Source organism: Streptomyces sp. NPDC049541 (genome assembly GCF_044465725.1).
GTDB lineage: Bacteria > Actinomycetota > Actinomycetes > Streptomycetales > Streptomycetaceae > Streptomyces.
On sequence record NZ_JBITLY010000007.1, the window covers coordinates 296490 to 352998 of the forward strand.

49 protein-coding genes and 2 pseudogenes (2 of these 51 only partly in view) are annotated in these 56509 nt (G+C 71.3%); 19 read left to right on the top strand and 32 right to left on the bottom strand.

Features of this window, described 5'->3' with window-relative positions; genetic code table 11:
• Positions 1-164: the 5' end (the start) of a hypothetical protein gene (locus tag ACIBW9_RS26945; RefSeq protein ID WP_398959230.1), read on the bottom strand. The gene continues 1582 nt to the left of window position 1, outside the view; the window shows 164 of its 1746 coding nt (coding positions 1-164); the start codon lies at positions 162-164; the stop codon falls past the left edge of the window.
• A 461-nt stretch (positions 165-625) separates the two neighbouring features.
• A pseudogene (locus tag ACIBW9_RS26950) lies at positions 626-888 on the bottom strand (amidohydrolase family protein); the annotation flags it as partial.
• 157 nt (positions 889-1045) lie between these two features.
• Between ACIBW9_RS26950 and ACIBW9_RS26955 the strand changes: the two are divergent.
• Entirely contained in the window at positions 1046-1438 is a 393-nt protein-coding gene (locus ACIBW9_RS26955; RefSeq protein WP_115911314.1) for a VOC family protein, read from the top strand.
• Positions 1439-1613: 175 nt separating this feature from the next.
• On the opposite strand, the gene ACIBW9_RS26960 is transcribed toward ACIBW9_RS26955, so the two are convergent.
• Complete coding sequence (locus tag ACIBW9_RS26960) at positions 1614-1898, bottom strand: DUF4235 domain-containing protein (RefSeq protein WP_398959689.1); 285 nt, start codon at positions 1896-1898, stop codon at positions 1614-1616.
• Positions 1899-1940: 42 nt separating this feature from the next.
• On the bottom strand, positions 1941-2954 hold the full coding sequence (locus ACIBW9_RS26965; RefSeq protein WP_398959232.1) for a glutathione S-transferase family protein: 1014 nt from the start codon (positions 2952-2954) through the stop codon (positions 1941-1943).
• A 49-nt stretch (positions 2955-3003) separates the two neighbouring features.
• On the opposite strand from ACIBW9_RS26965, the gene ACIBW9_RS26970 reads away from it, so the two are divergent.
• Positions 3004-4065 carry a cation diffusion facilitator family transporter gene (locus ACIBW9_RS26970; protein ID WP_398959234.1) on the top strand — a complete coding sequence of 354 codons (1062 nt, stop codon included), beginning with the start codon at positions 3004-3006 and terminating at the stop codon, positions 4063-4065.
• A gap of 126 nt (positions 4066-4191) precedes the next feature.
• On the opposite strand, the gene ACIBW9_RS26975 is transcribed toward ACIBW9_RS26970, so the two are convergent.
• Both ACIBW9_RS26975 and ACIBW9_RS26980 read right to left on the bottom strand, forming a co-directional pair.
• Complete coding sequence (locus ACIBW9_RS26975; RefSeq protein ID WP_398959691.1) at positions 4192-4644, bottom strand: nitroreductase family deazaflavin-dependent oxidoreductase; 453 nt, start codon at positions 4642-4644, stop codon at positions 4192-4194.
• 175 nt (positions 4645-4819) lie between these two features.
• A complete protein-coding gene (locus ACIBW9_RS26980) occupies positions 4820-4975 on the bottom strand; it encodes a hypothetical protein (RefSeq protein WP_398959236.1) in 156 nt (51 codons plus the stop codon).
• Between ACIBW9_RS26980 and ACIBW9_RS26985 the strand changes: the two genes are divergently transcribed.
• Both ACIBW9_RS26985 and ACIBW9_RS26990 read left to right on the top strand, forming a co-directional pair.
• A complete protein-coding gene (locus ACIBW9_RS26985; RefSeq protein WP_398959238.1) occupies positions 4974-6173 on the top strand; it encodes a cytochrome P450 in 1200 nt (399 codons plus the stop codon). The two genes, ACIBW9_RS26980 and ACIBW9_RS26985, sit on opposite strands and share 2 nt — an antisense overlap.
• Positions 6174-6186: 13 nt before the next feature.
• Positions 6187-6393, top strand: coding sequence for a ferredoxin (locus tag ACIBW9_RS26990; RefSeq protein ID WP_344401312.1), 207 nt, complete (start codon positions 6187-6189; stop codon positions 6391-6393).
• Positions 6394-6500: 107 nt separating this feature from the next.
• Here ACIBW9_RS26990 and ACIBW9_RS26995 read toward each other — a convergent pair whose 3' ends face one another.
• Positions 6501-7052, bottom strand: coding sequence for a TetR/AcrR family transcriptional regulator (locus tag ACIBW9_RS26995; protein WP_398959240.1), 552 nt, complete (start codon positions 7050-7052; stop codon positions 6501-6503).
• Between the two features lie 128 nt (positions 7053-7180).
• On the opposite strand from ACIBW9_RS26995, the gene ACIBW9_RS27000 reads away from it, so the two are divergent.
• Together ACIBW9_RS27000 and ACIBW9_RS27005 are read left to right on the top strand one after the other, a co-directional pair.
• Positions 7181-7642: a nuclear transport factor 2 family protein gene (locus tag ACIBW9_RS27000; RefSeq protein WP_398959242.1), complete on the top strand. Its 462-nt coding sequence runs from the start codon at positions 7181-7183 to the stop codon at positions 7640-7642.
• 24 nt (positions 7643-7666) lie between these two features.
• Positions 7667-8200, top strand: a complete 534-nt coding sequence (locus tag ACIBW9_RS27005; RefSeq protein WP_398959244.1) for a flavoprotein — start codon at positions 7667-7669, stop codon at positions 8198-8200.
• A 4-nt stretch (positions 8201-8204) separates the two neighbouring features.
• Here ACIBW9_RS27005 and ACIBW9_RS27010 read toward each other — a convergent pair whose 3' ends face one another.
• Positions 8205-9068 carry a hypothetical protein gene (locus tag ACIBW9_RS27010; RefSeq protein ID WP_398959246.1) on the bottom strand — a complete coding sequence of 288 codons (864 nt, stop codon included), beginning with the start codon at positions 9066-9068 and terminating at the stop codon, positions 8205-8207.
• Between the two features lie 212 nt (positions 9069-9280).
• On the opposite strand from ACIBW9_RS27010, the gene ACIBW9_RS27015 reads away from it, so the two are divergent.
• On the top strand, positions 9281-10252 hold the full coding sequence (locus ACIBW9_RS27015; protein ID WP_398959248.1) for an aldo/keto reductase: 972 nt from the start codon (positions 9281-9283) through the stop codon (positions 10250-10252).
• Between the two features lie 16 nt (positions 10253-10268).
• Here ACIBW9_RS27015 and ACIBW9_RS27020 read toward each other — a convergent pair whose 3' ends face one another.
• On the bottom strand, positions 10269-11087 hold the full coding sequence (locus tag ACIBW9_RS27020) for a phytanoyl-CoA dioxygenase family protein (protein ID WP_398959250.1): 819 nt from the start codon (positions 11085-11087) through the stop codon (positions 10269-10271).
• 64 nt (positions 11088-11151) lie between these two features.
• Between ACIBW9_RS27020 and ACIBW9_RS27025 the strand changes: the two genes are divergently transcribed.
• Positions 11152-12069: a helix-turn-helix domain-containing protein gene (locus ACIBW9_RS27025; protein ID WP_398959252.1), complete on the top strand. Its 918-nt coding sequence runs from the start codon at positions 11152-11154 to the stop codon at positions 12067-12069.
• Between the two features lie 372 nt (positions 12070-12441).
• On the top strand, positions 12442-14301 hold the full coding sequence (locus ACIBW9_RS27030; protein WP_398959254.1) for a ricin-type beta-trefoil lectin domain protein: 1860 nt from the start codon (positions 12442-12444) through the stop codon (positions 14299-14301).
• 9 nt (positions 14302-14310) lie between these two features.
• Here ACIBW9_RS27030 and ACIBW9_RS27035 read toward each other — a convergent pair whose 3' ends face one another.
• The 3 genes from ACIBW9_RS27035 to ACIBW9_RS27045 form a co-directional block, all read right to left on the bottom strand.
• On the bottom strand, positions 14311-15564 hold the full coding sequence (locus tag ACIBW9_RS27035) for an SLC13 family permease (protein WP_398959693.1): 1254 nt from the start codon (positions 15562-15564) through the stop codon (positions 14311-14313).
• 82 nt (positions 15565-15646) lie between these two features.
• On the bottom strand, positions 15647-16330 hold the full coding sequence (locus ACIBW9_RS27040; RefSeq protein WP_398959256.1) for a DUF4232 domain-containing protein: 684 nt from the start codon (positions 16328-16330) through the stop codon (positions 15647-15649).
• Between the two features lie 128 nt (positions 16331-16458).
• Positions 16459-17823, bottom strand: coding sequence for a serine/threonine-protein kinase (locus ACIBW9_RS27045; RefSeq protein WP_398959258.1), 1365 nt, complete (start codon positions 17821-17823; stop codon positions 16459-16461).
• A 19-nt stretch (positions 17824-17842) separates the two neighbouring features.
• Between ACIBW9_RS27045 and ACIBW9_RS27050 the strand changes: the two genes are divergently transcribed.
• The gene (locus ACIBW9_RS27050) at positions 17843-18412 is read left to right on the top strand and encodes an RNA polymerase sigma factor (protein WP_398959260.1); all 570 of its coding nucleotides are present in this window, start codon (positions 17843-17845) and stop codon (positions 18410-18412) included.
• Between the two features lie 121 nt (positions 18413-18533).
• Here ACIBW9_RS27050 and ACIBW9_RS27055 read toward each other — a convergent pair whose 3' ends face one another.
• Positions 18534-20906, bottom strand: a complete 2373-nt coding sequence (locus tag ACIBW9_RS27055; protein ID WP_398959262.1) for a SpoIIE family protein phosphatase — start codon at positions 20904-20906, stop codon at positions 18534-18536.
• A 257-nt stretch (positions 20907-21163) separates the two neighbouring features.
• Here ACIBW9_RS27055 and ACIBW9_RS27060 point away from each other — a divergent pair, with 257 nt between their 5' ends.
• A complete protein-coding gene (locus tag ACIBW9_RS27060; RefSeq protein ID WP_398959264.1) occupies positions 21164-24259 on the top strand; it encodes a glycoside hydrolase family 2 TIM barrel-domain containing protein in 3096 nt (1031 codons plus the stop codon).
• A 156-nt stretch (positions 24260-24415) separates the two neighbouring features.
• The gene (locus ACIBW9_RS27065) at positions 24416-26659 is read left to right on the top strand and encodes a glycoside hydrolase family 9 protein (protein ID WP_398959266.1); all 2244 of its coding nucleotides are present in this window, start codon (positions 24416-24418) and stop codon (positions 26657-26659) included.
• Between the two features lie 6 nt (positions 26660-26665).
• Here ACIBW9_RS27065 and ACIBW9_RS27070 read toward each other — a convergent pair whose 3' ends face one another.
• The 4 genes from ACIBW9_RS27070 to ACIBW9_RS27085 form a co-directional block, all read right to left on the bottom strand.
• Entirely contained in the window at positions 26666-28165 is a 1500-nt protein-coding gene (locus ACIBW9_RS27070) for a cytochrome bc complex cytochrome b subunit (RefSeq protein ID WP_398959268.1), read from the bottom strand.
• Complete coding sequence (gene sigJ, locus ACIBW9_RS27075; RefSeq protein ID WP_398959270.1) at positions 28162-29085, bottom strand: RNA polymerase sigma factor SigJ; 924 nt, start codon at positions 29083-29085, stop codon at positions 28162-28164. Before sigJ ends, ACIBW9_RS27070 begins: the two co-directional genes overlap by 4 nt.
• 145 nt (positions 29086-29230) lie before the next feature.
• The gene (locus ACIBW9_RS27080; protein ID WP_398959272.1) at positions 29231-29950 is read right to left on the bottom strand and encodes a 2OG-Fe(II) oxygenase; all 720 of its coding nucleotides are present in this window, start codon (positions 29948-29950) and stop codon (positions 29231-29233) included.
• A 14-nt stretch (positions 29951-29964) separates the two neighbouring features.
• The gene (locus ACIBW9_RS27085; RefSeq protein WP_398959274.1) at positions 29965-30456 is read right to left on the bottom strand and encodes a methylated-DNA--[protein]-cysteine S-methyltransferase; all 492 of its coding nucleotides are present in this window, start codon (positions 30454-30456) and stop codon (positions 29965-29967) included.
• 147 nt (positions 30457-30603) lie between these two features.
• On the opposite strand from ACIBW9_RS27085, the gene ACIBW9_RS27090 reads away from it, so the two are divergent.
• The 3 genes from ACIBW9_RS27090 to ACIBW9_RS27100 all read left to right on the top strand — a co-directional run bounded on the left by ACIBW9_RS27090 (position 30604) and on the right by ACIBW9_RS27100 (position 33197).
• A complete protein-coding gene (locus ACIBW9_RS27090) occupies positions 30604-30849 on the top strand; it encodes a hypothetical protein (RefSeq protein WP_030937710.1) in 246 nt (81 codons plus the stop codon).
• A 3-nt stretch (positions 30850-30852) separates the two neighbouring features.
• Complete coding sequence (locus ACIBW9_RS27095) at positions 30853-31230, top strand: toxin Doc (RefSeq protein ID WP_365838911.1); 378 nt, start codon at positions 30853-30855, stop codon at positions 31228-31230.
• 446 nt (positions 31231-31676) lie between these two features.
• Positions 31677-33197, top strand: coding sequence for an RICIN domain-containing protein (locus tag ACIBW9_RS27100; protein ID WP_398959277.1), 1521 nt, complete (start codon positions 31677-31679; stop codon positions 33195-33197).
• A 51-nt stretch (positions 33198-33248) separates the two neighbouring features.
• Here ACIBW9_RS27100 and ACIBW9_RS27105 read toward each other — a convergent pair whose 3' ends face one another.
• The 4 genes from ACIBW9_RS27105 to ACIBW9_RS27120 all read right to left on the bottom strand — a co-directional run bounded on the left by ACIBW9_RS27105 (position 33249) and on the right by ACIBW9_RS27120 (position 37860).
• Entirely contained in the window at positions 33249-34226 is a 978-nt protein-coding gene (locus ACIBW9_RS27105) for a 2-hydroxyacid dehydrogenase (protein ID WP_398959279.1), read from the bottom strand.
• Positions 34223-35392 carry a lactate 2-monooxygenase gene (locus ACIBW9_RS27110; protein ID WP_398959281.1) on the bottom strand — a complete coding sequence of 390 codons (1170 nt, stop codon included), beginning with the start codon at positions 35390-35392 and terminating at the stop codon, positions 34223-34225. Before ACIBW9_RS27110 ends, ACIBW9_RS27105 begins: the two co-directional genes overlap by 4 nt.
• 102 nt (positions 35393-35494) lie before the next feature.
• Positions 35495-37090, bottom strand: coding sequence for a purine-cytosine permease family protein (locus ACIBW9_RS27115; protein ID WP_398959283.1), 1596 nt, complete (start codon positions 37088-37090; stop codon positions 35495-35497).
• A gap of 194 nt (positions 37091-37284) precedes the next feature.
• Positions 37285-37860 carry a hypothetical protein gene (locus ACIBW9_RS27120; RefSeq protein WP_398959285.1) on the bottom strand — a complete coding sequence of 192 codons (576 nt, stop codon included), beginning with the start codon at positions 37858-37860 and terminating at the stop codon, positions 37285-37287.
• A 324-nt stretch (positions 37861-38184) separates the two neighbouring features.
• Here ACIBW9_RS27120 and ACIBW9_RS27125 point away from each other — a divergent pair, with 324 nt between their 5' ends.
• Complete coding sequence (locus ACIBW9_RS27125; protein ID WP_398959287.1) at positions 38185-38619, top strand: protease inhibitor; 435 nt, start codon at positions 38185-38187, stop codon at positions 38617-38619.
• 138 nt (positions 38620-38757) lie between these two features.
• On the opposite strand, the gene ACIBW9_RS27130 is transcribed toward ACIBW9_RS27125, so the two are convergent.
• From ACIBW9_RS27130 to ACIBW9_RS27145, 4 genes are all read right to left on the bottom strand, one after another.
• Positions 38758-39135 carry an STAS domain-containing protein gene (locus tag ACIBW9_RS27130; RefSeq protein ID WP_398959289.1) on the bottom strand — a complete coding sequence of 126 codons (378 nt, stop codon included), beginning with the start codon at positions 39133-39135 and terminating at the stop codon, positions 38758-38760.
• Positions 39136-39297: 162 nt separating this feature from the next.
• Complete coding sequence (locus ACIBW9_RS27135) at positions 39298-40305, bottom strand: Ppx/GppA family phosphatase (RefSeq protein WP_398959290.1); 1008 nt, start codon at positions 40303-40305, stop codon at positions 39298-39300.
• A 39-nt stretch (positions 40306-40344) separates the two neighbouring features.
• Positions 40345-40839: a methyltransferase family protein gene (locus ACIBW9_RS27140; protein ID WP_398959292.1), complete on the bottom strand. Its 495-nt coding sequence runs from the start codon at positions 40837-40839 to the stop codon at positions 40345-40347.
• A gap of 97 nt (positions 40840-40936) precedes the next feature.
• The gene (locus ACIBW9_RS27145; protein ID WP_398959294.1) at positions 40937-42439 is read right to left on the bottom strand and encodes an MFS transporter; all 1503 of its coding nucleotides are present in this window, start codon (positions 42437-42439) and stop codon (positions 40937-40939) included.
• A gap of 171 nt (positions 42440-42610) precedes the next feature.
• Here ACIBW9_RS27145 and ACIBW9_RS27150 point away from each other — a divergent pair, with 171 nt between their 5' ends.
• Entirely contained in the window at positions 42611-43138 is a 528-nt protein-coding gene (locus tag ACIBW9_RS27150; protein ID WP_398959296.1) for an SRPBCC family protein, read from the top strand.
• 20 nt (positions 43139-43158) lie between these two features.
• Here the strand turns inward: ACIBW9_RS27150 and ACIBW9_RS27155 are convergent, their stop codons facing one another.
• The 5 genes from ACIBW9_RS27155 to ACIBW9_RS27175 all read right to left on the bottom strand — a co-directional run bounded on the left by ACIBW9_RS27155 (position 43159) and on the right by ACIBW9_RS27175 (position 50259).
• Positions 43159-45978, bottom strand: a complete 2820-nt coding sequence (locus tag ACIBW9_RS27155) for an NHLP bacteriocin export ABC transporter permease/ATPase subunit (RefSeq protein ID WP_398959298.1) — start codon at positions 45976-45978, stop codon at positions 43159-43161.
• Between the two features lies 1 nt (position 45979).
• Positions 45980-48202: an NHLP family bacteriocin export ABC transporter peptidase/permease/ATPase subunit gene (locus tag ACIBW9_RS27160; RefSeq protein WP_398959300.1), complete on the bottom strand. Its 2223-nt coding sequence runs from the start codon at positions 48200-48202 to the stop codon at positions 45980-45982.
• Positions 48199-49005 carry an HlyD family efflux transporter periplasmic adaptor subunit gene (locus ACIBW9_RS27165; RefSeq protein ID WP_398959695.1) on the bottom strand — a complete coding sequence of 269 codons (807 nt, stop codon included), beginning with the start codon at positions 49003-49005 and terminating at the stop codon, positions 48199-48201. The genes ACIBW9_RS27160 and ACIBW9_RS27165 overlap by 4 nt, the downstream gene beginning before the upstream one ends.
• A gap of 142 nt (positions 49006-49147) precedes the next feature.
• A complete protein-coding gene (locus ACIBW9_RS27170) occupies positions 49148-49363 on the bottom strand; it encodes a type A2 lantipeptide (RefSeq protein ID WP_351476953.1) in 216 nt (71 codons plus the stop codon).
• Between the two features lie 482 nt (positions 49364-49845).
• Positions 49846-50259: a PaaI family thioesterase gene (locus ACIBW9_RS27175; protein WP_398959303.1), complete on the bottom strand. Its 414-nt coding sequence runs from the start codon at positions 50257-50259 to the stop codon at positions 49846-49848.
• 190 nt (positions 50260-50449) lie between these two features.
• On the opposite strand from ACIBW9_RS27175, the gene ACIBW9_RS27180 reads away from it, so the two are divergent.
• Positions 50450-51874, top strand: coding sequence for a S1 family peptidase (locus ACIBW9_RS27180; protein WP_398959305.1), 1425 nt, complete (start codon positions 50450-50452; stop codon positions 51872-51874).
• Between the two features lie 157 nt (positions 51875-52031).
• Here ACIBW9_RS27180 and ACIBW9_RS27185 read toward each other — a convergent pair whose 3' ends face one another.
• A complete protein-coding gene (locus tag ACIBW9_RS27185) occupies positions 52032-54176 on the bottom strand; it encodes a PP2C family protein-serine/threonine phosphatase (protein ID WP_398959307.1) in 2145 nt (714 codons plus the stop codon).
• Between the two features lie 377 nt (positions 54177-54553).
• Here ACIBW9_RS27185 and ACIBW9_RS27190 point away from each other — a divergent pair.
• Positions 54554-55033 (top strand): annotated as a pseudogene (locus ACIBW9_RS27190) (LuxR C-terminal-related transcriptional regulator); the annotation flags it as partial.
• Here the strand turns inward: ACIBW9_RS27190 and ACIBW9_RS27195 are convergent.
• Positions 54956-56509 carry the 3' portion of an ATP-binding cassette domain-containing protein gene (locus ACIBW9_RS27195; RefSeq protein WP_398959309.1) on the bottom strand. 576 nt of this gene lie beyond the right edge of the window, so the window shows 1554 of its 2130 coding nt (coding positions 577-2130); the start codon falls outside the window, past its right edge; it ends in the stop codon at positions 54956-54958. The pseudogene ACIBW9_RS27190 and the gene ACIBW9_RS27195 sit on opposite strands and share 78 nt — an antisense overlap.

The window sequence follows — 56509 nt, forward strand, 5'->3', positions numbered from 1 at the left end:
TTCTGGCTGTTTCGGTACTCCTCCGTGCTTCCCTTGATGCGTTCTTCCAGGAGGCGGGCCAGGGCGTTCGCCGCCTCGGCGGGCTGCAGCGGGGTGCTCGGCTGCGCCGGGATCAAGCTGTCGACGGACGCCTGCGGAACCGTACCTGCGACTGGGGATTTCACACCGGTCTCCCATCAAGCTGTGGACATGACAAAGCGATCGATCGGCCATGGTGAGGGGCCGGCCGTGCCCGAGAGTCTTCTGTGCCTTCCGCGGCGGCCTCGCCGGTCGCCTGCGCGGTGGGTCAGGCGAAGCGCAACCACCGGGTCCGGGGTGCGCTACGGCTGGAGGAAGGCAAGGGAATGCCGTGATCTCTGCTGACGGGAGTGTCGAAGGGGAGATCGAGCGTGACGTCCTGAGGCATGCGCTTCCTTCCGGGAGACGGCGATGCAGAGTCCCCCCGGCCCTGCGAACGGGTGGCCGAAATGGCCACCCGTGCCCTCGAACTGAGCTTCCATGGCCGAAAGTTGAACCGAGAAGCGTTACGAGGCTGCCCAGAGCGTAAATGATCTACGCGTGACCTCACCGTGATGTGCGTTACTGCTTACGCCTCATGAGCTGCGTACACTGCCTGCCCTCCCACCTAGGTCAGGTCCACAGCCGTCTGTGCGATCGCCTCGCCCGGCCCGTCGAACGGGTGACGGTCCAGGACCACCAGATCGGCGAGCGCCCCGACTGGATCCGGCCGGTGTCGTCGAAGGGTTCCAGGGCCGATCCCGCGGTGTACACGGTCAACGCCTCGGCGAGGCCGATGCGTTCGCCCGGCAGGAACACCGGGGCGCCGTGGCCGTCGGGTGTCACGCGGTTGACCGCGACATGGATCCCCTGCAGCGGGTCAGGACCTGCTGTCGAGCGCCGCGGCGGCACGGCCGGCGGAGATCCGGGCACGGCCGGGCGGGGCGGGGAGCGGACGGTCGCCGACTGAATCCGCCGGACCGGGATATCCGTGAGGTACAGGGCCGCGGGGCACGAAGTCCCGGGCCCCGGACCGTTCGGAGGAGACATGCCACTGGTGGAAGCGGGTTATCTGGTGCTCGACTGCCTCGAGCCCGAGAAGCTCGCCGTGTTCTACAAGGAGCTGCTGGCGGCCGAGGAGACGGACGCGACCGCCAACCGCGTGGAGATCAGGGGCGCCGACGGCATCCGGCTGGCCTTCCGCCGCGACGTGAACGCGACGCCGCCCAGCTGGCCGCGCCCCGAGAACTCCCTCCAGGTCCATCTGGACTTCATGGTGGAGGACCTGGACGCGGTGGAGCGCAAGGTGATCGAACTCGGCGGACGCCCCTTGGACACGAAGGACGCGTCCGGCCCCTTCGAGGAACGCGGCTACGCCGACCCGGCAGGCCACTCCTTCACCCTGCGCCGCACCACACCGACGGCGCCCAAGCAGGGCTGAGATCCAGGGCTTGTCCGCCGGATCACGCCAGCTGCGCGGGACGGTCGAAGCGGTGCGGTTCCCCGCGCCCAAAAGGGGCGCGGGGCTGTGTCGACATGAGGCTCCGCGCGGGGCGCGACGCCACGACGGCGCCGCAGACGATCGACGGACATCGCCGCACTGCCCCGCGGAGCGTCTAGTCCCGGCCGCCCTGGTCGGCGGCCGGCCAGACGCCGGTCGAGCGCTCGATGGCCTTCGCTCCCGTGCGGTCCACCGCACTGCGCACCACGGCGAACAGGGCGCCCTGGACCGCCGCGGCGAGCAGGATCTCTCCCCAGCCGCGGTCCCGGTCGAGGGCGTCGGGCGCGTCCTCCTCGTGCCGCAGCGCCATCCATGTCTTGCGGAAGGCGAGGGAGGCGATGGCACCGCTGGCCCACCCCATGGCGAACCCCAGCGGCTTGTAGGCGAGGGGCAGCTTCATTTTCCTCTTCTTCGTCTTCGCCACGTCTGTCTCCTTCGTCGGTCAGGGCCGGCCCGGCCCGGCAACCACCTCGTCCGCCGGGACGGGCCCCGGCGGCGTCCCGTCGCCGAACGGCCGGCCGCCCAGCTCCTCGCGGTGATGAGGCGTCAGCCACCCGGACAGGTCCGGCCCGAGGGGCACGATCCGGGTCGGGTTGATGCCGGTGTGCACCTGGTAGTAGTGCCGCTTGATGTGATCGAAGTCGACGGTGTCACCGAAGCCGGGCGTCTGGTAGAGGTCGCGGGCGTACGCCCACAGGACCGGGTTCTCCGCGAGCTTGAAGCGGTTGCACTTGAAGTGACCGTGGTAGACGGCGTCGAAACGCACCAGCGTGGTGAACAGCCGGATGTCCGCCTCGGTGATCGTGTCGCCGACCAGGTACCGCTGCCGCTCGAGCCGCGATGCCAGCAGCTCCAGCCGCCGGAAGACACCGGCGCATGCGGCCTCGTACTCCTCCTGGTCCGTGGCGAAACCCGCCCGGTACACACCGTTGTTGACGTCCTCGTAGACGTCCGCCATCACCGAGTCGATCTCGTCGCGCAGGGCGTACGGATACAGGTCGGGTGCCCCCTCGCGGTGCAGGGCCCGCCATTCGGTGGCCAGGTCCAGGGTGAGCTGCTGGTAGTCGTTGGTGACCAGCTTCCCGCTGGGTATGTCGACGATCGCGGGCACGCTCACGCCGCCCGGGTACCCGGTCTCCCGCCGGTCGTAGGCCTCGCTGAGGAAGCGGATGCCGAGGACCGGGTCGCGTCCGTCCGGGTCCAGGGAGAAGCGCCAGCTGCGGTCGTCCTGGATCGGGTCGGCGATGCCCAGGGACAGGGCTTCCTCGAGGCCGAGCAGCCGGCGTGAGACCAGCGCCCGGCTCGCCCAGGGACAGGCACGGCTGGCCACCAGCCGGTAACGGCCCGCCTCCACCGGCCACCCGTCCCGGCCGTCCGCCGTGATCCGGTCCGTGAAGTGGCTCTTGGACCGCTTGAACGCCGTCTGCCCGTAGCTGCTGTTGCCCCCGCCGCCCATGGTTCCTCCCTGCGTCGCATGTCCCCTGACAAGGGGTTCCCCGTCTCTGATGACCGGGTTCCCCGCATTCCCCCGATTCCCCCGAATTCCCCGCGCGCGGTGTGAGCCGCCACGAGCGGGGCAGTCGGCGAGGGTGAGCGGGACATCCTCGACAACCTCGGACGACAAGGCGGACCGCAGGACACACGTCACCGTGCTGGTGGCGCTCGCCGCCAATCTGCTGATCGCGGTGGCCAAGGCCGCCGGCGGCCTGCTGGCCGGATCACCGGCGCTGCTGTCGGAGGCGGCGCACTCGGTGGCCGACAGTTTCAACGAGGTCTTCCTGCTGGCCGCGCTGCGCCGCAGCCGCCGCCCACCAGACAAACGGCATCCCTTCGGCTATGGCAAGGAACGGTTCTTCTGGTCGCTCCTGGCAGCCGTCGGGATCTTCGTCATGGGCGGCTGCTTCTCCTTCTTCCAGGGCGCCGAGGCCCTCAAGAACGGGGCCGAGGAGAAACTGAGCGGTTATGTCGCGGGCCTGGTCGTGCTCGGCGTCGCCTTCGTCGCGGAGGGCGTCTCACTGGCGCGGGCCCTGCACCAGGTGCGCCGCCAGGGCGGCACACAGGGCATGCGCGACCCGGCGCTGCGCACGGTGGTCGCCGAGGACGGCACGGCGGTGCTCGGCGTGACGCTGGCCGCCGTGGGCATGGCGCTGCACATGGTCACCGGGCAGGTGGTGTGGGAGGCGTCCGCCTCGCTGGCCATCGGCGCCCTGCTTGTCTTCGTCGCCTACCGCCTGGGCCGCGAGGCCCGCGACCAGCTGATCGGGGAGTCCGCGGACCCGCGCACGGCGGCCCGGATCCGGTCCCTGCTGGAGGCGCAGCCCGAGATCGACAGCGTGGAGGCCCTGTTCACGATGAAGACGGGCCTCGACACGGTCCTCGTGGCCGCCCGCGTCGACCTGGTGCCCGGCCTGGACAGCGAGCAGGTCGAGGAGGTCGCCGTGCGGATCAAGCGGTCCCTCGCGAACACCGTGCCCGAGGCCGCCGAGATCTTCCTCGACATCACCGACCGGCCGGCCGACGAGGCACGGGAAAGCCCCGCCGCGACGGGGGAACGCGGCGGGGCCTGACGCACGCTTGCCCGGCGGCAACCGCTTCATGCGTCCTGGAACGAAGATTTTTTTCCGGCCCGGTTCAGCCGCCGGTCGGGCGGCTGTGGGAGCGCCCGTTTCCGGGACGGCCGAAGCCGGCCGGGTTCAGTGCTCCCCGTCCGCGGGTTCCAGCACGAACACCGGGATCTCCCGGTCCGTCTTCTTCTGGTAGTCGGCATACGGCGGATAGGCCGCCACGGCACGCTTCCACCACTCGGCCTTCTCCGCGCCGGTGACCTCGCGGGCCGTCATGTCCTGCTTGGCGGGCCCGTCCTGGAGCTCCACACGGGGATCGGCCTTGACGTTGTGGTACCAGACCGGGTGCTTGGGCGCGCCGCCCTGCGAGGCGACCAGGGCGTAGCGACCCTCGTGCTCGACGCGCATCAAAGGCGTCTTGCGGATCTTGCCGCTCTTCGCACCCCGGGTCGTGACCAGGACGACGGGCATGCCGGTGTCGAGGAGGGTCGTCCCCTTCGTGCCACCGGAGCTCTCGTACAGCTCCACCTGATCGCGTACCCACTGCTCCGGGCTGGGTTCGTACTCGCCCTCAAGAGGCATGTTCATCCGTCCCATCGTCGAGTTCTGCAGCTGACTGGCACCGCTTCAACACCGGTGCGCGCAGGATTCATCCATACCGCACTGCCCTCCGGGGACGCGATCACGCCACTCGCCGGCGGACCGGTCACCGGCCGGCCCCTCGACGGCTGCGGACATGGCCGGATGGTGGAGACGGCTACGGCCTCTCCGGCCCGGTCCAGATGCCCGAGCGAGCATCCCCGGCCAGAATGCCCGCGCCACCGATCTGGCCGAACTTCACGTCGTCCCATAGATGCCCCGGGCATCTAATGAAGATCTGCACGACGCACTCTTCGTCTGCGAGGTCTTCCATGACGGAAACGGAACCCGTCGCCTTCCCCCAGGACCGGACCTGCCCCTACCACCCGCCCACCGCCTACGACCCGTTGCGCGCCACCCGCCCGCTGAGCCGGATCACGCTCTACGACGGCCGTCCGGCCTGGCTCGTCACCGGGCACGCCCTCGCCCGCGAGCTCCTCTCCGACCAGCGCCTGTCGACCGACCGCACCCATCCCGACTTCCCGGCACCGACCGAGCGGTTCGCCGCGGTGAAGAACCGGAGGGTCGCCCTCCTCGGCGTCGACGACCCGAAACACCGCACACAGCGGCGGATGATGGTGCCCAGCTTCACCCTCAGGCGCGCCACCGAACTGCGGCCGCAGATCCAGCGCATCGTGGACGAGCGGCTCGACGCGGTGATCGCGCAGGGACCGCCCGCCGAGCTGGTGAACGCCTTCGCGCTGCCCGTGCCGTCGATGGTCATCTGCGCGCTGCTCGGCGTCCCGTATGCCGACCACGAGTTCTTCGAGGGACAGTCACGCCGGCTGCTGCGCGGCCCCACGGCCGACGACGTGCAGGACGCGCGCAACCAACTGGACGCTTACTTCGAGGAGTTGATCGACAGCAAGCTGAAACAGCCCGAGCCCGGCGACGGCGTGCTGGACGAACTCGTCCACCAGCAGCTGCGCGAGGGAGTGCTCGACCGCCAGGAGGTCATCTCGTTCGCGACCATCCTGCTGGTCGCCGGCCATGAGACGACCGCCAACATGATCTCCCTGGGCACCTTCACCCTCCTCCAGCACCCGGAGCAGCTGGCCGAGTTGCGCGGCAACCCCGAGCTGCTGCCCGGCGCCGTGGAGGAGCTGATGCGCATGCTGTCGATCGCGGACGGTCTGCTGCGCCGGGCCACCGAGGACATCGAGGCCGGCGGCACGACGATCCGGGCGGGTGACGGCGTGGTCTTCGCGACCTCGGTCATCAACCGCGACCAGGACGTCTACCCCGCCCCCGACACCCTCGACTGGCACCGCTCGGCCCGCCACCACGTGGCGTTCGGCTTCGGCGTCCACCAGTGCCTCGGCCAGAACCTGGCCCGCGCCGAGCTGGAGATCGCCCTGCACACCCTCTTCGACCGGCTGCCCACGCTGCGCCTGGCCGCCCCGGCCGACGAGATTCCCTTCAAACCCGGCGACACGATCCAGGGGATGCTGGAACTCCCCGTGACCTGGTAAGAGGCTCAAGGCCATGCACACCGACACACATATCGAGATCGACAAGGACGTCTGTATCGGCGCGGGCCAGTGCGCCCTGGCCGCACCGGGCGTCTTCACCCAGGACGACGACGGATTCAGCACGCTGCTGCCGGGACGGGAGGACGGCGGCGGCGACCCGATGGTGCGCGAAGCGGCCCGGGCCTGCCCGGTCGGCGCGATCACCGTGTCGGGGGGCTGAGAGCCCGGGTCCGAGTCCCGCTCGGAGTCGTCCGGGGGTCGCTGCCGGCGCGAAGCAGAGAGCGTCCCAGGCGGCGGGCGCCCGGACGGGCCCTGAGGGCCCCGGGCTCAGCCCGCCCGCAGCAGCAGCCGGGCCGCCTCGCGCGCCTCCCGGGCGGGTTCCGTGCTCCGAGCGATCCCGGCGGTGACCATGGCGCCCTCGGCCAGCAGGAACAGCTGCCCGGCCAGGGCGCCGGGCAGCCCTGCATCCGCCACGAGCCCGCCGAGATACCCCCGGAAAGCCTCCTTGTGCGCCCGCACCTGGGCCGCCACCCGGGCCGACGAGGCGCCCAGCTCGCCGTAGGAATTGATCCACGCGCACCCACGGAAGCCGTCCTCGCCGAACCACAGCTCCAGCCAGTCGAAGACCGCCAGGATCCGCTCCTCGGGCCCCTCCTGCCGCTGGACGAACTCGGCCAGGCGGGCGCGCCAGCGCACGTCGCGCCGCTCCAGATACGCCTCCACCAGCTGCTCCTTTGCCGGGAACAGCTGGTAGAGCCGCTTGAGCGAGACGCCTGAGGCGCCGCGGATGTCGTCCATGCCGACGGACTTGATGCCCCGCCCGTAGAACAGCTCCTCCGCGGCATCCAGCGCCTGCTCACGGGCGACTGCACTGTCCATGACGGCCATGCGGCGTGCGACCTCCCCTTGATGTGCTCGCTTGACGCGAGAACGAGCGTTCTCCTACGGTAGCAGCCCGGAGGAGAACGATCGTTCTCTGCCGCGGTCCGCCCGTCGAGGAGGAACTCATGGCCGCCGACCGCCCGCCCCTGCCCCCGTTCACCCGCGAAACGGCCGCGCAGAAGGTCCAGGCCGCCGAGGACGCCTGGAACACCCGCGACCCGCACAAGGTGGCGCTCGCCTACTCGGAGGACTCGGTGTGGCGCAACCGCGACACCTTCGTCACCGGGCGGGCCGAGATCGTCGAGCTGCTGACCGCGAAGTGGGAGCGCGAGCTGGACTACGCGCTGCGCAAGGACCTGTGGGCCTTCGACGGCAACCGCATCGCGGTCCGCTTCCAGTACGAGTCCCACGACGCCGACGGCCAGTGGTGGCGCTCCTACGGCAACGAGCTGTGGGAGTTCGACGAGCACGGCCTGATGACCCGGCGCGAGGCGAGCATCAACGACGTGCCGATCGAGGAGAACCAGCGCCGCATCCACGGCCCGCGGCCCGAGGCCGAACGGGAACGGTCCTTCCCGCTCGCCTGAGACCACGGTGAGTAGGGTTCGCGGATGACCGAACAGGCCGAGAAGCCCTTTCTCTACGTCGTCGTGTGCGCCGCCGGGATCGCCGCGGACGTCAGCAAGCTCATCACCGCCGCCCAGGAGCGGGACTGGGAGGTCGGCGTCATCGCCACACCGGTCGCCATGAACGGCTTCTTCGACACCGCCGCCGTCCAGGCGCAGACCGGCCGCCCCATACGCTCCGCCTGGCGCACCCCCGGCGACCCGCGCCCCTTCCCGCCGCCGGATGCCGTCGTGGTCGCGCCCGCCACCTTCAACACCGTCAACAAATGGGCGGCCGGGCTCGCCGACACCCTCGCGGTGGCCACCCTGTGCGAGACCTACGGCCTGGGCGTCCCGGTCGCCGTACTCCCGTGCGTGGCCGACGCGCTGGCCGCCCATCCCGCCTACCGGGACAGCCTGGTGCGGCTGCGCGGGATGGGCGTCCGGTTCGGCGAGCCGTACTCCGGCGAGCCGGACGAGGACGGCACTCGAGCGGAGTTCGGCTGGGAGCGGGCGCTGGATCTGGTCGAACGGCGGTGACGGGTCAGGCGCAGCGGACCGTCGGTCCCGCGAGCATGCCCCCGGTGTACAGCGCCTGGCCCTGCGGCATCCAGTAGCCCAGTTTGGAGACGACCGTGGAACAGGCGGACCCCACCGAGGCGCGGACCACGACCGTGGCCGGATGACCCGGCTGCAGGTCGGTGAGGGCGCAGTCGAGGGCGTACGCGTTCCTGGTCGTCGCGGGATAGCGGCCGGTCAGCGGGTTGACGCAGCGGGCGTCCGACGTGGACAGCCGCACCCCCGAACTCTCCTCCCCGATCAGCCCGAACCGCGCGCTGCCGTCGCCCTGTTCGCTGTCACGGTGGATCCGGTACGTCAGTGTGGTCTCCGCACCGCGCCGGAGCGTGGTCCGGTCGACCTCGATGCGGTGCGTGGCCGGCGGCTTGGCTGCGGTCAGGGTCAGCGTGGCGTGGACGGTGCCGTGCAGGTTCAGGCCGGGGGGCGACGACTTCACGCGGACGTCGGCCGTCACGTCGTACGTCCCCGGGCCGGGATACTCGCCGCCTCCGGGGAGCTTTCCCGAGGCGGCCGTCACGCCGCCCTTTTGCGCGGTCCAGGTGCCCGAGGTCAGACAGGCGCGGTCGTCGTCGTCCTCTCCCGGACCGGTGCAGGTCGCCGGAGCCGACACCGCCATCGTCGGGGTGCCGCTGCCCGCGCACAGACTGACCACGGCACGCTGCCCGTTCGCGCCCCGCAGGACCCCCGCGGGTGCGCACAGCGTCGACGGTTCCGGCGGGGGACTCGGACTGCTCCATGCGGGCGAGACCAGCATGAGGGGCAGGGCGAGGGTCGGCGCCGCCGTTCCCATCAGGAGCTTCGGCTTCGGCTTCGTCGCACGTGTCGGCATCGGGTTCCTCCCGCGGGGCCAGGACCGGCCGGGCGCCGGTCACCTGCGCCGAGGATGCGCGAGCGCGCCGACCGCCCGGCGGCTCCCACGCCGGGCGGTCACCTGCGGGCAGCAACGGCCGGGGCCCCGGCCGCCCGGGGGTGTGCTGCTCCGAGGGCGGGCGAGGCCGTACGCTCCCCTTCGTACCCATCCCGAAGGCAGGAGCAGCAACGATGCAGTACGTGAAGCTCGGTTCGACGGGCCTGGACGTGTCGCGGGTCTGTCTCGGCTGTATGACCTACGGCCTGCCCGACCGCGGCGTGCACGAGTGGACGCTCGACGAGGAGGCCTCGCGTCCGCTGATCCGGCAGGCGCTGGAGGCCGGGATCAACTTCTTCGACACGGCCAACGTGTACTCCGACGGCACCAGCGAGGAGATCGTCGGCAAGGCGCTGCGCGACTTCGCAGCGCGCGACGAGATCGTGCTGGCGACGAAGGTGCACGGCCGGATGCGCCCCGGACCCAACGGCGCCGGCCTGTCCCGCAAGGCGATCATGACGGAGATCGACCACAGCCTGAGCCGGCTCGGCACCGACTACGTCGACCTGTACCAGATCCACCGCTTCGACCCGCACACCCCGGTCGAGGAGACCATGGAGGCCCTGCACGACCTGGTGAAGGCGGGCAAGGTGCGTTACATCGGGGCGAGTTCGATGTACGCCTGGCAGTTCTCCAAGATGCAGTACACGGCCGAGCGGCACGGCTGGACCAAGTTCGTGTCCATGCAGAACCACTACAACCTCCTCTACCGCGAGGAGGAGCGCGAGATGCTGCCGCTCTGCGCCGACCAGGGCGTCGGCGTCCTGCCCTGGAGCCCGCTCGCCCGTGGCCGCCTCACCCGGGACTGGGGCACGGTGACCGAGCGCAGCGCGGGCGACAACTTCGGCAGCCGCCTCTACCCGGAGGGCGACCGCACCATCGTCGAGGCCGTCACCCGCATCGCGAACGACCGCGCCGTCCCGCGCGCCCAGGTCGCCCTGGCCTGGCTGCTGCACCAGGACACGGTGGCGGCCCCCATCGTCGGCGCCGCCAAGCCGCACCACATCGAGGACGCCGTGGCCGCCGTCGAACTAGAGCTCAGCGACAAGGAGATCGAGGAGCTGGAGGCCCCCTACTCCCCGCACCCCGTCGTCGGTCACAGCTGATATCCGCCAGGGGCGGCTAATGGGGCCCGTGCGGTGCGAACTCCGTGCCGCACGGGCCCGCTCCCTCACTCTGCGCCAGGGCCACCCGCTCGCCGTCCATGGTGAGGGTGCGGTAGTAGTGACCGATGCGCTGCGCCGACCGCCCCACGTAGTGGCCGATGAACGACCGGCGGAAGCGGTCGGTGGTCCCGTTGGGCTGCGAGCCGTGCACCAGGCTGCCGTTGAAGAACAGGACGTCCCCCGGCGCCATGTCGACCGGCACGGTCGCAAGGCCCGGCGGTGGCGCAACGTACTCCCGTGCGAACGACACCGCTGCGTCCGCCTCCTCCGGGCAGAACAGATCCATGCGGTGCGTACCGGGGACGACCTCCAGACCGCCGTTGTCCCGTCCGATCACGTCACAGGCCACCCAGGCCGCCACACAGGTGCCCGGCTCCACCCGCAGATAGAAGTTGTCCTGGTGCAGCGCCTGCCCCCGCGCGCCCGGCGGCTTGAAGTAGAACATGCTCTGGGCGGCCAGGACCTCCTCGCCGAGCAGCGCCTCCAGCGCCCTGCGCAGCCGGGCGTCGAGCAGCATGCGCAGCGCCGTCCCGCTGATCTCGTGCGGGTGCATCACCCGCGGGTAGGCCGCGAGCGGATCCGCGGACGCGCGCGGCTCGAAGTGCCCGGGCACCGGCCCGGCCGCGTGCAGCGCCGCGAACTCCGCACAGAGCCGGTCGATCTCGTCGGGTCCGAACAGTCCGCGTGCGACCGTGAACCCGTCCTCCTCGAACTGCCTCAGCCCGTCCCGGGTGAGGATGGGGGCGTCGACGGCGCCGATATCCATGGCTGTCATGTGTCCGCTCCTTCGATCGGGTGCCCTCGGCTCATCACGCTAGGTCGCCGTGGGTTTCAGGAGGATGCCCGTGAACGCTGACGGATTGCCCGAGACTGCTGCACCCGGCGATCCCGCCCCGCCGCCCGGTCTTGTCGTGGTCGGCCGCTACGACCGTCTTGAGGGCTACGGCGTCAACCGGCCGCGCGGCGCGGACAGCTGGCTGTTCACCTGGACCACGGGCGGGCACGGCCGGCTGCGCCAGGGCGCGGTCGAGGCACGGGCCGGTGCGGGCGACCTGGTGGTGCTCGCCCCGGGCGTCGGGCACGAGTACGCGGTCGAACCCGGCTCCCCCAGCTGGCAGTTCTGGTGGGTGCACTGCCAGGCACGCCCGTCCTGGGCGCCGTGGCTGCGGCCGTACGACACCGGCGACGGACTGTTCGTCGTCACGCCGACCCCGACCGCCCTGCACGACCGGGTCGACGAGGCCTTCCGCCGGATGCTCGCCGACGCCCGCTGGACCGGCAGCGGGGCACCACCCGCGGCCGCGCCGGACGACCGGGTCGCCGTGGCGCACGGCACCGCGGCGCGGGAGCTCGCCCTGTCCTCCCTGGAGGAGATCGTCCTGCTCACCGCCGCCACCGCGCGCACCCCGGCGCCGCCGCCCGGCGTCGACGGCAGGCTGCGCCGCGCCGAGGCGCTGATCGCCGCCGACCCGGGCGCCCCGCACACCGTGCGCTCGCTCGCCGAAAGCGTCTCCCTGTCGCCCTCCCGGTTCGCCCACCTGTTCACCCGGCAACTGGGCCAGTCCCCGATGCGCGCCCTGCGCGAGGCCCGGCTGCGGCATGCCGCCCGGCTCCTGGAGAGCACCGACCTGTCCGTGGACCGGGTGGCCGCCGCCTCGGGGTTCGCCAGCCCGTTCCACTTCAACCGGGTCTTCCGCACACGCTACGGAGTGCCGCCCGGCGCCTACCGAAGAGCCGGCTCAATGGTTGAGACGTGAACCGTGGCACTCCGTCCGGCCCGTGGAATGGGCCGTGGAACGCCTGTTCAATGGTTGCGGAGCGATCCGCGCGCCGACCAACTGAATCTCCTTTCCCATTGCCGTGCGGACAGGCTTGACCGTTCGTCAAATTTCATCGGCGGGCCGACGAGGCAGAAAACCGCTGGATCTCTTGTTAGGTCTGCCTGACCTGTGCAAAGGTGTGCCCTGTCGGCGCACGGACAATACTTTTTCCGGCCGTGTGTACGAGGCGGCTCCCGTTCGACCTGCGTTCCAAAAGAGCTTCCCCAGGTGGACGTTGGAGCTGCCGAATCCTGTACCCATACCTTTTGGTATGGACTTTATGACGCATGTCCCGAGAGGAATGCAGCCGTGAAAGACGCGGGCCTGTCGAATTCCCCCACGCCCGACCGCCGGTTCTTCGTGACGGACGAACAGCTGAGCGCGGAACTGAAGAAGTGGACGGGGACGACGCCCGCGCTGCAGCCCGTCGGTGAACTGCTCGACCGGCACTGGGAAGCGGCGTTCGCCTATGCCCGGCTGTGCACCGACGGCCCGGCTTCGGCGGGAATGCTCACGACCGCCGCATTCACGCGGCTCTTCGGCGAAACCCTGCGGCAGAACGGGCCGACCTCCGCCTGGCGGCCCCAACTCCTCGTCACCGTCCGCCGGATCGCCGCGGAGTGGGACAACGACCACCGACGGGAACACCTGCACCCCGAGCTGTCCTCCGAGGACGGCGACCGGGTCGCGGCCCGTCTGCTCCCGCCGTCCGACCGCCGGCTGCTGTCCGGGGCCTTCCAGCGGCTGCCCCAGTCGGCCCGCTGCCTGCTGTGGCATGTCGAGGTCGAGGCGGAGGCGCTGGGGACACCCGCCGGCCTGCTGGGCATCGAGGAGCAGGACGCCGCCGTCGAACTGGAGCGGGCCCGCGAACGGCTGCGCGAGGAGTGCCTCCAGGTCCACCGCGAACTCGCCCCCGAGCAGGAGTGCCGGCGCTATCTGCGGATGCTGGACGTGACCTACCGGCGCGGCGGAGTCGAGATCGACCCCGACCTGAACACCCACCTGGCCGGCTGCAGACACTGCAGCCACACCGCCGACCAGCTGGCGCAGTTCAACCAGGGACTCGGCCTCGCGCTGGCCGAGGCGGTGCTCGGCTGGGGCGCGCGGGCGTATGTGGAGTCCCGGCTGGCCTCGCCGACCGAGGAGTCCAGCGCCCTGCCCCCGGAGATCCCCCTCCCGCCGATGCCGGGCGAGCCCTTCGCCCCCACCCACCCCGCGCCGGGCACCGGCCCCCGTCCCGGTGGCCGCTCCGCCGCCCGCCGTGCCGCCCACAAGGCCGCCCGGCACGCGGCCGCCCGCCGCCGCAATCTCGCCGCGGCCGTCGTGACGGTCAGCGGGCTGGTGGTCCTCCCGCTGGTTCTGTGGTCCGTCCTCGGCTCCGGTGACGGCACCACCAAGGCCGACGGCGACCACCCCTCCGAGACCCCCGGCAGCGGCACGGGCACACCGTCCGCGGCCCCCTCGTGGGTCGGCACCGGCACGGGCTCCCAGGGCACCGTGCGCGGCAAGCTGCACAACGCCGACTCCGGGCTGTGCGTCGCCGTCGTCGGCAAGAAGGCCGTCAAGGGAGCCGAGACCGAACTCGCCGACTGCTCCTCGCCGTCCGTCCAGCAGTGGACGTACGAGACCGACGGCCGGCTGCGCAGTGCCACGGACCCCGACCTGTGCCTGGACTCCCACCTCGGCTACTCGGTGCAGCTCGCCCCCTGCACGGGCGCCTCCGAGCCGGGTGCCAAGAACATCCGCTACGACTTCACCCTGCAGGGCACCCTGGTGCCGCGCTGGAACCAGGACCTGTCCCTGACCCCCGCGGCCACCGACGGCTCGGGCGCCCTGGTGGTCAAGGCCCGCAACGACGGCACCGCCCAGCGTTGGGTGTTCGACACCTCCAAGACCGACCTGCAGATGCAGGTGGTCAACTGGGACGCGGACAACAGCCCCTCGCCCACCCCGAAGGCCACGCCCAAGGCCGCGAGGACACCGAGCCCCACCCCCACGCCGTCCGCGGCTCCCTCGACCGCGTGGCCGACGCCGACCGGCCCCTACCCCTCGAACCCGTACTGCTCCTACAACCCGTCCGCCTGCGGATGGGGCGGCTACGGCTCGGGCCCCGGATACGGCTACGGATACGGCAACGGCTACGGCTACGGCGGTGGCGGCCACCACTGACCGTCAGGCTCAGCCCGCCACCTGCAGCGACAGCCACAGCGCCGCCACGGCCGCGACGAGCGCGGCCGGGGTGGCGACCAGCCCGAGCCGGGTGAACTCCCCGAGCTGCACCTCCTGGCCGTGCCGCTGCACGATGCGCCGCCACAGCAGCGTCGCAAGCGAGCCCGCGTACGTCAGGTTCGGGCCGATGTTCACCCCGAGCAGCACGGCCAGCACCGCACCGGGCCCGCCGGCGGCGGTCAGCGGCAGCAGGACCAGTACCGCGGGCAGGTTGTTGATCAGGTTCGCCAGCACGGCGGCCAGCGCGGCGATGCCCAGCAGCGCGAGCAGTCCCGTGCCGCCGGGCAGCACATGGCCGAGGGCGTCGGCGAGCCCGTTGTCGACCACCGCCCGCACCACGATGCCGAGCGCGAGGACGAACGCCAGGAACGCAGGGGACGAGGCCCGCACCACCGACAGCGGGGTCGCCCTGCGCCGTACGAGCGCGCGGCCGGCCAGCACCAGCGCGCCCGCCGCGGCCACCCAGGCCGGATCGATGCCGACCGCGGAGGCCACGACGAAGCCGCCCAGCGTGCACCCCACGGTGACCAGCGCGAACAGCGGCAGCGCGGGCGGCTCACCGGGTTCGGGGGAGTGGTCGGACGCGGCCAGGTCCTCGTCGAAGAATCGCCGGAAGACCAGATACTCGGCGCCGATCGCGACCAGCCACGGCAGCGCCATCAGCGCCGCGAACCGGGTGAAGCTCAGCCCGCTCGCCTCGAAGGCCAGCAGGTTGGTGAGGTTGGAGACGGGCAGCAGCAGCGAGGCCGTGTTCGACAGGTGGGCGCACGCGTAGAGATGCGGTCTGGCCCGCACGCCGGCCCGGGCGGCGGTGGCGAGCACCACCGGCGTCAGCAGCACCACCGTGGCGTCCAGGCTGAGCACGGCAGTGATCGTCGACGCCAGCACGAAGACCGCCGCGAGCAGCCGCTCGGGAGAGCCCGCCGCCCGCTGGGCCATCCACGCCCCGCACGCCTGGAACAGCCCCTCCACATCACAGAAGTGGGCCAGCACCAGCACGGCGGCCAGGAAGCCGATGACAGGACCGAGGCTGGCGGCCTCCGCCCGGGCGTGGTCCAGGGAGATCGCGCCGGTGGCGATCACGATCCCCGCAGCCGGGACCGCCAGCACGGCCTCCGGCAGGCCCTTCGGGCGCAGCACCGCCCAGGCGAGGACCGCGACGAGCAGGGCGGCGGAGAGTATTTCGGCGAGCGCGGTGTTCAGGGCAGGGTCCTTCAGGGTGGATCAGCGCGGGACCTTCAATGAAAACAGGTCACGGTAAGAGTCCAGCCGGGGCCCCGCCAGCTCAGGGACCGGTGCCCGGGCTGAGCACCGTCAGGAACACCGAGGAGGCGTTGCCGGAGGCGGGGACCTGGCCGCCCTTCCAGGTCACCGTGAGATGGTCGCGCTCGTCGGGGGGCGTCACCAGGAGCGAGGCGGGGGTGGCCGCGTGGGCGCCGCTGACGTCCGGGTTGGAGAAGGTCAGCCCCGCCCAGGCGCTCTTGCCCGGCGCCAGCGTCACCGTCGTGGGACTGCCCGAGGAGCGCTTCGGGTCCGGGCCCAGCTGCCGCCCGGACGCGTCCACGAACGCGGCACCGGGATAGCCGCGCACCGTGCAGGTGCGGGAAGAGGCGTTGGTCAGGACGACCGGGAAGTTCTCCTGTCCGGCACCGGGGTCGTTCTGCCCGACGGCCGCCCGCAGCTCCGAGGTGTGGCAACGGCCTCCCGTGGTGCCGGCCGGCGTGGACTGCGCCGCCGACGCGGTCAGGGTGGCCTCGCCGGGAGCAGTGCTCGCCGTGGAGGCGGACGCGCTCGCCGGGTCGGTGCTGTGGTCTCCGCCGGTGGCGGGCGCGGCCGTACCGGGCAGCGTCGTCGGAGCGCTCGCCGAGCCGCCGTTGCCGCTGCTGCCGCAGGCCGTCAGCAGACCGAGCACCGCGACCGCACTCGCGAGCAGGGCCGCCCGGTGGACGGAGGGTGACTTCTTCGCCATGTGCCTCAACACTCCCGGAGATACCTCGCACACGTCGTGGCGTGTACGTACGGCGCTGATGTGCCCCGTCATGCAGGTCCGATGCATGCCGGGACGGAAAAGTTCGCGCGCGGCCGGAGTGTTCCGCCTCAGCTTCCGACGCGTACGGAGGCGAGGATGCTGTCGGTCGCCGACGCTCGGCCGCTCTGTCGGATCTGTACGTACACCCGAGTCTGCGCGCTGCCGCCCGCCGGGGCGAGCGCGGCCTCGGTGACCGACCCGCCGCCCGGGCAGCCGTCCCAGGTGCGGACCCTGCCGTGCCACACGGTGCCGGTGGGGGCGCGGGCGCCGTCGTAGTGGCAGCCCGGGTGGGTGAGGGCGTTCACCGCGGCCATGAGGTCGCCGTGCTCGCTCAGGCCCACCAGCACGCCGTTGACCTGGGCCGTCAGGTCCTGCCATGCGGTCAGGCGGTCCGCGACGGCGAACCCCGGCTCATGCCCGGCAGGCAGGCCGAGCGCCCGTGGGTCCCACCCGGAGTCGCGCACCTGCCGGTCCCAGCCGCGGGGCACCACGGCGACCACCCTGCCGGTCGTGTCCGAGACCCGCACATCCGTGGTGGCCGGGGCCTGCCGGTCGACCAGCGTCAGCGTCACACCCGCGGCCGCGACCACGGCCACGGCACCCGTCAGGGCGAGGGCCGTCCGGTGTCCTCGGGGCCGCTGACGGGAGGCGGCGAGCCGTTCCAGCTCCTGCGCGAAGGCCTCGGCATCGGGCCAGCGGCGGCCGCGGTCCGGCGCCAGCGCCCGCATCAGGGCCCGCCGGACGGCAGGGGCCAGATCCGGTCGCAGCCGGTCGGGCCGTACGACCCTGCCCGGCTCACCCGGAACCGCGCCGGTGACCAGGTGGTAGGCGACCGCTCCCAGGCTGTACACATCGGCCCGGGCGTCGATGCCCGCGCCGGGTTCGGCCTGCTCGGGCGGCCGGTATCCCGCCGAACCGGCGGCCTGCGTGAGCCCGGACGCCTCCGCCAGACTCTTGGCGAGCCCCAGGTCGGCCAGCAGCACCCGCGGCCCGTCGTCGGGGGAGGAGCACAGCAGCACATTGCTCGGCTTGATGTCCCGGTGCACGATCCCCGCCGCATGCAGCGCCGCCGCACCACGGGCGGCCAGCGCCGTCAGCCGCAGCGCCTCCGCCACCGGCAGCGAACCGCCGGCCGGCAGCTCGGCGAGGGTGCCGCCGTCCGCGTACTCCATCACGAAGTACGGCCTCCCGTCCGGGAGTTCACCGATGTCGTAGACCTGCACCACCCGGTCCGAACCCGCCCGCCGCAGCATCCGCGCCTCGGCCAGGAACCGCTCGCGCACATCGAGCCGGTGGGACCAGTTGTCGGCGAGGACCTTGACCGCGACCGGCGCGTCGAGCTCGTCGTCATGGGCCAGCCAGACCGTGCCGAACGCACCCGTGCCCAGGCGCCGTTCGAGGCGGTAGCGCCCGATCCGCTCGACGGAATGCATACGACTATCATGCCTGGACGTGGATCGTTCCCGAGGAGAGCCTCAGGTCGCGCCCACCGAGGACCTGGCCCGCAGCGCCGCGGCGGGCGACCCGGCGGCGCTGGAGGGACTGCTCCGGGCGATCGGGCCCGAGGTCGTCCGGCGCTGCGGCCGGTTCCTGCCCTGCCGCGAGGACGCGGAGGAGGCCGCGCAGGACGTCCTGCTCCAGGTCGCCCGGAAGATCTCCACGTTCCAGGGCCGCAGCCGCTTCAGCACCTGGCTCTACACGGTCGTCGCCAACTGCTGCCGCCAGAAGTACCGCGAACTCAAGCGGCGCTCGGCCGAACAACCGGCCCCGATCGACGCGGGCCGGCTCACCGACCCCCGCACGACCAGCGTCATCGCCGGCTCCCGCCTCGACCTGCTGGAGGCCCTGGAACGCCTGGAGCGCGAACATCCCCAACTCGTCGACCCCCTGGTCTACCGGGACATCTGCCAGCTCGACTACGCCGAGGCCGCCGACCGCGCAGGCATCCCCCTCGGCACCTTCAAGTCCCGCCTCCACGAGGCCCGCAAACATGTCAGGCCCTGGCTCGCGGAGGAGCCCTGAGCAGGGGCAGGCGGATTGCGCGGCGGTTCGGCAGCGCCCCAAAGGGGCGCGGGGAACTGCGCGACCAGCCACAACGCACCGGCAGACGGGAGGCGACCCCACCGCGCAGCCCCGCGGAGCGTCACTCGTCGAGCAGCCCGATCTCCGCCCAGATGGTCTTCCCGTCGGCCGTGTGCCGGCTCCCCCAGCGCTGCGTGAGCTGAGCGACCAGCAGCAGCCCCCGCCCGCCCTCGTCCCACGTCTTCGCCCGCCGCAGATGCGGAGCCGTGTGGCTGGTGTCCGACACCTCGCAGATCAGCGTGGCCTCGTCGTGGATCAGCCGCAGCCGGATGGGGTGCGCGCCGTACCGGATCGCGTTCGTGACGAGCTCGCTCACCACCAGCTCGGCGGTGAACGCCGCCTCCTGCAGCCCCCAGCCGTCCAGCTGCTCGACGACCTGCTTGCGGATCGGCGCGACCAGCGCCGGGTCGGCGGGGATGTGCCAGGTCGCCACCTGCGAGGACGGCAGTCCGCGGGTGCGGGCCAGCAGCAGGGCCACGTCGTCCAGAGCGCCGCCCGAGGGCAGCAGAGTGTGCAGCACCCGGTCGCAGGTCTCGTCCAGCGAGTCGGAGTACGTCTCCAGCGCGTCGCACAGCATCCGGTGGCTGGCGTCGACGTCCCGGTCGCGGGTCTCGATCAGCCCGTCCGTGTAGAACGACAGCACGCTGCCCTCACGCAGCTCCAGCTCGGCCGACTCGAACGGCAGCCCGCCGAGGCCAAGCGGTGGCCCGGCCGGAAGCTCCACCTGCTGCGGAACGCCGCCCGGCGGGACCACGACCGGCGGCGGGTGTCCGGCCCGGGCCAGGGTGCAGCGCCGCGACACCGGGTCGTAGACCGCGTACAGACAGGTGGCGCCCACCTCGCCGGGGCTGCCGTCGTTGCCGGCCTCCGCGGACAGCCGGACGACCAGATCGTCCAGATGCGTGAGCAACTCGTCGGGGGCGAGGTCTATGTCGGCGAGGGTGCGCACGGCGGTGCGCAGCCGGCCCATGGTGGCCGAGGCCTGGATGCCGTGCCCGACGACGTCCCCGACGACCATGGCGACCCGCATCCCGGACAGCGGGATCACGTCGAACCAGTCACCGCCCACACCCGCCCGGGCCGCGGGCAGATAGCGGGAGGCGGCATCCACGGCGGCCGTGCGGGGCAGTGAGCGGGGCAGCAGGCTGCGCTGCAGGGCGAGGGCGGTCTCCCGTTCGCGGGAGAAGCGGCGGGCGTTGTCGATGCAGACGGCGGCCCGTGTCGTGATCTCCTCCGCCAGCAGCACGTCGTCCGCGGAGAAGGGGTCCGGCCGCCGGAACCGGGTGAGGACCGCGACCCCGAGGGTCTGGCCGCGGGCCTGGATCGGCACGGACATCGTGGAGTGGATGCCGTACTCCTTGACCCGCTCGGCGCGAGTCTTGTGCCAGCTGAGCCACTGGTCGAGGGCGCCCGAGGAGACGGACGCGACGATCGTGCGGCCCGCGATCAACGAGTCGGCCTGGGGCGAGCCCGCGGGGTAGTGCTCCAGCTCCCCGGGCTGCAGGACGGCCTCGGGCGTGCCGGGATTGACCGAGAGGTGTGCGGCGCGGCGCAGTCCGACGGGGGCGGTCAGCCTGCGCGGGGGCTCGCCGCCGTGTTCCTGGAGGTCCAGGAGGTCGACGCTGACCAGGTCGGCGAGGGCGGGCACGAGAACGTCCGCCAGCTCCTGCGTCGTACGGGTGACGTCAAGCGTGGAGCCGATGCGCACACTCGCCTCGTTGACCAGTTGCAGCCGCTCCCGCGCGAGGTAGTTGTCGGTGAAGTCGTGCGCGGCCAGGCACACGCCCCGCACCCGCCCCTCGGCGTCCGTGACCGGCGCCATCCGGGCCAGCCAGGCGTGTGCGCGGTCCTCGCCGCCGGTGCGCATGTACGTCTGGACGTCCAGCGGGCGCCCGGTGGTGAGCACGTGCACCATGTGCTCCTCGAGCTCCTCGCTCTGCGGCTTGCCGCCGATCTCGGCGAGGCGAAGCCCCCGCATGCGCTCCTCGGGCAGGCCGATCACGCCGACCATGGCGTCGTTGACCCTTCTCAGCCTCAGCCGCTCGTCGTACACGGCGACCGCGCAGGGCGACTGGGTGAGCGCCGCCTGGGCCAGCGGGTCGTCGGGGGAGTGCGGGGCGTCGCCGTCCAGCGGGCTGAAGAGGAGCCACCGGCCGGGCGTGTCGTCCTGCGACGGACGATGGTGGGCGAGCAGCCAGACGGACACCTCGTGGCCGTCGCGGTGGCGCAGTGCGACCGTGCCGTGCCAGCGGGCCCCGCCGGGCGCGAGGACATCCTTGTCGACCAGCAGGTTCCGGCCGGGATGGCCCACGACCTCGTCGACCGGCCAGCCCAGCAGCCGTTCCGCACCCGCGTTCCACTCGACGAGCGTGCCGGATTCATCGATGACAGCCCGCGCCGTCGCGGCCTCGTCGAACGGATACTCCGGGCTCATCGTCGCCACTCCATCGCGAACACTCACAGTGAACCGCCGGGTCACTTGAGTTCCAGCCTAGTCCGTCGCCGAGCGCCACGGACGGGAACCCCCTTGGGGGCGCGGCGGCCCCGGTCAAGGGGCAATTCCGGCCGTTGTGACGCGTGGGGCAGAAGAGCGTTCCCGCACCCTTGACGGCTCTGTGTGGCGTCCCGTCAGAATCTGTTTGTTCGCGATCAGTTGTGAGTACTTCTGGGCCCTGATGAAGGGGAGCCGCCATGACAGTGACTCGGAGATCGGTTCTGCTCGCCTCCGCCGCCGCGCCGGCCGCCGGAGCGCTTCTTGCCACCCCGGTGGCCCGGGCCGCCGAGGCGGCCGCGGGCGGCACCGGCCGCCGCACCGTCGCCCTGCGCGACGGCTGGCGTTTCGCGCTGGTCAACCCTGACGGGATCACCGATCCGAGCGGCGCCTACGCACAGGCCGCCGACCCCGGCTACGACGACTCGGGCTGGCGCGAGGTGGCGGTGCCGCACGACTGGAGCATCGAGCAGACCCCGACCACCGAGCACGGCACCACCAGCGGCACCGGCTTCTTCCCCGGTGGCCTCGGCTGGTACCGCCTCGCCTTCACCCTGCCGCCCGCCTTCGCCGGCAAGCGGATCTCGGTGGAGTTCGACGGCGCCTACATGGACTCCTACGTCTACTGCAACGGCACCCAGGCCGGCCGGCACCCCTACGGCTACACCGGCTTCGCCTTCGACCTGACCGATCTGCTGCACACCGACGGCAGCACCGAGAACGTGATCGCCGTCAAGGTGCAGAACCAGCTCCCCAGCAGCCGCTGGTACTCGGGCAGCGGCATCTACCGCGAGGCCCGCCTGGTCGTCACCGAGCCGGTGCACGTCGAGCGCTGGGGCACCTACGTCACCACGCCGGACATCACCGGCGAGCGGGCCCTCGTACGCGTACGGACCTCGGTGGTGAACGAGTCGGGCGCCGCGAGCCAGGTCGAGATCCGCTCGACGGTCAAGGACCCCGACGGCCGTACGGTGGCCCGCGCGGCCACCACGGTCGCGGTCACCGACAGGGCGGCCGAGACCCACGAACTCACCGTTCCCCGGCCCAAGTTGTGGGACATCGAGGCCCCGCACCGCTACACCCTGGAGACCGAACTGCGCGTCGGCGGCCGGACCGTCGACACCTATCGCACCCCCTTCGGTATCCGCACCTACCGCTTCGACCCCGACGAGGGCTTCTCCCTCAACGGCACCCACACCAAGATCAAGGGCGTCGACCTGCACCACGACCAGGGTGCCCTCGGAGCCGCGATCAGCATCGACGCCGTGCGCCGGCAGATGACCCTCATGAAGTCGATGGGGGTCAACGCCTTCCGCACCTCGCACAACCCGCCCTCGCCGCAGATGATCCAGGTCTGTGAGGAACTGGGCATCGTGATGATGGTGGAGGCCTTCGACTGCTGGCGGACCGGCAAGACGAAGTACGACTACGGCCGCTTCTTCGACGAGTGGTGCGAGAAGGACGCCACCGAGATGGTCCTCGCGGCCCGCAACTCGCCCGCCGTGGTGCTGTGGTCCATCGGCAACGAGATACCCGACTCCACCTCCACCGCCGGACTCGCCATGGCGGACAGGATCATCGGTGCCATCAAGGCGGCGGACGGCACCCGGCCGGTCGTCATCGGCTCGAACAAGTACCACGGCGTGCCCGCCACCGGCTCCGCCGCCGACCTCATGCTCGCCAAGCTGGACGGCCTCGGCCTCAACTACAACACCGCCAAGTCGGTCGACGCCCTGCACGCCAAGTATCCCAGGCTGTTCCTCTTCGAGTCGGAGTCCTCCTCGGAGACCTCGACCCGCGGCTCCTACCAGGAGCCGGAGCACCTCAACACCGGCGAGAACCACACACCCGGCCGACGCGAGGTCTCCTCCTACGACAACAACCTGGCCTCATGGACCATGAGCGGCGAGTACGGCCACAAGAAGGACCGGGACCGCAAGTGGTTCGCCGGGCAGTTCCTGTGGTCCGGCATCGACTACATCGGCGAGCCGACCCCGTACGACGTGTTCCCGGTCAAGGCGTCCTTCTTCGGCGCGGTCGACACGGCCGGCTTCCCCAAGGACATGTACTACCTGTTCCGGAGCCAGTGGACCAGCGAGCCCATGGTCCATCTGCTGCCCATGAGCTGGAACCACGAGCCGGGCGACACGGTCGAGGTGTGGGCCTACTCCAACGTCGACACCGTGGAGCTGTACCTCAACGGAAAGTCCCTCGGCACCCGCACCTTCGACACGAAGAGGACCACGGACGGCCGTACGTATCTGGAGACCACGGAGGCCACCGGCGACGACAAGACCTTCACCACCGGCCCCTACCCCGGCAGTTACACCAGCCCGAACGGCAGCGCCGGCAAGCTGCACCTGACCTGGAAAGTGCCGTTCCAGCCGGGCGAGTTGAAGGCGGTGGCCCGCAGGGACGGCAAGGTGGTCGCCACCGATGTGCTGCGCACGGCGGGCGAACCGCATGCCGTACGGCTCACGGTGGACCGCAAGTCCCTCGCCGCGGACGGGCGTTCCCTGGCCTTCGTGACCGCGGACGTCGTCGACGCCCGCGGGGTGGTGGTGCCCGACGCCGAGCATCTGATCACCTTCGAGGTGACGGGCGGATCCCTCGCCGGGCTCGACAACGGCCGGGAGGAGAGCGCCGAGCGCTACCAGGCCACCACCCGTACCGCCTTCCACGGCAAGGCCCTTGCGATCGTCCGCGCCGGCACCAAGGCCGGCACCCTGAAGGTGACCGCACGCGCGGAGGGCCTGCGGACGGGAACGGCCACCGCGCGCACCACGCCCGCCCGGTCGGCCGCGACCACCCCGGCGGCCGCCTTCGGGCCTGAGCACCCGGCGCCCCCGAACTACCCGTATGCGGACGCCAGTTACTCCGGCCGCCCGGACACCCTGCCCGCCGCGATGCTCGACGGCGACGCGGCCACCGGCTGGTCCAACGCCTTCACCAAGGCGGCCACGGCCCTGCTGCCCGCCTTCAACGGCGCGCGGGAAAGGGACTGGGTCTCGGTGGACTACGGGCGGGCCCGGACCTTCGACCGGGTGGAGGTCTCCTTCACGGTTGACGCGACACACAGCCTGCCCGCGTCGATCGAGGCGGCCGTGTGGGACGGCCGCCGGTACGCGCCCGTCACCGGGACGGCGGTCGACTGGGCCACCGCCTCGGACGAGCCCACCGTCCTCAGCTTCGACGCGGTACGTGGCTCCCGTCTGCGGCTCACGCTGACCAGCGCTCATCCGAGCGAACTCCTCGGGGCCCTGCGGATCAGCAAGTTGGACGCACCGGGCGGCTGAGCGGCCGGAGCGGTCCGGGCGGGAAACCAGTCCCGTCCGGACCGTTGACGGAATGTCATGGCGCAAACAAACATGAGCTGCGTCCGCATCTGGGAGCGCTCCCACCCTGTTGGGTCCGGCGAGCGTCACCCGTACCTCCGCCCGAGGAGCCCAGACGTGAAACGACGCAGAACCCTTCTGCTGACCCTGACGGCCCTGTTGGGGACGGCGCTGACCGGGGTGCCGGCCGCTCCGGCCGCCGCCGACCCGGTCGAGCAGCTCAAGAACGGCACCTTCGACACCACCGTCGACCCCTGGTGGGCCACCACCAACGTCACCGCAGGCGTGTCCGGCGGACAGCTCTGCGCGGATGTGCCGGCCGGCACCACCAACCGCTGGGACGCCGCCGTCGGGCAGAACGACGTGACCCTGAAGAAGGGAGAGACGTACAAGTTCAGCTTCAAAGCGACCGGTTCGCCCGCAGGACACGTGGTGCGGGCGGTCGTGGGGCTCCAAGTAACGCCGTACGACACCTACTTCGAGGTGAGCCCGCAGCTGAGCGTCTCCGGCGACACCTACGCGTACACCTTCACCTCACCCGTCGACACCACCCAGGGCCAGGTCGCCTTCCAGGCCGGTGGCAGCGCGGACGCCTGGCGGTTCTGCATGGACGACATATCGCTGCTCGGCGGTGTCCCGCCCGAGGTGTACCAGCCGGACACCGGACCGCGGGTCCGTGTCAACCAGGTCGGCTATCTGCCCTCCGGCCCCAAGGACGCCACCCTGGTCACCGATGCCACCGCGAAACTGCCCTGGCAGCTGAAGGACGCCGACGGTGTGACGGTCGACCACGGCTGGACCGTGCCGCGCGGGGTCGACGTCTCCTCCGGGCAGAACGTCCACTCGATCGACTTCGGCGACTACCGCAGGCCGGGCAAGGGCTTCACGCTGGTCGCCGACGGGGAGACCAGCCGCCCCTTCGACATCGGCAGCGGCGCCTACGAGCAACTGCGCCTCGACTCGGTGAAGTACTACTACACGCAACGCAGCGGCATCGCGATCCGCGACGACCTGCGTCCCGGCTACGGCCGGGCCGCCGGGCACCTCGACGTGGCGCCGAACCAGGGCGACGCCCACGTGCCCTGCCAGCCCGGCGTGTGCGACTACACGCTGGACGTCACCGGCGGCTGGTACGACGCCGGTGACCACGGCAAGTACGTCGTCAACGGCGGCATCGCCACCTGGGAGCTGCTGAGCACCTACGAACGCGAAAAGCTGGCCCGCACGGGGGAGCCGGGGAAGCTGCGGGACGGCAGCCTCGCCATCCCGGAGAGCGCGAACAAGGTGCCCGACATCCTCGACGAGGCCCGCTGGGAGCTGGAGTTCCTGCTGAAGATGCAGGTGCCCGACGGGCAGCCGCTCGCCGGCATGGCCCATCACAAGATCCATGACGCGCAGTGGACGGGACTGCCCCTGCTGCCCAGTGACGACCCGCAGAAGCGCGAACTGCACCCGCCGTCCACCCAGGCGACCCTCAACCTGGCGGCGACGGCAGCCCAGGCGGCCCGCCTCTACCGCCCCTACGACCGCGCCTTCGCGGCGAAGGCCCTCACGGCGGCCCGCAAGGCCTGGTCGGCGGCGCTCGCGCACCCGACCATGTACGCCTCCGCCAGTGACGGCACCGGAGGTGGCGCCTACGACGACACCAATGCGACGGACGAGTTCTACTGGGCGGCGGCGGAGCTGTATCTCACCACCGGCGAGAAGGAGTTCGCCGACTACGTGCGCAACTCCCCGCTGAACACCGCCGACATCTTCGGCCCGCTCGGCTTCGACTGGGGAAGGACCGCGGCAGCGGGCCGCCTCGACCTGGCGACCGTGCCCAGCAAACTGCCGGGCCGGGACAAGATCCGCCAGTCCGTCGTCAAGGGCGCCGAACGCTACCTGGCCACGTTGAAGTCACAGCCGTACGGCATGCCCTACGCGCCCGACGACAACGTCTACGACTGGGGCTCCAGCCACCAGATCCTCAACAACGGGGTGGTCCTGGCGACGGCGTACGACATCACCGGAGCCTCGAAGTACCGGGACGGCGCGGTGCAGACCATGGACTACATCCTGGGCCGCAACGCGCTGAACATCTCGTACGTCACCGGCTACGGCGAGGTCAACTCCCACAACCAGCACAGCCGTTGGTACGCCCACGAGCTCGACCCGAAGCTCCCGAACCCGCCGCGCGGAACCCTGGCGGGCGGGCCGAACTCGTCCATCCAGGATCCCTACGCACAGAGCAAGCTCCAGGGCTGTGTCGGGCAGTTCTGCTACATCGACGACATCCAGTCCTGGTCGACCAACGAGACGGCCATCAACTGGAACGCGGCCCTGGCCCGGATGGCGTCGTTCGTGGCGGACCAGGGCTGAGACCCGTCAGGGCTGCGGCTCGCGCTCCACGAGCTCGGGCCGCGGCTCGTGTTCCACGAGTTCGCCCTGCTGCCGGTGGGCGGTGAGGGTGTGCAGCTCGGCCTGATCGAGCGGCTGGTGCACCTCGACGTACTCGCCGTGCGGCAGCCGCTTGATCACACCGGTCTCCCGGCCGTGCAGCACCAGCTCCGCGTCCCGCAGTTGCAGGCCCAGACAGATGCGGCGGGTGACGACGAAGACGACCACCGGGAGGACGAACACCGCCCCGCGGACCGTCCAGGTGACCGTGTTGATCGACAGGTGCAGACGGGTGGCCACGATGTCGTTGCCGCCACCCGCCAGCAGGATCAGATACAGGCTGATCCAGGCCGCGCCGATCGCGGTGCGGACCGGGCGGTTGCGCGGGCGGTCCAGGAGGTGGTGCTCGCGTTTGTCGCCGGTCGCCCGCGCCTCCAGGAACGGGTAGATCCCGATGAGGACGAGGAGCAGCGGGAAGACCACGACCGGTATCAGCACGCCGAGCACCAGCGTGTGACCCCACAGAGTGATCTCCCAGCCCGGCATCACCCGGACCAGGCCCTCCGCGAAGCCCAGGTACCAGTCGGGCTGCGCGCCCGTGGAGACCTGGTCGGGGCGGAAGGGGCCGTACACCCAGACCGGGTTGATCGTCGCCACCGCCGCGACGATCGCCAGCGCGCCGAAGACCAGGAAGAAGAAGCCGCCCGCCTTCGCCAGGTACACCGGCATGAACGGCGTTCCGACGACGTTGCGTTCGGTGCGGCCCGGGCCCGCGAACTGCGTGTGCTTGTGGTACACGACCAGGATGAGGTGCGCCACGACGAGCGCGGCCATGATGCCGGGGATCAGCAGGATGTGCAGCGAGTAGAAGCGGGCCACGATGTCGTGGCCCGGGAACTCGCCGCCGAACAGGAACATCGACAGATACGTCCCGACGACCGGCACCGACAGCAGCGCGCCGTTGACGAAGCGCAGGCCGGTGCCCGACAGCAGGTCGTCCGGCAGCGAGTAGCCGAACAGGCCCTCGAACAGGCCGAGGATCAACAGCAGCCAGCCGAACAGCCAGTTGACCTCACGGGGCTTGCGGAACGAACCCGTGAAGAAGTGCCGCATCATGTGCGTCAGCATCCCGGCGACGAACACCAGCGCCGCCCAGTGGTGCAACTGCCGGATCAGCAGCCCGCCCCGCACGTCGAAGCTGATGTGCAGCGTGGAGGCGTACGCCTCGGACATCCGCACGCCGTTGAGCGGGACATAACTGCCGTGGTACGTCACCTCGTTCATCGACGGATGGAAGAACAGGGTGAGATACACGCCGGTCAGGACCAGCACGACGAAGCTGTACAGGCAGATCTCGCCGAGCAGGAACGACCAGTGGTCGGGGAACACCTTGCGCAGGTACTTCCTGCCCAGCGAGTGGATGCCGAGGCGTCCGTCGAGCCAGTCGGCGACGCGCTCGCCCCGGCCCGCTGTCTCGGTGGCGGTCACTCGTCCTCCTCGTCGTCGTCCCTGTGCACGTGCGTGAGCTTGTCGGGGTTGCTGACGATGTAGACGCCGTTCACCCGGTCGCCCTCGGGCGTGAGGTCCATGACCATCACGGCGTACGGCGAGTCTCCCTCGAACAGCACCGCGGCGTCGTCGCCGTTGACCCGGCGGTAGCGCAGGTCGAGCCGCTGGGCGCCGCGCCGCGCCGCGTACGAGGTGATCAGGCGGACCGCCTTGTCCCGGCCGTGCACCGGGCGCAGCCCCGCCGGCCTGCGATTGCCGCCGCCGTCCGTCCACACCGTGACGTCCGGCGCCAGGATCTCCATCAGCTCGGCGATGTCCCCGCCGAGCGCGGCCCGCACGAACCGCTCGGTCGCCTCCTGCCGGACGCGCGGATGCGCCCGGTAGCGCGGCCGGCGGGCGAGCACATGGTCCCGGGCGCGATGCGCCAGCTGCCGTACGGCCGCCGGGCTGCGGCCGATGACGTCGGCGATCTCGGTGTGGGCGTAGCCGAAGACCTCGCCCAGGACGAACACCGCGCGTTCCAGCGGGGTCAGCGCCTCCAGGACCACCAGCATCGCCAGGGACACCGACTCGCCCCGCAGGACCGGGTCGTCGGCGCCCGCGTCGTCGGCGACCAGGGGCTCGGGCAGCCACGGGCCGACATACGTCTCGCGGCGGCGGGCGATCACGGCCTGCCGCCGCAAGGCCTGGTTGACGGCGATCCGGACCAGATAGGCGCGCGGGTCGGCGATCCCGCCGACACCCCGACCGGACCACGCCAGCCAGGTCTCCTGCAGCACGTCCTCGGTGTCGGCGACGCTGCCCAGCATGTTGTAGACGAGGCTGAACAACAGCTCCCGATGGTTCACGAAGACATCGGTCGCCTCGTCGGCGACTGGTCTTCCGGTGCTGTGCGTCATGTGTGGGCCTCCCCGGTGCCGCGCTCACTACTTCGAGGGCCGGGAGGGGGCCGAATGTGACATGGAACGGCAGTGATGTGACCTACGTCTCAGCATCGCATCCGCGAGGCCCAGGGCTGCCCGAGCCGCACATCGGGCGGAGCGCTCACGCGTCGTGGAAGACGATGCCCAGTGCATGGCGCCGGCCTGAGCGGACGGTGCTCACGCCGTGCCGCATCGCTCCGGCCGACCAGCCACGTTTGGTGCGCACCGGTCGGTCCCGGGTGGTGAAGACCAGCCCATGGCCCTGCCGGAGCGCGGCCGCGGTGCCCCGGGACTGGGCCCGCGGCCGCTGCTCGACCATCAGGAACTCGCCGCCGGTGTAGTCGCTGCCGTACTCGTCGAGGCCGACGACCACCTGGAGCGGGAAGATCTTCTCGCCGAACACATCACGGTGCAGGGCGTTCCAGTCGCCCTCGGTGTAGCGCAGCAGGATCTGCGCCGAGCGGTCCTGTCCGGCCGCGTGACAGGCCTCCAGCCACTCGTCGAGGGCGTCGGGCCACGGAGCCGGACGGTCGAGGCGGGCCGCCCAGTCCCGCGCGATCGGCAGCAGCCGCGGGTAGAGGGCGGCCCGCAGGGCGGCCACCGGGGCCGGCAGGTCGTGGGTGAAGTAGCGGTACTCGCCGGAACCGAAGCGGTGCCGTGCCATGTCGACCGTGGTCCTGAACAGCTCCGGCTTCTCGTACAGCGCGGCCAGGTCGCGGCACTCGGCGGGCGTCAGCAGCGGCCCCGTCTGGGCGCTGCCATGGACGTCCAACTCGGCGGCGACGGCCGCCCATTCGGTGCCGGCGACCCGTGTGCGGGCCTGAGCCTCGGTGAGCGTCACGACATCTCCTCCCGTCACCCCAGCATCGGCTGCAGCGCACCCTCGAGGGTGAGCAGCCGCACCTTCTTCTCCACGCCGCCCGCGTACCCGCGCATCGAACCGTCGGCGCCGACCACACGGTGGCAGGGGCGGACGATCAGCAGCGGATTCGCGCCGATCGCGGCGCCCACGGCACGGATCTCGCTCCGCGGTACACCGAGCCGGGCGGCCAGCTCCCCGTACGTCGTCGTGGTGCCGTACGGGATCTCGTCGAGCGCCCGCCACACCCGCTGCTGGAAGCCGGTCCCCGCGGGGGCGAGGCTCAGGTCGAAGCGGGGGAGCCGGCCCGTGAAGTAGGCGGAGAGCTGTCGGGCGGCCTCCCCGAACGCCCCGTCGTCGCGCCGCCAGTCGGCACCGACGACGGGCGCGTTGCGCTGCCCCGGCAGGGACAGGGAGGTGAGGGTCGTGCCCTCGCCCACCAGCAACAGCTCACCCACCGGACTGTCGATCTTCGTGTACGTCGTCATGGCTTCAGTCTGCTGCGCCGCGCCGCCGGGAACCGGCGGGAAACGGACATGGCCCTCAGTCGGGTCCCGAGACCTGGAGGTACCGGAGAAAAGCTGCTGTGACCAGCGGCTATTTACGAGTGAGTACCTCGGCGGTACCGTGAAGGCATGCCAGCCCTGAATGTCGAGTTCAGCGACCGCGAACTAGAGGACCTGCGGCAGATCGCCAAGGAGCGCGGTACGTCGATGAAGGCCCTTGTGCGCGAGGCGGCCGCGGCGGACATAGCCCGGCACCGCGCGCTGCAGGAGGGCGCGGAGGCGTTCCGCCGCTTCTTCGCCTCCCACGCCGACGAGTTCGCCGCCGCCTTCCCCGACGACGAACCCGCCCACGCCGGCGAGGGGCGGGTCGCCTGACCGATGGCACCCGTCATCCATATCGACGTGCCCTGGCTGCTTCAGCGCCATGAAGAGGTCCTGCCGGACCAGCCCACCATCAACGACTTCTCCGCGCTGGTCGCCGCCGTCGCCCGCCACCGCGTGGACCCGCCCCGCCTCGGCGTGGACTCCGACCCTGCCTGGCGGGCCGCTGCACTGCTGCACACCCTCGCCCTGCTCAAGCCGCTGCCCTCGGCCAACGCCCGCTTCGCCTGCGCGACAGCCGTGGCGTACATGTTCGTCAGCGACGTGGGCATCGACCCGCCCTACGGCGCCCTCGTCGACCTCGCCCGCGATCTGATCTCAGGGAAGGCCGATGTCTACGGCGCGGCCGACCGGCTGCGCTCCTGGCAGATCTGAGGGCCGCCGACCGAGGTCTTGACGACCCGCCCCCGGGGCCGCCGACCGAGGGCGGGAGGAACAAGGCCGGCGGCCCGTGCGGCGCAGGAGAGCCGCCGTCCTGCGCAGGGCCTCCGAGAAGGGCCGCTACCCAGTGCACTACGGGGTGGTGCGCGCCGGGAGCGTGCGCGGTGCTCCGGCGCGTGCGCCTGTTTCACACGGGGCGCATGGAAAGACGAAAGCTCGTGCGTGCAAGGCGAGTTGTCGCCGTTTCTGACGGCCTTTCAAAGAGGCAGATGTTGCCCAAGTGCCTTGTTGGTCATGAGTGCGTTGTGCAAGGGTGAACTACCCGTGCGGGGGGTGCAATGGCCGGGTGTCGATCGGCCAATCGGAAAACCGGGCCGGACGGACCTACCTGAATTCACGCCCTCCCGTGTGTCCCATGCGTGTGGGAAGGAATCCGCTCAGTGCCCACCCCCCACCCACCTCGTCCCCCTTACCCGCCCCCCGGCGGTGCTCCCGGAGAATCCGACGAGAACCTCGCCACCCGGCTCAGGGGCCGTCCCGACGGCGAGGTCGCCCAATCCGTCGCGCTGCTGATGGCGCGGCACTGGCAGCCCGCCCGCGACTACGCGGCGATCTGCCTGGCCTCCCCGGCCGACCTCGCCTCCATGGTGACGGCGTCCGCCTTCCACCAGGTCCTGGACCGGCTGGCGCTGGGCGAGGCCGCGCTCGCGCTGCGGCCCCGGATTCTGGTGGCCGTACGCGAGACGGTCCGCGTGTGGTCCGCCGAGGACCGGATATCCAGTGTTCTGCCGGAGTTGCAGAACCCCTCCGGAGGCCGCGGTATACGGACGGCGAAGTCCATGACCCCAGAAAACCGCAGGCTCGCCGAACGGTCTTTCCAGGCCCTTCCCGGACTCTCCCGGTGCTTGCTCTGGCACACCGAGGTCGAAGCGGAGTCCATAACCGTTCCCGCCGGTCTGCTCGGCATGGATACCGACACCGCGTCGGCGGCACTCGAACAGGCGCGTGATAAATTCCGCGAGGGTTGTGTACATGCCCATCGGGAACTCGCGCCGAGCAAGGATTGCCGGTTCTACAACCGTCTCCTCGACGTTCCGATTCGCCGGGGCGGGGCTCTGCTGCCGGATGTCCAGCAGCATCTGGCGGAGTGCCGTTACTGCCGTTCCGCCGCTGAACAACTCAGTCATTTCGAGGGCGGGTTGGGGGTACTCCTCGCCGAGGCGGTGCTCGGCTGGGGCGCCCGCCGCTACCTGGACTCCCGTCCCGGGCGTGCGCCGCGGGAAACGCGCGCGAGCGGCTCCGCCCGGCACGGCAGCGGGCGTCCGCGCATCCTGCCCCGCATCCCGCTGCCCGGACGCCGGCCGTCGGGCGGGCCGCGGAACTCGCGGGCGCTGCTGACCGGGGTGGGTGTCGTCTCCGCCGGGCTGATCGCCGCTCTGGTCGCGGCCGGCCTGTGGTCCCACGACGACGGCGTCGACCCGGCCGCCTCCACCAGTGCGGGCGGCGGCACGGCGCCGGGCATCGGCTCCCAGTCGTCACCCGGAGCGACCCGACTCCCCACGGTTCCGGGGCAGTCGAGACTCCGGAATGCGGGCGCCGACCTCTGCCTCGACATCACCGGCACGGTCAAGGCCGGCGCCGGGACCCACCTGGCGGCGTGCTCGGACTCCGACACCCAGCAGTGGTCGTTCGACAAGGACGGTCTGCTGCGCAGCGCCGCCGACCCCGGCCTGTGCCTGGACTCGCACGTGGACGCCGGCGTGGCCGTCCTCGGCAAGTGCGCCGCCGAGAAGGACAAGCGGGGCGCGGACGTGCGCTACGACCTCACCGTGCAGGGCGAGTTGCTGCCCCGCTGGGACGAGCGGCTCGCCCTCGCCGCCCCCGCGGAGGAGCCGGGCGCGGACATCGTCGCCAAGGCCCGCGACGGCTCGCCGGCGCAACGGTGGGTGAGCGCCCGATAGCTCGGGGGTCGGGATTTCTGGCGGCTGCGGGTGCGTCGGGAAGGGTGGCGTCTAGCTCACGACGTCCCGCGGTCGCCTTCCCGCCAGGAAGTCGGCGACGTTCTGCACGGCGGCCAGGGCGATGCGGATCAGGGTTTCGCGGGTCACCCCGCCCACGTGCGGCGAGAGCACCACGTTCGGTGACTTGAGCAGGCGCAGGGCCGGGGTGGGCGGTTCGGGGTCGAAGACGTCGATGCCCGCCCCGGCCAGGGCGCCCTTCTCCAGCGCGTCCGCGAGGGCGTCCTGGTCGATGAGGGCGCCCCGCGCGGTGTTGATCACGAACGCCGACGGTTTGAGAAGGGCGAGCCGCTCGGCGTCGAGCAGCTGCCGGGTCTCGGCGGTGAGCGGCGCGTGCAGGGAGACGTAGTCGGCGGTCCGCAGAAGCTCGTCGAGCGGGACATGGCGGGCCCCGCCGAGCCGGGTCTCCGTCTCCTCGGGCAGCCTGCGGCGACCGGCGTAGACGATGTTCATGTCGAACGCGACCGCACGGCGGGCCACTTCCTGCCCGATGCCGCCGAGTCCGACGATGCCGAGCGTCTTGCCGCACAGTTCGGTGAGGGAGCGCTGCAGTCGGGGCAGCGCCCAGTCCGCCTCGACGAGCGCCGTGTGCGCGGGGATCAGCTGCTTGGCCAGCGCCAGCATGAGGGCGAAGGTCTGCTCGGCCACGTTCTGCGACTCGGCGCCGCTGGAGCCGATGTTGCACACCAGTACGTCCCGGGCGCGGGCCGCGTCCACGTCGACGTACTCGAAGCCGTGGCTCGCGCACTGCACCAGCTTCAGGTCCGGTGCGGCGGCGAGGTGCCCGGCGGTGACGGGGGAGAGCGCCGTGATGATCACGTGTGCGGTGCGGAGGGCGGCCGGGTCCTCGTCGGCCGACTCGACGACGGTGACGTTCGCCTCGCCGGGAAAGAGCGTGGCGAGTCCGGCGCCCGCGGTGCGGCCCCCGACGTGCGGGGCGATGACGGCGAGGATGTTCTTCGGGGCCGTCATGCGGATTCCTCGACGAGGTCGGCGGGGCCGATCGTGGCGGGCGTGGCGTGTCCGGCCAGGGCGAGCGTGAGGTCGAACTCGGCGAGCAGACAGCGGATCACATGCTCGACGCCCGGTCGTCCGTCGAGACCGAGCCCGTACACATACGGCCGCCCCAGCAGCACCGCCCGCGCGCCGAGCGCGAGTGCCTTGAAGACGTCGTCGCCGGTGCGCACGCCGCTGTCGAACAGGACCGTCAGCCGGTCGCCGACCGCCTCGGCCACCCGGGGCAGGGCGTCGGCGGCCGCGACGGAGCCGGCCACCTGGCGGCCGCCGTGGTTGGAGACGACCACGCCGTCCATTCCGGCGTCGGCGGCCAGCCGGGCGTCGTCCGGGTGCAGGATGCCCTTGAGGACGATCGGACCGTCCCAGTTCTCCCGCAGGAAGGCCAGGTCCGGCCAGGTCTTGCCGGGGTCCGCGAACATGCCGACGAAGTGCAGCACGGCCGCGTTCGGGTCCTCGTGCACCGGCTTGGCGAGACCCGCCTGGAAGGCCGGGTCGGAGAAGTAGTTCGCGGTGCCGACGCCGTGCAGGAAGGGCAGATAGGCCTGGTCGAGGTCGCGGGGCCGCCAGGCCAGCAGCGGTGTGTCGAGGGTGACGAGCAGCGCGGTGAACCCGGCGGCCTTCGCCCGGTTGAGGAAACTCCGCGTCACCTCACGGTCCTTGGCCCAGTACAGCTGGAACCAGCGCTCCGCGTCGCCCATCGCCTCCGCGACCTGCTCCATCGGCGTGCTGGACGCCGAGGACAGGATGTATGGCACGCCCTGCGCCGCGGCGGCCCGGGCGGCCGCGCCCTCGGCGTCCGGGTGCATGATCGACAGCACGCCGACCGGCGCCAGGGCCAGCGGAGCGGGCAGCGCGCGGCCCAGCACCTCGACGGACAGATCCCGCTCGTGCACGTCCCGCAGCATCCGCGGCACGATCCGGCGCCGCCCGAGCGCCGCCCGGTTGGCGCGCGCCGTGCTGCCGTCGCCCGCACTGCCCGCGACATAGCCGACGGGACCCGGGCCGAGCCGCTGCTCGGCCAGTTCCTCCAGCCGGGTCAGATCGGTGGGCAGCCTCGGTACGGCGCCCGACATCCCGCCCAGATAGATCTCGTACTGGAAGTCCGCCCAGTGCTTGGCCATGGGTAGTCCCGCTCCTCGTCGCTGAGTACGCGTTGCACCCCGACGATACTGGCGAGTAAGCGCAGGTCCGCCCACCGGGGTGGAACGGTGGCACGAAGTGCGTCACGCCCGCAGCGTGGTGGAAGGGCCCGTCGGCGCGCCCTCCTCAACTCCCGCTCCGGTCCCCGTGATCGGCGGCACCGGCACCTCGACGGTGCGTGCCAGCCGCGCGCCCTGCGGCCCGTACACCGCACGCGGCTCGGGGAAGATCCGCAGCAGCGCCAGATACAGCACGGCGGCCACCACCAGCGACAGCGGCAGGCTGATGTCGATGCCGTTCGCGAGATCGCCCAGCGGGCCCACGAACTGGCCCGGGATGTTGGTGAACAGCACGCCGACCAGCGCGGACACCCACCACGCGGTCATGCCCCGCCAGTTCCAGCCGTGCGCGAACCAGTAACGGCCGCCGCGCTGACGGCGGTTGAAGACCTGGAGGGCCTCCGGGTCGTACCAGCCGCGCCGGGTGAAGAAGCCCAGCATCATGACGACCATCCACGGCGTGGTGCACGTGATGATCATCGTGGCGAAGGTGGAGATGGACTGGACGAGGTCCAGCCCGAACCGGCCGATGAAGATGAACGCGATCGACAGCACGCCGACCAACACCGTCGCCTGCACCCGCGACAGCCGCGGGAACACGGAGGAGAAGTCGAGCCCGGTGCCGTAGAGCGAGGTCGTCCCCGTCGACATGCCGCCGATCAGGGCGAGCAGACACACCGGCAGGAAGTACCAGGTCGGCGAGATGGCGAGCAGCCCGCCCACGAAGTCGGGAGCGGTGGGGTCGACATACTTCGGGGCCTTGGCGGCGATGATGCTCGCGGTCGCCAGACCGAAGACGAACGGCAGCAGCGTCGCGAGCTGCGACAGGAACGCGGCGCCGATCACCCGGCGGTGCGGGGTGCTCGCCGGGATGTAGCGCGACCAGTCGCCGAGAAACGCCCCGAACGACACCGGGTTGGACAGCACGATCAGTGCCGCGCCGATGAACGACGGCCAGAACAGGGACCTGGTCGCCGCGTCCGCCGTGTCGGTGAAGACACCTGCGTACGACGGGTCGAAGTCACCGGCGAAGGCGATCGCGCCGAGCAGGAACAGGACGGTCGCCGAGGCCACCGCGACCTTGTTGACGAACAGCATGAACCGGAAGCCGTACACGCACACCGCGAGGACCAGGCCGGCGAACAGCGCGTACGCGACGACGTAGGAGAGGTTGCTGCGCTCGAGGCCGAAGAGCCGGTGCGCGCCGCCGACCAGGGCGTCCCCGGAGCTCCACACGGAGATCGAGAAGAAAGCGACCGCGGTGAGCAGCGACAGGAACGAGCCGACCACCCTGCCGTGCACGCCCAGGTGCGCGGAGGAGGAGACGGCGTTGTTGGTGCCGTTGACCGGGCCGAACACCGCCATCGGGCACAGGATCAGCGCGCCCGCGAGGACGCCGAGGAGGGTGGCGGCGAGGCCCTGCCAGAAGGAGAGACCGAAAAGGATCGGGAAGGCGCCCAGGACACAGGTGGAGAAGGTGTTGGCGCCGCCGAAGGCGAGCCGGAACAGGTCGAGCGGGCTCGCGGTGCGGTCCGCGTCGGGGATGCGCTCGACGCCATGGGCCTCGACCTCGGTGAGGGGCGGCGGCGTGCTGGGGGAGTCGGACGACTGCGCGGACAAGGTGGCTCCAGCGGGGGCGGGACGGTGGAGCGCGTTGTGGCGCGGCGGGGCGGACGGCCGGTCGTCGCCGCGGGGGTGTGCGGCGGGCAGGGCGGCCGTCCTCTCGGCGGTCTGCCGACCGTAAGGCGGTGTGCAAGGCCCGCACCAGAGGACGGTTCATCCATCTTTTGCGCGGCGAATGTGCGAATCCTCCATCATTCGTCGTCGGCCGGTGTGTCCGTCGGGGGGTCCGTGGCGGCGTCGTGCGGTTCCGTGTCGGGACCCTGGGCCCGCACCCGCTGGACGTGCTCGAGGGATGCGCGCAGCTCGGCGAGCCAGTCGTCGGTGTGCCGCTGGACCAGACGGACACACCAGGCGAGGGCGTCGCTGCGGCTGCGGGCGACCCCGCCGGCGATCAGGGTGTCGAGCACCTGGCGCTCCGGCTGGCGCAGCCGGGTCATCACCGGCGCGGCCACGTGTGTGAACAGGGCGCGCTTCCCACCGCATTCCACGCCCCAGGACACCTTCCGGCCGAAGCGGTGCTCGGCCTCGCGGGCCACCTCGATGCGCGCCTGTCGGGTGCGCTCCCGGAACTCCTGGATCCTGCCCTGGACGGCAGCCTCCCGTTCGGCGTCCGAAGCGCCCTCGGCGAGCCGGGGCGCGGGGATGCGGCCGATCACGGTGATCTCCTCGCGGTCGACCGTGAGTTCGGCCGGCTCCTCGAAGAGGTCCTCGGGCAGCCGACCTGCGAACCAGCCGCGCAGCTTCTCTCGTTGCTCAGTCGTAATCATGTAATGACGATTACTCGACGAGACCATGAACGCAAGCGGACGCGGAGGAGTCCGCCGACAGCTCAACCGGAATGTTTCAGGCCTATTAACGAAGCGTAGGAAATCGGCCACTTGGCTGCTTCGGGCGATCAAGAACCGCTCAGTTCTGGGGTTCATACGGTCGAACTCTGTGACTTCGCGCCACTGATTCAACACGCAAGGTTACTGAAACGCATGGGGTCGAGGTGTTTTTCCGCGGCGGACTCGGCAGACTCGCGCTCGCCGGTCCGGCACCAACCCGGAACGGGCCGGCACACCCTCGAATCCTGCGGAAGGATGCACACAATGCGGAACACCGCGCGCTGGACAGCCACCCTCGCCCTCACGGCCACCACCGTCTGCGGACCCCTGACCGGGGCCGCGCTCGCCGCCCCGGCCGCCGCCCCCGCCTCGCTCTACGCCCCCTCGGCCCTGGTGCTCACCGTCGGCCACGGCGCAACCGCGGCCGCCGCGACCCCGCTGCGGGCCGTCACCCTGAACTGCGCCCCGACGGCCTCCGGAACCCACCCGGCCCCGGCTCTCGCCTGCGCAGAACTGCGCGGGGTCGCCGGTGACATCGACTCCCTGAAGGCGCGGGACGACGTGATCTGCAACAAGCTGTATGACCCGGTCGTCGTCACGGTCGACGGTGTCTGGCAGGGCAAGCGCGTCTCCTACGAGCGGACCTTCGGCAACGAGTGCGTGAAGAACTCCTACGGGACCAGCCTCTTCGCGTTCTGACAGACCGGGATCGCGGAGTCCTCGTGCACACCTGAAGAGGCACGCAGCTGGGGAGTGCGAGTCCCTTGTCGCGGGTACCCGTCGATCTCGCACCAGGGGTCGGCAGGGCGGAGTGGGGCCGCCCGCCGACTCCTGGCATCAGTTCCGCCCCTCCCCGGGGATCGCGGGGAGGGGCGGAAAGCGTCCCAGCAGTCCCGCACCGCCCAGCAGCCGGCGGATGCCGGGTGCGTCGGAGACGATGCGCAGCCGGCCGCCGCGCTCCCGGGCCCGTGACTCGGCCCGGCACAGTACACGCAGTCCCGAGCAGTCGAAGAACTCGACCTGCCGCAGGTCGACCAGCACATCCGGCACCGGCCGCGCAGTGGCCGCGTCCAGGTGTTCCTGAAGGAACTCCGCAGTCGCCAGATCGATCTCACCCGTGACCGTGACCACGGTGAACCGGCCGCCCACCCGAGTGCGGGCATGAGGGTTCGCCACGGGCGGTTCGGAAGCGAGGTCGTCGGTATGCGGCGTCATGTCCGCTCCACCTAGGCAAAGGGCGCATTCGGTCTCGGAGTTACCCCGACCGGCGGGGGAGCATCCCCGACACGCCGAGCGCAAGATCTGGTTCACTCGACCTAGTGAATCGCGGTGGAGGTGCTTGACAATTTGCGCGCGCAACGGCTGAAGGGTTCTGGTTCAGGGCGTCGGGGCCGCGATGCGCAGGGGCACGGGATCGGGGGACGGATGCACCTCGTCAAGATTGTTGATCTTCGTCCACCAGGATGTGCCGTCCTCGATCTGGCGCAGCAGGACGCCTTCACGGATCGCCCAGGGGCAGATCGTGACCACTCTGAGGCCGGTCAGCTTCATCGAGGTGTGGGCGACCACCGCGCCGGCCAGGCTCTGCTCGGCCCGCGGCGCGGAGATGCCGGGGAGCCGGGCGCGTTCGGCGGCGGGCAGCGCGGCCAGCCGGCCGACGGCGGCCCGTAGGTCCGAGCGCTTCAACCGCCGTTCCACGAACGGGCCGTGGCGCCCGGGCGGCGCTCCGCACAGCCGTCCCAGCTGCTGGAAGGTGCGCGAGGTGGCCACCGCCGTGCGCGGGCCCTCCCAGCGGATGCGGGCGGCGACGTCCCGCAGCTGGTGCCGGACCTTGCGGCGCAGAGCCCGCAGTTGCTCCTGTGCCGGCGGATCCTGCCCCTGGAAGAACTCATGGGTGAGCCGTCCCGCGCCCAGCGGCAGCGAGGCCACGAAGTCCGGCAACCGGCCGCGTCCGAAGGCCACTTCGAGGGAACCGCCGCCGATGTCCAGCAGTGCGAGGGGCCCCGACCGCCAGCCCATCCAGCGCCGCGCCCCGAGGAAGGTCAGCTCGGCCTCGACCTCGCCGGGCAGCGTGCACAACCCGACCCCGGTGCGGGACCGGACCGTGCGCAGCACCTCCCGCCGGTTCGGAGCGGCACGCACCACGGCCGTCGCAAAGGCGAGCGGTGCGGACGCACCCCACCGGGCCGCGGTCCGGCTCGCGTCGGCGACCGCCCCGGCGATCCGGTCGATGTCCTCCTCGGGAATGCTGTTCCCCGGCCTCACGTGTTCCGACAGCCGCAGGCGCCACTTGGCGGTGTGGACCGGCAGCGGCACCCCGCCCTCGGCGTCCGCCACAACCAGTCTGACCGTGTTCGATCCCACATCCACCACGCTGATTCGCATGGGCCAGGGGGTACCCAATTCCGGGCCCGCCAACGCCCGTCAGTCACGGCGCCAGGGTGTCGTCCGAGGCCACCAGCCCGGCACCGCGCGCCGGTAGCGGGCGTAGTCGGCGCCGAAGCGGCGCATCAACGCGGGCTGCTCGTACCACCTTGCGAAGGCCCACATCGCCCCTCCCGCCAGGACGTCGTACCCGAACAGCACCGGCCGGGCGAGCAGCAGGCCCTGACCGCCGATCGCCGCGACCACCGCGACGTACATCGGATTGCGCACGTACCGGTACAGCCCGCCCACCACCAGCTGCTCGGTCGGCGCGACCGGCGCCGGTGTGCCCAACCCCTCGGTCAGGAAGCGCACGAAGGCCGACAGCAGGACGACCGCCCCCGCTGCCAGGGGCACCAGGCCGAGCACGCGTACCGGCAGCCACCAGTCGCCGGCCCGCCAGCCGGTCAGCCACCACGGCACCAGGACGACCACCGTGCCGGGTGCGAGGACGAGGAAGAGCGCGGACCCGAGTGCCGCCGCCGGTGTGCGCATACGGCCACCATGGCAGCGAAGAGGGCCGCCGTCTCCCTGCGGACGGCGGCCCCTCGGACCTGTGCGGCTCGAGCCGGTGCGGCTCAGGCAGGGTCGATCACATGTGGACGACCGGTGCGGCGTTCGCGTCCTGCTCCGGCACCCCGCGGCGGAAGAGCACGAAGGCGATCACGGCGCCGGCGGCGAACAGGCCCGCCGACCACCAGAAGGCGGTGGTGTAGCTTTCGATCGTCGCCTGGGCCTGCACCAGCTTGCTGGTCGCGTCCTTGCCGGCCAGGTAGTCGGTCGCGGCGCTCGCGGCGAGGGTGTTCAGCAGGGCCGTACCGATCGAACCGCCCACCTGCTGCATGGCGTTGACCGTGGCGGAGGCGACGCCCGCGTCCTCGGCGGCCACCCCGCCGGTGGCCAGCTGCATCGCCGCCGGCATCACCAGGCCGAGGCCCGCGCCGGTCACGATCAGCTGCGGCAGCACCGCGCTGACGTAGCTGGAGCCCACGCCGATCCCGGTCAGCCAGGCCATGCCGACCGCGGCGATCGCGAAGCCCAGCGGGACGACGACCTTCGGCCCGATCCGCGGCACCAGCGCCGTGGTGCCGAGCTGGGCCGCCACCATCAGCGCACCGACCATCGGCAGGAACGCCACACCGGTCTTCGTCGGGCTGAAGCCGAGGTTCAGCTGCAGGTAGTAGGTGAGGAAGAGGAACACGCCGAACATGCCGCCGCCGGAGATCAGCACGGCGAGGAACGAGGCCGCCCGGTTGCGGTCCAGCAGGATGCGCAGCGGCAGCAGCGGGTGCGCCGCCTTGGTCTGCCACCAGGCGAAGGCCGCCAGCAGCACACCGCCCGCGATCAGGAAGCCCCAGGTCAGGCCCGAACCCCAGTCGTGCGTCTCGGCGTTGGAGAAGCCGTAGACAAGGGAGAACAGACCGGCGGCGACCAGTAGCGTGCCCGGCACGTCCAGCTTGGAGTTCTCCGCGTCGCGGTGGTTGGTCAGCAGCAGCCAGCCGCCCACGAAGGCGAGGACGGCGATCGCGACGTTCACGTACAGCGTCCAGCGCCAGTCGAACGCGTCGGTCAGGACACCGCCGAGCAGCAGGCCCACCGCACCGCCGGCACCGGCGATGGCGCCGTAGACGCTGAACGCCCTGGCGCGCTCCCGGGCGTCGGTGAACGTCGTGTTCAGGAGGGAGAGCGCGGCCGGCGCGAGCAGTGCGCCGAAGGCTCCCTGCAGGGCACGCGCGGTGACCAGCATGCCGAAGCCGTTGGCGGCACCGCCGAGCGCGGAGACGGCGGCGAAGCCGACGACACCTATCAGGAAGGCGGTCTTGCGGCCGAAGAGGTCGGCGATCCGGCCGCCGAGCAGCAGCAGGGAGGCGAACGACAGCGCGTACGCGGTGACGATCCACTGCCGGTTGCCGTCGGAGAAGCCGAGGTCGGCCTGGGCCGAGGGCAGGGCGATGTTCACGATGGTGGCGTCAAGGACCACCATCAGCTGTGCGACGGCGACGACCGCGAGGATCCACCAGCGCTTCGACGAGGCGGCGGGCTCGGTCTCGACCCCCTCTCCGGGGGCGCTGTCGGTGAGGGTCTTCTGAGACATGGGGAACCACTCCAGGGAAGTCGTTCGGAGGTCTAGAACGAAACTGTTTCGTACACCAGGAGACTAGACCCCTCCTAGCGAAACGGCAACGTTTCGCTGGGTGTGGCCTCCGTCTCATGCACGACGGCACCGGACGATCACGAGGAACCCGCCGCGAAGGACTGATCCACCATGGCCGCTGAACTCACCGGCACCTATCTGACCCTGGACGACGGCCGCCCGGCCGTCCGCTTCAGCCGTACCTACGGCCACCCCGTCGAGCGGGTCTGGCAGTTCGTGACCGATGCCGGGGAACTCGCCCACTGGTTCCCCTCACGCGCCGAGATCGACCCCCGGCCAGGGGGCACGATCAACTTCAGCGGCGATCCGAACATGCCGGAGACCACGGGCCGGGTGCTCGCCCTCGACGAGCCGCGCCGCCTGTCCTTCGACTGGGGCGGCGACGAACTGCACTTCGACCTGGACGCGCTGGACGACAAGCGCACCCGCTTCACGCTCACCAACGTCCTCAAGTCCGCCGACACCGCCGCCCGCAACGGCGCCGGCTGGGAGGTGTGCCTGGCCGCCCTCGACGCGTGGGCGCAGGGGGAGCGGTTGGAGGGGCCGCACACCGGTGCGGGCGCCCGCTGGAAGGACTTCTACGAGGGGTACATCGAGGCCGGTGTGCCCTCAGGGGCGCCGGTGCCCGGCCTCGAGTGACGTTCTTCAGGAGCTCGAGCTCACGCCATCTGCCGCCGCACCAGCTCGTGCAGCCGCCCGCCCGTGTCGGCGAGCAGCTGCGCGGGTGGTCCCTGCTGGGCGACCTTGCCGTCCTCCATCACGATCACCCGGTCCGCGTCCAGGACCGTGGACAGACGGTGCGCGATGACGACGCGGGTGGCGTTGAGCGCCTTGGTCGACTCGATCACCGTGCGCTGCGTCTCGTTGTCGAGGGCGCTGGTGGCCTCGTCGAAGAAGAGGATCCGCGGCCGGCGGATCAGCGCCTGAGCGATCATGAGGCGTTGGCGCTGGCCGCCGGAGACGGCGCCACTGCCCTGGACGATCGTGTGCAGTCCCATCGGCATCCGCTTGATGTCCTCGGCGAGCCCCGCCATCTCGGCCGCCGCCATCGCCTCCTCCGGCGTGTAGGGCTCGGTGCCGCAGATGACGTCCAGGATGGAACCGGTGAACGGCTGCGCATGCTGCAGCACCACACCGCACTGCCGGCGCACCGCCGACTGGTCGAGCGCACCCAGGTCCTGGCCGTCGTACAGGACACTGCCCGAGACCGGCTTGTCGAAGCCGATCAGCAGCCTGAGCAGCGTCGACTTTCCGCAGCCGCTGGGGCCGACGATCGCCACGAACTCACCGGGGCGTATCTCGAACGACACGTCGTCCAGGACCAGCGGACCGTCGTCCGTGTAGCGGAAGGACAGCCGCCGGGCCTCGATCGCGCCGGACAGCGGGCCCGGCCGGGTGCTCGCCGTGCGCACCTCCGGCGTCGCCTCCAGCACCGGCTTGATCTCCTCGAACAGCGGCAGCGCGGCCACGGTCGAGACGAACGCGCTGGTCAGCTGGGTGACGGAGGTCAGCACCATCGTCACCGAGGTGTTGAAGGTCAAGAACGCGGCCGCCGACATCACCCCGCGCGCCGGTCCTGCCAGCAGCATGAACATCAGCAGGGTGCACAGCGGCAGATAGACCGCGCCCATCACCGTGGTGAGGTTCTTGATGCGGCCGACCTTCTGCTGCAGTTCACGGCTGCGGGCGAACTCCGAGGCCCAGGCCGCGTAGGCGTAGTTCTCGGCCGCCGCCACCCGCAGCTTCGGCAGACCGCGCAGGGTCTGGAAGGCCTGGTTGTTCAGCTTGTTGCTGAGCACGACGAGTTTGCGCTGCCAGCGCACCTGCCACAGGCCGAGGCCGAGGAAGACGCCCGCGATGACGACGAGCATGGCGATCGCCGCCAGCGCCATGGACGGGCTGTACCAGAACAGCAGCCCCAGGTTCATCGCGCCGACGGTCACCGACTGGACGATGACGGGCCCGAGCCCGGCCATCATCCGGCGGATCGAGCTGATGCCCATGGCCGCGCTCGCCAGCTCGCCGGTCGAGCGCTCGGTGAAGAACTTCGTCGGGAGCCTGAGCAGCCGGTCCCAGACGGCCGGCTGGAGCGTGGCCTCGATGCGGCCCTCCAGACGGAGGATGGTGAGGTTCTCCAGCAGCATGAAGGCCGCCGCCACGATGCTGGTGAGCATCACGGCCAGACAGACCTGCGCGATCAGGCCCGTCTGTGCCTTGGGGACGAACTCGCCCAGCACCTTGCCGGTCGCGATGGGCACCAGCGCGCCGATCACCACCGTCGCCAGACCGCTCAGCAGCAGGTTGGTCAGGTCGCCGCCGGTGCCGCGCATGCTGAACCGCAGCAGCCGCAGGGGGCTCAGGGTCCGTTCGGGCAGAGGGCGGTAGAACATCACCGCGCGCGGCTCGAACTCCTCCGCGTTGTCCTTCTCGATCGGCGTCTCACGCCCGGTCGCCGGATGGACCGCGACATAGCCGCCGCGCCGCCACAGCAGCGCGACCGGCGCACCCGACAGCGCCCGGTGGCCCACCAGCGGGCCGATGTTGTCCCGCCACCAGCGTCCGTCAAGGCGTACCGCCCGGGTGCGCACGCGGGAGGCGATCGCCACCAGCTCCACCGGATCCAGGCGCTCGCTCTCGGTGCCGCTCTGCGCGGGTTCGGCAAGCGTGATCCCGGCCGCCTCCGCCACCAGCTTGCAGGCCGCGTACGAGGCGTCCGCGTCTGCGGCCGTGGTGCGCTTGCCGGACGACTTGCCGATGGAGGCCAGCAGGGTGCGGTCGGCCTGGGCGCGGACCGCCTCGCCGGCCTTGATGCCGGCGGCCGTCCGGGTCTCGTGGGTGCGCTCCAGCTGCTCGATCCAGCGGTCCAGCGTGGTCAGCAGGCGGTACTGCTGGTCGACCATGGACTGCCAGACCGCGGGGTCCATCAGCAGGTCGGCGGCGGCCTCGGCGCCGTACAGGGAGCCGTACTGGACGCTGCCGGGCGGCACCTGCATCCAGAACACGTCGTCGTCGGTCACCTCGGCGGCCGAGCCCTCGGTCGCCATCGGCGCCTGGAAGAGGACGGACAGGCTGCGGCCGACGCCGAGGGCGAGTGCGTACTCGAGGGGGCTGGTCGTCGGCGGGACGTACTGGGCGTTGCCGTACTCGTCGTAGGACCAGGTCTGGGTGTCGGCCGTCTGGTACAGCTCGCGCAGGCCGATGCGGTGCACCACACAGTCGCGCAAGGGGCGGGCGACCAGGGTGTGCTGGGGGCCGGGGACCGGGCCAAGGATCAGCGAGCCCGCCTCCAGGCGGCCGAGGTGGTGCCAGTGGCCCTGCTGCACGGCGTCCACCGCGAACAGGTCGAGGCTGCCGGCCGCCACCAGCCACAGCACCTGCGGGCCCTCCAGATCGAGCCGGGTCAGGCCCGAGCAGTCGACATAGCTGCCCATGGAGCCGAGGGCGCCGAGCACCAGGTCGCCTTCGTGTGCGGTCGTCATCTCATCGCTCCCTGACCAGCGCCGCGTACGCGCCGCCGCGCGTCACCAGGTCCTCGTGCCGCCCGCGTTCCACGATCGTGCCGTGCTGCAGTACGACGATCTCGTCGCTGTCGCGCACCGTGCTGAGCCGGTGCGCGATCACCACGCACGCGCAGCCGCGCCTGCGCAGGTTGTCCATCACGAACTGCTCGGTCTCCGCGTCCAGGGCGCTGGTGACCTCGTCCAGGACCAGGATGCTGGGGCGGCGCACCAGCGCGCGGGCGATCTCCAGGCGCTGGCGCTGCCCGCCGGAGAAGTTGCGGCCGTCCTGCTCGACCTTGCTGTGGATGCCGCCCGGCCTGCGCGTCACGACGTCGTAGAGCGCGGCGTCGCGCAGCGCGTCGACGACCGCGTCGTCCGGGATGGACGGGTCCCACAGCGCCACGTTGTCGCGGACCGTGCCCTCGAACAGGAAGACCTCCTGGTCGACGAAGGAGACCGAGGCGGCGAGCGCGCCGCGCGGGATGTCGTCCAGGCGCTGTCCGTCGATGCGGATCACACCCTCCCAGGGGGTGTACAGCCCCGAGATCAGCCGGGAGACCGTGGACTTGCCGCTTCCCGAGCCGCCGACCAGCGCGACCTGCTGGCCGGGGCCGACCGTCAGGTCGAAGCCGGTGAGCAGGGGCTTGTCGAGCGGGTTGTAGCCGAAGGTGATGTTCTGCAGCTCGACATGGCCGTGCAGACGGCGCGTGGAGTCGCCGGCGCCGGGGCGGCCGTAGAGCGGGTCGGCCTGGAAGTTCTCGACGTCCTTGAGGCGGGCCACGTCGGCTGCGAAGTCCTGGATGCGGCCCGCGACGCCGTTCAGCCGGGTGATCGGCGCGGTGAAGCGGGTGACCAGGGCCTGGAAGGCGACCAGCAGACCGACCGAGATACCGCCCTCGACCGCGCGCAGACCGCCGATCCACAGGATCAGCGCGCTGTTCAGGGAGGCCAGCGTCGGCGCGACCACCCCGAGCCAGGCGCTCGGCACACCGAGCCGCTGCTGCTCCTCCAGGGTGGTGGCGTGCTGACCGGCCCACTTGCGGAAGTAGCCGTCCTCACCGCCGGTCGCCTTCATCGTCTCGATCAGCTGCAGCCCGGTGTAGGCGGTGTTGGTGAGCCGGGCGCTGTCGGCCCGCAGCTTCGCCGTCCGGGTGGCGCGCAGCCGTATCACGACCCGCATGGCGACGATGTTCAGCAGGGCCACGCCGATGCCGAGGAAGGTCAGCTGCGGGTCGTACGTGTAGAGCAGGACGGCGTAGAGCACCACGACCACCGCGTCCACGCCCGCCGCCGCCAGGTCGCGGGCCAGGGTCTCGGCCACCTGGTCGTTGGACTGCAGCCGCTGCACCAGGTCGGCCGGGCTGCGCTGGGCGAAGAACGTCACCGGCAGCCGCAGCAGATGCCGCAGGAAACGGGCGCTGGAGAGGGTGGAGGAGATGATGCGGCCGCGCAGCAGATTCGCCTGCTGCAGCCATGTCAGCACCACCGTGAGCAGCACGGACGCGCCCATCGACGCGAACAGCACACCGAGCAGCGAGGTGTTCTGGCCGATCAGGAACTCGTCGATGTACGTCCGGCTGAGCGCGGGCACCGCAGCGCCGACCGCGACCAGCAGCAGGCTCGCCAGCACCGCGGCCGGCATGGTGCCCGCGGTGCCGCGCAACCGGGCCGGCATCGCGCCCAGGATGCCGGGCTTGCGGCCGCCCTTGCTGAAGCCCTCACCGGGCTCCATGACCAGGACGACCCCGGTGAAGCTGCCGTCGAAGTCCTCCATCGGCACAAAACGGCGGCCCTTGCCGGGGTCGTTGATGTAGACGCCGCGGCGGCCGAAGCGGCGCCCCATGCCGTCGTAGACGACGTAGTGGTTGAACTCCCAGAACAGGATCGCCGGCGTCTTGACCTCGGCGAGGGCGGCCGTGTCCATCTGCATGCCCTTGGCCGTCAGACCGTAGCTGCGCGCTGCCTTCAGCAGGTTGCTGGCGCGCGAGCCGTCGCGGGAGACACCGCAGGCGATGCGCAGCTCCTCCAGCGGGACGTGTTTGCCGTAGTGGCCGAGCACCATCGCCAGGGAGGCGGCGCCGCACTCCACGGCCTCCATCTGCAGGACGGTCGGCGTGCGGACGGTCTTCGCCTTCCCCTTGGGGACGGGGCGCTTGGGCGGAGCGGCACGGCGCCTGCTCCGCGTCTCCTGTGCGGTGCTCACGGCAGCAGCCAATCGACGGGACGCTGATCGGCCAGCCGGATCGAGGCCGAGGCCAGGGTCATGGAGGTGAGGTCGAACGGCGGCCCGTCCTTCGACGACCACTCGTAGCCGCTCTTGGTGCTCGACGACTTGTCCAGCCCGACCAGTACGGCCACCGGGCGGCCCTTCTTGGTGAACTGCTCGCCCAGCTGGCTGTCCCCGAGGAAAGCGGCGATCTCCTGGGCCGACTGCGCCGAGCGGTCCACCGACTTCACATGGCCGCGCAGCACGCCGTACGTCTGGGTCGGCACCGACGAGACGGTCAGGTCCACGGCGGCGTTCGCGGGGATGGAGGCGGCGTTCTCGGCGGGCACGTACACCGTGGCGTACAGCGGATCGCCGGCGTGCGCGACCTTCTCCACGGCGGCGACGTTCGCGCCGGTCTGGATGATCTGCCCGATGGTCGCGGCGAGCCCCGTGATCCGCCCCGCGGCGACCGTGCGGACGACGCTGTCGCCCTGGGAGGTACGGACCTTCAGGACCGGGGAGCCGGCCGGCAGCCGCTCGCCCTGCTTGGCGAGCACCGCCGTGACCTGGCCCGCGACGGGGCTCTGCAGGATGTAGCTGCCCTCACCGTGCGTGAGGATGGCGGGTGCGCCGACGGTGGACGTGACCGTGCCGGTCACCGCCCACAGGGAGGCGGACGCCATCGCGACCACCGTCACCGACAGGACGAGCCAGCCCTGGGGGCGGGCGAAACGCACCGGAAGATCGAGCTCCTCCGGCGACTGGAGCTTGGCGAGGGCCTGCTGGCGGAACTGCACGGAACTTTCCCTCACCTGAAAACGAGAGAGGACCGGCTCGCACGAGCCGGCTGGTTCAAGAGCCTGTGTGAGGCTTTTACGGCAACCGAAGGCCCCGGAGTCGCATGACGACTCCGGGACTCGACGATCACAAAAGGCGCGATCAGAGACCGGCGACCAGGCTGGTGACCGGAGCGGTGTTCAGGCCGGTCACACCCTCGACGGTGCCGACGACCGTGTCGACCGTGCCGGAAACGGGAGCAATGCCGTCCAGCGCACCGGTGACGGAGTTGACAGCGTTGATCGACAGGCCGCCGGAAACAGCGTCGAGCTCGGCGTCCGAGATCTCAACGGTCTCAACACGGGGGGTGGAGTTCATGATGGAACTTCCCTTCGTATGGATATTTCACAAGGGGGGAGCGGCCCCCCTCTGGGGGACAGAGCGACGGCCGCGACCGCAGGCGCCGGGCTTCCGTTTCCGGTGACCCTTCGCGGCCCTGCGGTGCGATGGATCAAAGCACGCTGCAGCCGCGGGCTTCCAATCAACCAACGGCCTCACCAGGCAACTTGAACCCCAGGGGCACCCATCCGTGCAGACTTGCGCACGCCTCGATGGCGAGTTCTTCACATGCGTCACGGCATCGGTTCATCCGCGGCCTTGCCCTCTCCGCGACGAATCCGACACTCCCGTCCCAATGACGTGACGAAGACAGCCGCCGTGTGCAGATCTCCCGCATCCGGTGACCCGGATGGGAATTGGATGTGCAGATTCCCTGAAGTTGTGATTCAGATCGCAGTTCCGAACGGAACGTCGTCGATCGACTGCGGACCGTGCCGACCCGGAATCAGGCCGAGAAACGCTCAGCCGAGAAGTGCGTAGACGGTGCTCGCGCGTGCCGCGAGTTCACCGGAAGCCTCGGCGGTCATCGTGATGTCCGCGAATGCCATACGGCGGCCCAGTTTGGTGAGCACCGCTTCGATCAGGACATCCGAACCGGTCACCGCGCGCTGGAACGACGTCGACTGCTGCACCGTCGTCATCGGCCCGTAGGACCCGCGGGCGGCCGACACGGCGATCACGGTGGCCGTGTCGGCGGCGGCCATCAGCGCCTGCCCCGACAGCCCGCCGCCCTCCCGGGCCAGCCGGTCCGACCAGGGAAGTCGCAGTGTTGCCCGGTCGTCGGCGAGGGCCTTGACCGTCAGGCCCAGCTCGAGGACCCAAGGGGCGAAGTTGGCGGAGAGGATCTTGTCGGCTTCGGCGGTGGTCATCGTCATATGGGCGATTGTTCCCCGCGCGGGTTCGTCAGACGCGGGTCATGGCCGAATCGGCGTTGCGCAAAGCGAGTTGGCAAACGGAATTGAACGCACCGTGAGACCCGTGCGTACCAACAGCCATCCAGGCGCCCGAACAGAACAGCTGCCGTACGGCGGCACAGACTCCGGTCCCCCCAGGAGGTCGAGAAGTTTGAGTCACAAGCGAATTCCGAAGCGCAAGGCCGCGATCGCGGCGGGCAGCGTCGCGGCGCTCGGCGCAGCCGCCATCCTGCTGCCGCACGCCAACGCCTCGCAGGACGGGTCGTCGACGAATGCCGCCCCCAGGGTCCTGAAGGCGACCGACGCATCGAATCTCGCCTCGCAGCTCCAGAACCTGCTCGGTGACGCCTTCGCCGGTTCCTACTACGACTCCGGCACACAGCAGCTCGTCGTCAACGTCATATCCGGCGACAAGAACAACGTGGTCGTCCAGGCGGAGAAGGCGGGCGCAAAGGTCCGCGAGGTCAGGAACAGCCTGGCTGCGCTGAAGGCGGGCGCACAGACCCTGAAGGCCAAGGCGACCATCCCGGGCACTGCCTGGGCGATCGACCCGAAGACCAACAAGCTGGCTGTCACGGCGGACTCCACGGTCACCGGCGCCAAGTGGGACAGACTGACGTCGACGGTCAAGAGCCTCGGCGCCGACATGGCCACCGTGAAGAAGTCCTCCGGCACCTTCAGGACGAAGGTGGCGGGCGGTGACGCCATCTTCGCGCAGGCGCAGGGCGGCACCGTGCGCTGCTCCCTCGGCTTCAACGTCAAGGCCAGTGACGGCTCTCCGGCCTTTCTGACCGCCGGCCACTGCGGTGTGGCGGCCAAGCAGTGGTCCGACTCCGAGACCGGGCAGCCCATCGCCACCGTCGACCAGGCCACCTTCCCCGGCGACGGTGACTTCTCCCTGGTCAAGTACGACGACCCGAACACCCAGGCGGCCAGCGAGGTCAACACCGGCGATGGGAAGACCGTCCAGATCACCCAGGCCGCGGACGCCACCGTCGGCGAGACGGTCTTCCGGATGGGCAGCACCACCGGCCTGCACGACGGCCAGGTCACCGGTCTCGACGCCACGGTCAACTTCCAGAGCGAAACCGACCCGAACGGCGTCGACACCGTCACCGGCCTGATCCAGACCAACGTCTGCGCCGAGGCCGGCGACAGCGGTGGCTCGCTGTTCACGCAGGACGGCAGCGCGGTCGGCATGACCTCCGGCGGCAGCGGCGACTGCACCAACGGCGGCGAGACGTTCTTCCAGCCGGTGACCACCGCCCTGCAGGCCACGGGCGCGACGCTGGGCGACGGGGGCGCGGGTGCGGGCGCGGGTGACCAGGCGGGCACCGCCGACCCGTCCGCCTCGGCCGGCGACCAGGCCGGAGGCGGCGACGCCGTCGGCGGCGGCGACCAGGTGGGCACCGCCGACCCGTCCGCGACGGCCGGTGACGAGGCGGGGAACGGAGTCGGTGACCAGTCGGGGAACGGCGTCGGCGACCAGTCCGGTGCCGGTGACCAGTCCGGCACCGGTGCGGGCGACCAGAGCGGTATCGGCGACGGTTCGTCGTCCCTCACCGGGTCCCAGTGATCGAGTTCCGCTCACCGACTGAGTGCACTCATCGAGCGCGGACCCCCTGATGGAGACCCACTGATCGGCCTCCAGCGCGGTTCCGGTCGATGGTGGACGGTCCGGCCCTCCGGCGGGAGGGCCGGACCGCGTCGTGTCCGCGCCCGTTCGGACGTCGTCAACGGGCCCGCAGCAGCAAAAGCGCCACGTCGTCGAGCCGTTCGCGTGCGGCCGTGCTGTGCCGTACGAGATGGTCGGCGAGGTCGTCCAGGGGCAACTCGCCCGCCTCGGCGAGGCGTTCACCGAGCCCGGCGAGCGCGTCCTCGATGTCGACGCCGGGCGATTCGATCAACCCGTCGGTATAGAGGGCGAGTACGGAGCCGGGAGCGAGGTCGACCTGCGTCGTCGGATAGCCGGCGGAGCCGTCTATGCCGAGCAGCGGGCCACCGGCGAGGTCGAGCACCCGCACCCGCCCGTCGGGACGGCGCAGCAGCGGCGGCGGATGACCCGCGCGGGCCATCACGGCCTGCCCGCGCGCGGGATCGAGCCGTAGATACAGACAGCTGGCGAACAGATCCGCGCCGAGATCGATCAGCAGCCGGTTGGTGCTGCCCATGACCTCGCCGGGCGCCTGCCCCACGGTCGTGTAGGCGCGCACGGCGGTGCGGATCTGCCCCATCAGCCCGGCCGCGGTCACGTTGTGGCCCTGGACGTCACCGATCACCGCCGCCGCCCCGCCCCGCGTCGGCACCAGGTCGTAGAAGTCGCCGCCGATCTCCATGCCGTGGGTGGCGGGCAGATAGCGGGAGGCCGAGTCGATGCCGGCCAGCGGTGGCAGCGAGTGCGGCAGCAGGGCCGCCTGCAGGCCGTGCGCCAGCTGGTGCTTGGCGTCGTAGAGCAGGGCCCGCTCCAGGGCCTGCGCGATCAGGCCGCCCAGGCTCGTCAGCACCGCCCGCTCGTCCGCGGGGAACGGATGCGGTTCCGCGTAGGCGAGCACACAGGTGCCCACCGGGCGCCCCGAGGCGATCAACGGCAGATAGGCCCAGGCCGCGAAGCCGTCCGGGGTGGCGTGCCGCGAGGGATACAGGCGCTCCAGCTCCTCGCGGGAGTCGAAGAACGCCGGCACCCCGGTGTTCAGCGCGTGCGTGCCCGGCGTGGGCTCGGCCAGCGGCAGCCCGTCGAACCGCTCCACGAGATGCGGGTCGGGATAGCCGCGGTGCCCCAGCACATGCAGCCGCCCCGCCCGGGAACCGAGGACCACCAGCGCCTGGCTGCCCACGGCCGGCGCGACCTCGTCCGCGACCAGCTGCACCACGTCCTGCACCCCCACCGCCTCGGTCAGCGCACCGGCCAGCGTCAGCACCTGGGAGATGGTGACCAGCCGGGAGGGGGCGTCACCGGGCTGCGGCCCCGCCCGGTTCATCTCCGCCACCGCCCGCGCCCGGGTGACACGGACGCTGAGCCCGGTCGTACTGGGATACATCCGGAAGGACATCCAGTCCCCGGGCGGGCGCAGCGCCACGAACGAGGTGGTCTGCTGGCTCATCAGCGCGGCCCGGTAGCGGTCCTCGTACACGGGGTCGTTGAGCCAGGGCACCGACGCCCACAGCTGCGTGCCCAGCAGCCTGCTGACCGGGAGACCGATCAGTTCGGCCGCCGCCGCGTTGGCGAAGGCGACCCGGCCGTGCAGATCCAGCGAGCACAGCCCGTACGGCAGCCGTGCCACCATCCGTGCCGCCTCCACCGTGCCGAGGGTGCCGGCCAGGCCGCCCACCGGCGGTCCACCGAGCAGATCGGGCTCGGGCAGCAGCTGCCGGCTCTCCTCCAGGGCACGCTCCAGCCGCTTCGCGAGCCGGTCGCAGGCCGCGGTCAGATGGTTCCGCTCCCGGTCGGAGAGGTCGGGCGGATGGGAGCCGGGCCAGGTGACGAAGACGGCGCCGTACGCCGTAGAGGCGGTCGCCACGGGCACCGCGGCCAGCGCGAAGGGATAGGGCAGCACCACTGCGATGCGCGGATAGCGGGCCGCCATCTCCTCCTCGCCGCCCACCCACACCAGCCGCCGCTCCCGCACCGCGTCGGCGACCGGGATCGGCGCGCTCAGCCCCACCCGCTCCCAGGGTGCGGCGAAGGCCCGGGGCAGGCCCGCCATCACGGCCATCTCCAGCACGGGTTCGGCGGGCGACAGCAGATACACCGCCCCGGAGTGGGCGTTGACCTCGTCCATCATCGACGCCAGCGCCAGGGACAGCAGCGGTCGGCCCACCCGCGTCCTCGTGGTCGCCGGCGCCTGTGCGGACGTCTGCCCGTCGGACACGCCGACCACCTCCTCGCACGGCCGGGCGACGGGTCCCAGGGATCAATCTGCCTCCTGGCGGCCGGTCGCGCACGGCGAGCGGTGGCCGGGACGGCGCCGCCCGGCCCGAGTACGGGCACACGACGGCCCGCGGCTCGGTGAAGAAGCCCGCATACCCCTTAGCCGCTGGTGCATGCCCCCTCAGTTGATGCGCGGAGCGGCGTGCGGGCGCCGCGCGTGCGCCCCCGCGCACCCTGTTGGCCGGTTCTTCGCGCCCATGAGCGGTCGCGGACGCCAACAATGGGCACGCGTTCAACACCAATGTGACCGCAGACGGAATGACGGAATGCTGAGGGGCGGCAGTGATCCGGGTGCTTCTGGTACATGACGAGTGTCTGGTGCGATCGGTGCTGGCGGACTGGCTGCGCCGGGAACCCGACCTCCGAGTGGAGGACACGCCGTGGCGCGGCGCACCAGGCCGGGTGCGGTCCCTGCGGCCCGATGTCTGCGCGGCGGACCTGGAGTGCGCGGACGCGTACGGCATCCCGCCGCTCGGGGAGTTACGCTCGCGGGGCCCGAACGGGGCCCCGCCGAGACTTCTCGTGCTTGCCAGTGCGAACAGGCCGGGCCTGCTGAAACGGGCGATCGAGGCGGGGGCGCTCGGCTATGTCGACAAGGAGGCCTCGCCGGAACACCTTGTGAACGGAATCCGGCAGGTCGCTCAGGGGGAACGTTTCATCAACGACTCGTTGGGCTTCGGGTTCCTGAAGGCCGCCGAGATGCCGCTGACCCGGCGGGAGCTGAGCGTGTTATCCCTGGCCGCCGAGGGTGCGTCCGTCGCGGAGATCGCCGGGAGCCTCCATCTGTCCCATGGGACCGTGCGCAACTACATGGCGGCCATCACCCGCAAGACCGGGGCCCGCAACCGGATCGACGCGATCCGTATCTCGCAGGGGGAGGGCTGGCTGTGACGGCACGGGCGTCCAGCTGCCGACGAGCTCCCGGTACAGCGGCGAGGCCTCCAGCAGCTCGTGGTGGGTTCCGCACGCGGTGCCCCGCCCGTCCATGACCAGCACACGATCCGCCCGCCGCGCCGAGCTGATGCGGTGGGCGACCACGACCAGGGTGCCGCCCGGCCGCCGTGCGAACGCCCGCTCGGCGCGCTCCTCGGCCTGCGGATCCAGATGACACGTCGCCTCGTCGAGCAGGGCGAGTGGGGCGTCCGACAGATAGGCCCGGGCCAGCGCGATCAACTGCCGTTCGCCCGCGGAGAGCGCCACGGGGTCGATCCGGGCACCGGGCCCGCCGAGGCGGTCGAGCAGCGGACCGAGCCCGATGGCGTCGGCCGCCGCGAGCAGTTCGGCCTCGGACAAGGGGCCGTCCCGGAAGTGGCCCAGGTTGTCGGCGACGGTCCCGTTGAAGACGTACGCCTCCTGCGGAATGAGCACCCGCCGCCGAGCGGCAGCCGCCGAGGGCACCGGCTCCCCGGCCACCCGGATCGTCCCGCTACGCGGCTCCAGCAGCCCCGCGACCAGAGCGGTGAGCGTGGACTTCCCGATCCCGCTGGGGCCGACGACGGCCAGGTGGGAGCCGGGAGGAAGGACGAGGTCCAGGTCCTCGATGACGGGGGTGGCGGTGGGGCCGTAGGCGAAGGTGACGGAGGTGAGGGAGAGGGCGGGGGCATGGGTGGGCGCCGGGCGTCGCGGGGCCGGTGTGGCGCGCTTGCTCCGGCGGACCGGTACGGCCGGGGGGCGGTGGCCGGGGGTGGCTGGGGTGGTGGCTGCGCCGTCGGGGGGCGACCGGTGCGGGGCAGGGATCGGCGGCTCGCCCTGCCGGTCGGGCACGGGCAGCGTCTTGGGAGTCCGGTCGCCGGGGGGCGTTGCGGGGTCGGGCTGGCCGGTGGGTGCCGGCCGGGGCGGAGGCGGTGCGGGGTGGGCGTCGGGGCTGCCTTGCACGGTGCGCACCGAGGGCGGACGGCCGGTGTCGGCCCCGTGGGGCGGAGCCAGCCGCCGCAGCACCACCAGCAGGCGGGAGCCGCTTGTGCCCAGGCCGTGGACCAGGTTGCCGAGAGCCGGAAGGAGGGACTGGGTGATGTAGGCGAGGGCGCCGACCAGGGCGCCCGTCGTGACCCCCCGGGACATGAGCCAGGGGGTGGCGGCGAGCAGCAGCACGATCGGGAGCTGGCCGCCGACGGCGAGCGACGCGATGCGCAGCACGCCCCAGCGGGCGAGGGAGCGGGCGGCCCGTAGTTCGGCGTCGACGAGTTCCCCCGTGTCGGCGGCGATCCGCTCCTCGGCGCCGGTGGCCGTGATGTCCCGCAGCCCCGGACAGACGGGACCCAGGCGGTCGGCCAGGGCCTCGTC

Coding starts and splice junctions, on each gene's coding strand:
- ACIBW9_RS27135 (WP_398959290.1), bottom strand. CDS start 40,305: ATGCGAATCAGCGTGGTGGATGTGGGATCGAACACGGTCAGACTGGTT.
- ACIBW9_RS26995 (WP_398959240.1), bottom strand. CDS start 7,052: ATGGACAGTGCAGTCGCCCGTGAGCAGGCGCTGGATGCCGCGGAGGAG.
- ACIBW9_RS27110 (WP_398959281.1), bottom strand. CDS start 35,392: ATGGCCAAGCACTGGGCGGACTTCCAGTACGAGATCTATCTGGGCGGG.
- ACIBW9_RS27130 (WP_398959289.1), bottom strand. CDS start 39,135: ATGACGCCGCATACCGACGACCTCGCTTCCGAACCGCCCGTGGCGAAC.
- ACIBW9_RS27085 (WP_398959274.1), bottom strand. CDS start 30,456: ATGACGACGTACACGAAGATCGACAGTCCGGTGGGTGAGCTGTTGCTG.
- ACIBW9_RS27175 (WP_398959303.1), bottom strand. CDS start 50,259: ATGACGATGACCACCGCCGAAGCCGACAAGATCCTCTCCGCCAACTTC.
- ACIBW9_RS27045 (WP_398959258.1), bottom strand. CDS start 17,823: ATGCATTCCGTCGAGCGGATCGGGCGCTACCGCCTCGAACGGCGCCTG.
- ACIBW9_RS27170 (WP_351476953.1), bottom strand. CDS start 49,363: ATGAACTCCACCCCCCGTGTTGAGACCGTTGAGATCTCGGACGCCGAG.
- ACIBW9_RS27025 (WP_398959252.1), top strand. CDS start 11,152: ATGCCCGTGAACGCTGACGGATTGCCCGAGACTGCTGCACCCGGCGAT.
- ACIBW9_RS27010 (WP_398959246.1), bottom strand. CDS start 9,068: ATGCCGACACGTGCGACGAAGCCGAAGCCGAAGCTCCTGATGGGAACG.
- ACIBW9_RS26980 (WP_398959236.1), bottom strand. CDS start 4,975: ATGGAAGACCTCGCAGACGAAGAGTGCGTCGTGCAGATCTTCATTAGA.
- ACIBW9_RS26985 (WP_398959238.1), top strand. CDS start 4,974: ATGACGGAAACGGAACCCGTCGCCTTCCCCCAGGACCGGACCTGCCCC.
- ACIBW9_RS26965 (WP_398959232.1), bottom strand. CDS start 2,954: ATGGGCGGCGGGGGCAACAGCAGCTACGGGCAGACGGCGTTCAAGCGG.
- ACIBW9_RS26970 (WP_398959234.1), top strand. CDS start 3,004: ATGACCGGGTTCCCCGCATTCCCCCGATTCCCCCGAATTCCCCGCGCG.
- ACIBW9_RS27000 (WP_398959242.1), top strand. CDS start 7,181: ATGGCCGCCGACCGCCCGCCCCTGCCCCCGTTCACCCGCGAAACGGCC.
- ACIBW9_RS27145 (WP_398959294.1), bottom strand. CDS start 42,439: ATGTCTCAGAAGACCCTCACCGACAGCGCCCCCGGAGAGGGGGTCGAG.
- ACIBW9_RS27005 (WP_398959244.1), top strand. CDS start 7,667: ATGACCGAACAGGCCGAGAAGCCCTTTCTCTACGTCGTCGTGTGCGCC.
- ACIBW9_RS27155 (WP_398959298.1), bottom strand. CDS start 45,978: ATGACGACCGCACACGAAGGCGACCTGGTGCTCGGCGCCCTCGGCTCC.
- ACIBW9_RS27120 (WP_398959285.1), bottom strand. CDS start 37,860: ATGATTACGACTGAGCAACGAGAGAAGCTGCGCGGCTGGTTCGCAGGT.
- ACIBW9_RS27015 (WP_398959248.1), top strand. CDS start 9,281: ATGCAGTACGTGAAGCTCGGTTCGACGGGCCTGGACGTGTCGCGGGTC.
- ACIBW9_RS26975 (WP_398959691.1), bottom strand. CDS start 4,644: ATGCCTCTTGAGGGCGAGTACGAACCCAGCCCGGAGCAGTGGGTACGC.
- ACIBW9_RS27150 (WP_398959296.1), top strand. CDS start 42,611: ATGGCCGCTGAACTCACCGGCACCTATCTGACCCTGGACGACGGCCGC.
- sigJ (WP_398959270.1), bottom strand. CDS start 29,085: ATGACGCACAGCACCGGAAGACCAGTCGCCGACGAGGCGACCGATGTC.
- ACIBW9_RS27095 (WP_365838911.1), top strand. CDS start 30,853: ATGGCACCCGTCATCCATATCGACGTGCCCTGGCTGCTTCAGCGCCAT.
- ACIBW9_RS26990 (WP_344401312.1), top strand. CDS start 6,187: ATGCACACCGACACACATATCGAGATCGACAAGGACGTCTGTATCGGC.
- ACIBW9_RS27020 (WP_398959250.1), bottom strand. CDS start 11,087: ATGACAGCCATGGATATCGGCGCCGTCGACGCCCCCATCCTCACCCGG.
- ACIBW9_RS27040 (WP_398959256.1), bottom strand. CDS start 16,330: ATGGCGAAGAAGTCACCCTCCGTCCACCGGGCGGCCCTGCTCGCGAGT.
- ACIBW9_RS26955 (WP_115911314.1), top strand. CDS start 1,046: ATGCCACTGGTGGAAGCGGGTTATCTGGTGCTCGACTGCCTCGAGCCC.
- ACIBW9_RS27090 (WP_030937710.1), top strand. CDS start 30,604: ATGCCAGCCCTGAATGTCGAGTTCAGCGACCGCGAACTAGAGGACCTG.
- ACIBW9_RS26960 (WP_398959689.1), bottom strand. CDS start 1,898: ATGAAGCTGCCCCTCGCCTACAAGCCGCTGGGGTTCGCCATGGGGTGG.
- ACIBW9_RS27105 (WP_398959279.1), bottom strand. CDS start 34,226: ATGACGGCCCCGAAGAACATCCTCGCCGTCATCGCCCCGCACGTCGGG.
- ACIBW9_RS27140 (WP_398959292.1), bottom strand. CDS start 40,839: ATGCGCACACCGGCGGCGGCACTCGGGTCCGCGCTCTTCCTCGTCCTC.
- ACIBW9_RS27060 (WP_398959264.1), top strand. CDS start 21,164: ATGACAGTGACTCGGAGATCGGTTCTGCTCGCCTCCGCCGCCGCGCCG.
- ACIBW9_RS27125 (WP_398959287.1), top strand. CDS start 38,185: ATGCGGAACACCGCGCGCTGGACAGCCACCCTCGCCCTCACGGCCACC.
- ACIBW9_RS27055 (WP_398959262.1), bottom strand. CDS start 20,906: ATGAGCCCGGAGTATCCGTTCGACGAGGCCGCGACGGCGCGGGCTGTC.